Source organism: Saccharopolyspora gloriosae (genome assembly GCF_014203325.1).
Lineage (GTDB): Bacteria > Actinomycetota > Actinomycetes > Mycobacteriales > Pseudonocardiaceae > Saccharopolyspora_C > Saccharopolyspora_C gloriosae.
Map to the genome: position 1 here is coordinate 5,280,358 of NZ_JACHIV010000001.1, position 56,645 is coordinate 5,337,002.

At 70.6% G+C, this 56,645-nt stretch carries 54 protein-coding genes (1 of these 54 running past the window's edge); 18 read left to right on the forward strand and 36 right to left on the reverse strand.

The annotated features are described in order from the left end of the window. The 3 genes from hrpA to BJ969_RS22975 form a co-directional block, all read right to left on the reverse strand. Positions 1-3,093: the 5' portion of an ATP-dependent RNA helicase HrpA gene (hrpA, locus tag BJ969_RS22965; protein ID WP_184481961.1), read on the reverse strand. The gene continues 861 nt to the left of window position 1, outside the view; only the first 3,093 of its 3,954 coding nucleotides appear in the window; its start codon is at positions 3,091-3,093; its stop codon lies beyond the left edge, outside the window. A gap of 415 nt (positions 3,094-3,508) precedes the next feature. Further along, positions 3,509-4,273, reverse strand: a complete 765-nt coding sequence (locus tag BJ969_RS22970) for a tyrosine-protein phosphatase (RefSeq protein WP_184481963.1) — start codon at positions 4,271-4,273, stop codon at positions 3,509-3,511. A gap of 103 nt (positions 4,274-4,376) precedes the next feature. Beyond that, positions 4,377-5,849 (reverse strand): neutral zinc metallopeptidase, encoded by a 1,473-nt coding sequence (locus BJ969_RS22975; protein ID WP_184481964.1) that lies wholly within the window; start codon positions 5,847-5,849, stop codon positions 4,377-4,379. Positions 5,850-6,120: 271 nt separating this feature from the next. On the opposite strand from BJ969_RS22975, the gene BJ969_RS22980 reads away from it, so the two are divergent. After that, a complete protein-coding gene (locus BJ969_RS22980) occupies positions 6,121-7,272 on the forward strand; it encodes a hypothetical protein (RefSeq protein WP_184481966.1) in 1,152 nt (383 codons plus the stop codon). A gap of 703 nt (positions 7,273-7,975) precedes the next feature. On the opposite strand, the gene glgP is transcribed toward BJ969_RS22980, so the two are convergent. Continuing rightward, complete coding sequence (glgP, locus tag BJ969_RS22985) at positions 7,976-10,525, reverse strand: alpha-glucan family phosphorylase (RefSeq protein WP_184481968.1); 2,550 nt, start codon at positions 10,523-10,525, stop codon at positions 7,976-7,978. Positions 10,526-10,753: 228 nt separating this feature from the next. Here glgP and BJ969_RS22990 point away from each other — a divergent pair, with 228 nt between their 5' ends. From BJ969_RS22990 to BJ969_RS23015, 6 genes are all read left to right on the forward strand, one after another. After that, the gene (locus BJ969_RS22990) at positions 10,754-12,037 is read left to right on the forward strand and encodes a neutral zinc metallopeptidase (RefSeq protein WP_184481970.1); all 1,284 of its coding nucleotides are present in this window, start codon (positions 10,754-10,756) and stop codon (positions 12,035-12,037) included. A 567-nt stretch (positions 12,038-12,604) separates the two neighbouring features. Beyond that, complete coding sequence (locus BJ969_RS22995; protein ID WP_184481972.1) at positions 12,605-13,192, forward strand: cysteine dioxygenase; 588 nt, start codon at positions 12,605-12,607, stop codon at positions 13,190-13,192. Then, complete coding sequence (locus BJ969_RS23000; RefSeq protein ID WP_184481974.1) at positions 13,192-13,644, forward strand: rhodanese-like domain-containing protein; 453 nt, start codon at positions 13,192-13,194, stop codon at positions 13,642-13,644. Before BJ969_RS22995 ends, BJ969_RS23000 begins: the two co-directional genes overlap by 1 nt. Positions 13,645-13,934: 290 nt before the next feature. Beyond that, complete coding sequence (locus tag BJ969_RS23005) at positions 13,935-14,702, forward strand: ABC transporter ATP-binding protein (RefSeq protein WP_184485676.1); 768 nt, start codon at positions 13,935-13,937, stop codon at positions 14,700-14,702. Between the two features lie 166 nt (positions 14,703-14,868). Beyond that, complete coding sequence (locus BJ969_RS23010) at positions 14,869-15,651, forward strand: enoyl-CoA hydratase-related protein (RefSeq protein WP_184481976.1); 783 nt, start codon at positions 14,869-14,871, stop codon at positions 15,649-15,651. A gap of 631 nt (positions 15,652-16,282) precedes the next feature. Next, positions 16,283-17,461, forward strand: coding sequence for a THUMP-like domain-containing protein (locus BJ969_RS23015; RefSeq protein WP_184481978.1), 1,179 nt, complete (start codon positions 16,283-16,285; stop codon positions 17,459-17,461). Between the two features lie 171 nt (positions 17,462-17,632). On the opposite strand, the gene BJ969_RS23020 is transcribed toward BJ969_RS23015, so the two are convergent. The 11 genes from BJ969_RS23020 to nucS form a co-directional block, all read right to left on the reverse strand. Beyond that, positions 17,633-18,382, reverse strand: a complete 750-nt coding sequence (locus BJ969_RS23020) for an alpha/beta hydrolase (protein WP_184481980.1) — start codon at positions 18,380-18,382, stop codon at positions 17,633-17,635. Between the two features lie 49 nt (positions 18,383-18,431). Further along, entirely contained in the window at positions 18,432-18,746 is a 315-nt protein-coding gene (locus BJ969_RS23025) for a hypothetical protein (protein ID WP_184481982.1), read from the reverse strand. Positions 18,747-18,789: 43 nt separating this feature from the next. Then, positions 18,790-19,758 carry a DUF3558 family protein gene (locus BJ969_RS23030; RefSeq protein WP_184481984.1) on the reverse strand — a complete coding sequence of 323 codons (969 nt, stop codon included), beginning with the start codon at positions 19,756-19,758 and terminating at the stop codon, positions 18,790-18,792. Positions 19,759-20,301: 543 nt separating this feature from the next. Beyond that, entirely contained in the window at positions 20,302-20,979 is a 678-nt protein-coding gene (dhaM, locus tag BJ969_RS23035; protein WP_184481986.1) for a dihydroxyacetone kinase phosphoryl donor subunit DhaM, read from the reverse strand. Beyond that, entirely contained in the window at positions 20,979-21,611 is a 633-nt protein-coding gene (dhaL, locus tag BJ969_RS23040) for a dihydroxyacetone kinase subunit DhaL (RefSeq protein ID WP_184481988.1), read from the reverse strand. The genes dhaM and dhaL overlap by 1 nt, the downstream gene beginning before the upstream one ends. Positions 21,612-21,629: 18 nt before the next feature. Then, a complete protein-coding gene (gene dhaK / locus BJ969_RS23045; RefSeq protein ID WP_184481990.1) occupies positions 21,630-22,625 on the reverse strand; it encodes a dihydroxyacetone kinase subunit DhaK in 996 nt (331 codons plus the stop codon). A gap of 570 nt (positions 22,626-23,195) precedes the next feature. Next, the gene (locus tag BJ969_RS23050) at positions 23,196-24,707 is read right to left on the reverse strand and encodes an aldehyde dehydrogenase family protein (protein WP_184481992.1); all 1,512 of its coding nucleotides are present in this window, start codon (positions 24,705-24,707) and stop codon (positions 23,196-23,198) included. Between the two features lie 247 nt (positions 24,708-24,954). Next, a complete protein-coding gene (locus BJ969_RS23055; RefSeq protein ID WP_184481994.1) occupies positions 24,955-25,917 on the reverse strand; it encodes a hypothetical protein in 963 nt (320 codons plus the stop codon). Positions 25,918-26,095: 178 nt separating this feature from the next. Beyond that, positions 26,096-26,362, reverse strand: coding sequence for a hypothetical protein (locus tag BJ969_RS23060; protein WP_184481995.1), 267 nt, complete (start codon positions 26,360-26,362; stop codon positions 26,096-26,098). 13 nt (positions 26,363-26,375) lie between these two features. Beyond that, positions 26,376-28,058 (reverse strand): sodium:solute symporter family transporter, encoded by a 1,683-nt coding sequence (locus BJ969_RS23065; RefSeq protein ID WP_184481997.1) that lies wholly within the window; start codon positions 28,056-28,058, stop codon positions 26,376-26,378. A gap of 633 nt (positions 28,059-28,691) precedes the next feature. Beyond that, the gene (gene nucS, locus BJ969_RS23070) at positions 28,692-29,351 is read right to left on the reverse strand and encodes an endonuclease NucS (RefSeq protein ID WP_184481999.1); all 660 of its coding nucleotides are present in this window, start codon (positions 29,349-29,351) and stop codon (positions 28,692-28,694) included. A gap of 107 nt (positions 29,352-29,458) precedes the next feature. On the opposite strand from nucS, the gene BJ969_RS23075 reads away from it, so the two are divergent. From BJ969_RS23075 to BJ969_RS23090, 4 genes are all read left to right on the forward strand, one after another. Beyond that, a complete protein-coding gene (locus BJ969_RS23075) occupies positions 29,459-30,862 on the forward strand; it encodes an amino acid permease (protein ID WP_343071558.1) in 1,404 nt (467 codons plus the stop codon). Between the two features lie 83 nt (positions 30,863-30,945). Further along, a complete protein-coding gene (locus BJ969_RS23080) occupies positions 30,946-31,479 on the forward strand; it encodes an NUDIX domain-containing protein (protein ID WP_184482004.1) in 534 nt (177 codons plus the stop codon). 89 nt (positions 31,480-31,568) lie between these two features. Beyond that, a complete protein-coding gene (locus BJ969_RS23085) occupies positions 31,569-32,375 on the forward strand; it encodes an SAM-dependent methyltransferase (RefSeq protein WP_184482006.1) in 807 nt (268 codons plus the stop codon). 88 nt (positions 32,376-32,463) lie between these two features. After that, positions 32,464-33,105 carry a LysE family transporter gene (locus BJ969_RS23090; protein WP_184482008.1) on the forward strand — a complete coding sequence of 214 codons (642 nt, stop codon included), beginning with the start codon at positions 32,464-32,466 and terminating at the stop codon, positions 33,103-33,105. Positions 33,106-33,110: 5 nt separating this feature from the next. On the opposite strand, the gene murA is transcribed toward BJ969_RS23090, so the two are convergent. Beyond that, on the reverse strand, positions 33,111-34,367 hold the full coding sequence (gene murA, locus BJ969_RS23095; protein WP_184482010.1) for a UDP-N-acetylglucosamine 1-carboxyvinyltransferase: 1,257 nt from the start codon (positions 34,365-34,367) through the stop codon (positions 33,111-33,113). 150 nt (positions 34,368-34,517) lie between these two features. Here murA and BJ969_RS23100 point away from each other — a divergent pair, with 150 nt between their 5' ends. Next, positions 34,518-35,090, forward strand: coding sequence for a cob(I)yrinic acid a,c-diamide adenosyltransferase (locus BJ969_RS23100; protein ID WP_184482012.1), 573 nt, complete (start codon positions 34,518-34,520; stop codon positions 35,088-35,090). Between the two features lie 4 nt (positions 35,091-35,094). Here the strand turns inward: BJ969_RS23100 and BJ969_RS23105 are convergent, their stop codons facing one another. Continuing rightward, positions 35,095-35,565 (reverse strand): GNAT family N-acetyltransferase, encoded by a 471-nt coding sequence (locus BJ969_RS23105; RefSeq protein ID WP_184482014.1) that lies wholly within the window; start codon positions 35,563-35,565, stop codon positions 35,095-35,097. 19 nt (positions 35,566-35,584) lie between these two features. Next, positions 35,585-36,076, reverse strand: a complete 492-nt coding sequence (locus tag BJ969_RS23110; RefSeq protein WP_184482016.1) for a GNAT family N-acetyltransferase — start codon at positions 36,074-36,076, stop codon at positions 35,585-35,587. Between the two features lie 71 nt (positions 36,077-36,147). On the opposite strand from BJ969_RS23110, the gene BJ969_RS23115 reads away from it, so the two are divergent. Further along, positions 36,148-37,068 carry a LysR family transcriptional regulator gene (locus tag BJ969_RS23115; protein ID WP_184482018.1) on the forward strand — a complete coding sequence of 307 codons (921 nt, stop codon included), beginning with the start codon at positions 36,148-36,150 and terminating at the stop codon, positions 37,066-37,068. Positions 37,069-37,225: 157 nt separating this feature from the next. On the opposite strand, the gene BJ969_RS23120 is transcribed toward BJ969_RS23115, so the two are convergent. The 12 genes from BJ969_RS23120 to BJ969_RS23175 all read right to left on the reverse strand — a co-directional run bounded on the left by BJ969_RS23120 (position 37,226) and on the right by BJ969_RS23175 (position 47,918). Continuing rightward, positions 37,226-37,678, reverse strand: coding sequence for a DUF2550 domain-containing protein (locus tag BJ969_RS23120; RefSeq protein WP_184482020.1), 453 nt, complete (start codon positions 37,676-37,678; stop codon positions 37,226-37,228). A gap of 12 nt (positions 37,679-37,690) precedes the next feature. Next, positions 37,691-38,056 (reverse strand): F0F1 ATP synthase subunit epsilon, encoded by a 366-nt coding sequence (locus tag BJ969_RS23125; protein WP_184482022.1) that lies wholly within the window; start codon positions 38,054-38,056, stop codon positions 37,691-37,693. 247 nt (positions 38,057-38,303) lie between these two features. Further along, positions 38,304-39,737 (reverse strand): F0F1 ATP synthase subunit beta, encoded by a 1,434-nt coding sequence (atpD, locus tag BJ969_RS23130; protein ID WP_184482024.1) that lies wholly within the window; start codon positions 39,735-39,737, stop codon positions 38,304-38,306. A gap of 1 nt (position 39,738) precedes the next feature. Next, positions 39,739-40,662: a F0F1 ATP synthase subunit gamma gene (locus BJ969_RS23135; RefSeq protein ID WP_184482026.1), complete on the reverse strand. Its 924-nt coding sequence runs from the start codon at positions 40,660-40,662 to the stop codon at positions 39,739-39,741. Positions 40,663-40,673: 11 nt separating this feature from the next. Next, positions 40,674-42,317, reverse strand: a complete 1,644-nt coding sequence (gene atpA, locus BJ969_RS23140) for a F0F1 ATP synthase subunit alpha (protein WP_184482028.1) — start codon at positions 42,315-42,317, stop codon at positions 40,674-40,676. A gap of 62 nt (positions 42,318-42,379) precedes the next feature. After that, positions 42,380-43,210: a F0F1 ATP synthase subunit delta gene (locus BJ969_RS23145; protein ID WP_184482030.1), complete on the reverse strand. Its 831-nt coding sequence runs from the start codon at positions 43,208-43,210 to the stop codon at positions 42,380-42,382. A 72-nt stretch (positions 43,211-43,282) separates the two neighbouring features. Continuing rightward, a complete protein-coding gene (locus BJ969_RS23150; protein ID WP_184485679.1) occupies positions 43,283-43,840 on the reverse strand; it encodes a F0F1 ATP synthase subunit B in 558 nt (185 codons plus the stop codon). A gap of 37 nt (positions 43,841-43,877) precedes the next feature. Next, positions 43,878-44,135 (reverse strand): ATP synthase subunit c family protein, encoded by a 258-nt coding sequence (locus tag BJ969_RS23155; protein ID WP_184482031.1) that lies wholly within the window; start codon positions 44,133-44,135, stop codon positions 43,878-43,880. 61 nt (positions 44,136-44,196) lie between these two features. After that, positions 44,197-44,976, reverse strand: a complete 780-nt coding sequence (atpB, locus tag BJ969_RS23160; RefSeq protein ID WP_184482033.1) for a F0F1 ATP synthase subunit A — start codon at positions 44,974-44,976, stop codon at positions 44,197-44,199. A 231-nt stretch (positions 44,977-45,207) separates the two neighbouring features. Next, positions 45,208-45,666, reverse strand: coding sequence for a Cg1360 family ATP-synthase-associated protein (locus tag BJ969_RS23165; RefSeq protein ID WP_184482035.1), 459 nt, complete (start codon positions 45,664-45,666; stop codon positions 45,208-45,210). Further along, complete coding sequence (locus BJ969_RS23170; RefSeq protein WP_184482037.1) at positions 45,667-46,842, reverse strand: glycosyltransferase family 4 protein; 1,176 nt, start codon at positions 46,840-46,842, stop codon at positions 45,667-45,669. It lies immediately after the preceding gene. 425 nt (positions 46,843-47,267) lie between these two features. Further along, entirely contained in the window at positions 47,268-47,918 is a 651-nt protein-coding gene (locus BJ969_RS23175; protein ID WP_184482039.1) for an L-threonylcarbamoyladenylate synthase, read from the reverse strand. Positions 47,919-48,171: 253 nt separating this feature from the next. Between BJ969_RS23175 and BJ969_RS23180 the strand changes: the two genes are divergently transcribed. After that, positions 48,172-49,041: an alpha/beta fold hydrolase gene (locus BJ969_RS23180; RefSeq protein ID WP_184482041.1), complete on the forward strand. Its 870-nt coding sequence runs from the start codon at positions 48,172-48,174 to the stop codon at positions 49,039-49,041. A 196-nt stretch (positions 49,042-49,237) separates the two neighbouring features. Here the strand turns inward: BJ969_RS23180 and BJ969_RS23185 are convergent, their stop codons facing one another. The 4 genes from BJ969_RS23185 to BJ969_RS23200 form a co-directional block, all read right to left on the reverse strand. After that, complete coding sequence (locus tag BJ969_RS23185; RefSeq protein WP_184485680.1) at positions 49,238-50,197, reverse strand: ABC transporter substrate-binding protein; 960 nt, start codon at positions 50,195-50,197, stop codon at positions 49,238-49,240. Between the two features lie 56 nt (positions 50,198-50,253). Next, positions 50,254-51,306 carry an ABC transporter permease gene (locus tag BJ969_RS23190; protein ID WP_184482043.1) on the reverse strand — a complete coding sequence of 351 codons (1,053 nt, stop codon included), beginning with the start codon at positions 51,304-51,306 and terminating at the stop codon, positions 50,254-50,256. Then, complete coding sequence (locus tag BJ969_RS23195) at positions 51,306-52,070, reverse strand: ATP-binding cassette domain-containing protein (protein WP_184482044.1); 765 nt, start codon at positions 52,068-52,070, stop codon at positions 51,306-51,308. The genes BJ969_RS23190 and BJ969_RS23195 overlap by 1 nt, the downstream gene beginning before the upstream one ends. 94 nt (positions 52,071-52,164) lie before the next feature. Beyond that, positions 52,165-53,139 (reverse strand): LacI family DNA-binding transcriptional regulator, encoded by a 975-nt coding sequence (locus BJ969_RS23200; RefSeq protein ID WP_184482047.1) that lies wholly within the window; start codon positions 53,137-53,139, stop codon positions 52,165-52,167. Between BJ969_RS23200 and BJ969_RS23205 the strand changes: the two genes are divergently transcribed. Both BJ969_RS23205 and BJ969_RS23210 read left to right on the forward strand, forming a co-directional pair. Beyond that, positions 53,105-53,458 (forward strand): hypothetical protein, encoded by a 354-nt coding sequence (locus BJ969_RS23205; RefSeq protein WP_184486166.1) that lies wholly within the window; start codon positions 53,105-53,107, stop codon positions 53,456-53,458. The genes BJ969_RS23200 and BJ969_RS23205 overlap by 35 nt on opposite strands. Positions 53,459-53,530: 72 nt before the next feature. Further along, the gene (locus BJ969_RS23210; RefSeq protein WP_184482049.1) at positions 53,531-53,890 is read left to right on the forward strand and encodes a DUF3817 domain-containing protein; all 360 of its coding nucleotides are present in this window, start codon (positions 53,531-53,533) and stop codon (positions 53,888-53,890) included. 166 nt (positions 53,891-54,056) lie between these two features. Here the strand turns inward: BJ969_RS23210 and BJ969_RS23215 are convergent, their stop codons facing one another. Next, positions 54,057-54,557, reverse strand: a complete 501-nt coding sequence (locus BJ969_RS23215) for a MarR family winged helix-turn-helix transcriptional regulator (protein WP_184482052.1) — start codon at positions 54,555-54,557, stop codon at positions 54,057-54,059. Positions 54,558-54,689: 132 nt separating this feature from the next. On the opposite strand from BJ969_RS23215, the gene BJ969_RS23220 reads away from it, so the two are divergent. Further along, positions 54,690-54,995: an MTH1187 family thiamine-binding protein gene (locus tag BJ969_RS23220; RefSeq protein ID WP_184482054.1), complete on the forward strand. Its 306-nt coding sequence runs from the start codon at positions 54,690-54,692 to the stop codon at positions 54,993-54,995. A 63-nt stretch (positions 54,996-55,058) separates the two neighbouring features. Here BJ969_RS23220 and BJ969_RS23225 read toward each other — a convergent pair whose 3' ends face one another. Continuing rightward, positions 55,059-55,319, reverse strand: a complete 261-nt coding sequence (locus BJ969_RS23225; protein WP_343071559.1) for a hypothetical protein — start codon at positions 55,317-55,319, stop codon at positions 55,059-55,061. A 338-nt stretch (positions 55,320-55,657) separates the two neighbouring features. Here BJ969_RS23225 and trxA point away from each other — a divergent pair, with 338 nt between their 5' ends. Further along, positions 55,658-56,587, forward strand: coding sequence for a thioredoxin (trxA, locus tag BJ969_RS23230; RefSeq protein WP_246457070.1), 930 nt, complete (start codon positions 55,658-55,660; stop codon positions 56,585-56,587). The last annotated feature ends 58 nt before the right edge of the window (positions 56,588-56,645 follow it).

Below are 56,645 nucleotides of genomic sequence, written 5' to 3' on the forward strand. Positions count from 1 at the left end.
GCGTTCCACGGTGTCGGCGGCGGCGGAGATCTCGGCGCGCAACTTCGGGCGCAGCCGCTGCTTGAGCTCGTCGAGGTCCTTGGATTCGGCGAGCTTCTTGCCGTCGCCGTCGATCACGCGGAACGACATCGTCAGGTGCTCGGGCAGCGCGTCCACGTCGAACGAGTCCGGCGGGACGACGACGCCCGTCATGGCGCGCAGCTGTTCGCTCAGCGCGCCCACGAGGTCGCCGCGCATCGCGGGCATCCGGGACAGCGCCGCGCGCGCGTGGTCGGGCACCGGGACGAAGTTGCGCCGCAACGTCTTCGGCAGCGACTTCAGCAGCGCGATGACGCGTTCTTCGCGCAGGCCGGGGATCTGCCAGTCGAACCCGGCGGGTTCGATCTGGTTGAGCACCGCCAGCGGGATGTGCGCGGTGACGCCGTCGGCGTCGGAACCCGGCTCGAACTGGTAGGTCAGCTCCAGCCGGTGGCCGCCCTGCTGCCAGGTGTCCGGGTAGTCGTGGTCGGTGACCCGCGCCGACTCCTGGTTGATGAGCATGGACTTCTCGAAGTTGAGCAGCTCCGGCTGCTCGCGGCGGGTCTTCTTCCACCAGGTGTCGAAGTGCCTGCCGGAGACGACTTCGGCGCCGACGCGCTGGTCGTAGAACTCGAACAGCGTCTCGTCGTCGACGAGGATGTCGCGGCGGCGGGCGCGCTCCTCCAAGTCCTCCACTTCGGCCAGCAGCGCGCGGTTGTCGTGGAAGAAGCGGTGGTTCGTGTCCCAGTCGCCTTCGACGAGGGCGTGCCGGATGAACAGCTCCCGGCACAGCTCCGGTTCGACCCGGCCGTAGTTGACCTTGCGCCCGGCGACCAGCGGCACGCCGTAGAGGGTGACCTTCTCGCTGGCCATCACCGCGGCGCGGTTCTTCTCCCAGTGCGGTTCGCTGTAGCTGCGCTTGACCAGGTGCCCCGCGAGGTCCTCGACCCATTCGGGTTCGATGCGAGCGTTGACCCGCGCCCACAGCCGGGAGGTCTCCACCAGTTCGGCGGACATCACGAACCGCGGCGGTTTCTTGAACAGCGCCGAACCGGGGAAGATCGCGAACTTGGCGCTGCGCGCGCCGAGGTATTCGGAGGCACCGCGCTGGCGAGGCCCGGCCTTCTCGGTCTTCTTGTCGGTGTCCTTGAGCCCGATGTGCGAGAGCAGCCCGGCCAGCAGCGACCGGTGCACCCGCTCGGCGTCGGCGGGCCGGTCGTTGATGGTCATGTCGAGCGACTTCGCCATCTGCCGCAGCTGCGAGTAGAGGTCCTGCCACTCCCGCACCCGCAGGTAGTTGAGGAAGTCCGCCTTGCACTGCTTGCGGAACTGGTTCGAGGACAGCTCGCCCTTCTGCTCGCGCAGGTGGTTCCACAGGTTCAGCAGCGCCAGGAAGTCCGATTCCTTGTCGCTGAACCGGGCGTGCTTCTCCCCCGCGGCCTGCTGGTGCTCCGCCGGACGCTCCCGGGGGTCCTGGATGGACAGTCCGGAGGCGATCACGAGGGTCTCGTGCAGGCAGCCGTTGCGGTCGGCGGCGATCACCATCCGCGCCAGCCGCGGATCGATGGGCAGCTGCGCGAGGGACCGCCCGATCGGGGTGAGCCTGCGGTCGTCGTCCTTGCCGGACTCGTCGAGCGCGCCGAGCTCGTGCAGCAGGTTGACGCCGTCGGTGATCTGGCGGCGGTCGGGTGGTTCCAGGAACGGGAACGACGCCACGTCGCCGAGCCCCAGCGACGTCATCTGCAGGATCACCGAGGCGAGGTTGGTGCGCAGGATCTCCGGGTCGGTGAACTCGGGCCGCGACTCGAAGTCCAGCTCCGAGTACAGCCGGATGCAGATGCCCTCCGACACCCGGCCGCAGCGGCCCTTGCGCTGGTTCGCCGACGCCTGCGAGACCGGTTCGATCGGCAGCCGCTGCACCTTCGTGCGGAAGCTGTAGCGGGAGATGCGCGCCGTGCCGGGGTCGATGACGTACTTAATGCCGGGCACCGTCAGCGAGGTCTCGGCGACGTTCGTGGCCAGCACGATGCGCCTGCCGGTGTGCGGCTGGAACGCGCGGTGCTGCTCGGCCGCCGACAACCGCGCGTAGAGCGGCAGCACCTCGGTGTTGCGCAGCTTCAGCTGGTTCAGCGCGTCCGCGGTGTCCCGGATCTCCCGCTCACCGCTGAGGAACACCAGGACGTCGCCGGTGCCCTCGGCGCCGAGTTCGTCGACGGCGTCGCAGATGGCCTGCGTCTGATCGCGCTCGTTGACGGGCAGGTCCGGGTCCGGCGACTCCTCGACCAGCGGCCGGTAGCGCACCTCGACGGGATAGGTGCGTCCGGAGACCTCCACGATCGGGGCGTCGTCGAAGTGCCGGGAGAACCGGTCCGGGTCGATCGTCGCCGACGTGATGATCACTTTGAGGTCGGGGCGGCGCGGCAGCAGCTGCTTGAGGTAGCCGAGCAGGAAGTCGACGTTGAGGCTGCGCTCGTGCGCCTCGTCGATGATCAGCGTGTCGTAGCGGCGCAGCAGCCGGTCGCGCTGGATCTCGGCGAGCAGGATGCCGTCGGTCATCAGCTTCACCAGCGTCGACTCACCGGCCCGCTCGGTGAACCGCACCTGGTAGCCGACGGCTTCGCCGAGCTCGGTGCCGAGCTCCTCGGCGACGCGTTCCGCGACGGTGCGGGCGGCGAGCCTGCGCGGCTGGGTGTGCCCGATGACGCCCTGCACGCCGCGGCCCAGCTCCAGGCACATCTTGGGGATCTGGGTGGTCTTGCCGGAGCCCGTCTCGCCCGCGACGATCACGACCTGGTTGTCCCGGATCGCCGCCAGCAGGTCCTCGCGGCGCGCGCTGACCGGCAGCTGCTCGGGGTAGCCGATGACCGGGACGGCGGCGCGGCGCTGCTCGACGCGCAGCTCGGCGGCGGCGACGTCGGCGGCGATCTCGCCGGTGGCGGACTCCAGCTTCGCGGCGTCCTTGATCTTGCGGGCGCCCTCGATGCGGCGGCGGAGCCTGCGCTGGTCGTTGAACATCAGCTCGGGCAGGCGGCCGCGCAGGTCGGCCAGCGGGGAGCTCACAGGTGACGTACCCATACTTCGTTCCAGGATAGAGAACCGCGCCACGAGGACGCCGCTGATTTTCGGCCGACGGGCGTGCTGCTCGCCGGCCGCGGGCGGGTGCGCGGCAGGCCTGGTGACCGGTCACCAGGTGCCCGGCACCTCAACACCGGTGGGCACCCGCGCATTCCGGTCGCACCGCGAACCGGAGCGCGGCGCGACCGCACGAGCAGGAAGCCTACAAACCACCCGCGCCCACGCCCCGCCGGACCTGCGCGGCAGCGGACGTCGCCCGACCGCGCGGGACGGCCCGCGCGGTCGGGCAGCGGCACCTCACGGCCAGGTCGCGAACTCCGTCGTTCCAGGTGAGCAGCGTTCTCCGCCGCGCCTCGGCGACCGGTTCGAGCAGCACGACCACCGGGCGGTCGACCGCCCCTGGGGGGACGAACGCTCAGCCGTAGAGGAACGGGGTGTCGACGCTGCGCTCCGGCGCCTCCGGGTGGGAGCGGCTGAGCATCCGGCCCCGCAGCGCCGCGAGGTCCTGGCCCGCCAAGCCCGCGGCGCGCAGGTGCGCGGCCAGGTCGCGGGAGGTGATCGACCGGACCACCTCCACGGTGCTGGTGCCGTGCGCGGTGATCAGCCGCTCGATCTCCGGCGCATCGTCGGCCCGGCCCCGAGCGGTGCGGAACGCGGCCAGCGGCTCGTGGCTCAGGGCGTGATCGGCGGCGATGACCTCGGCTGACGCGCCCAGCAGGCCCAGCAGCACGAGCACGATCAGCCCGGCGCGGTCGCGACCGCTGCCGCAATGCACCAGCACACCGCCCGGTCCGGCCGTGGCGACGGCCCCGACGACCTCGGCGATCCGCTGCGGGAACCGCTCCACGAACGCCGGGTAGTACAGCGGCGTGCACGTCAGCGGGCCGCCCCAGCGCTCCCAGAACTCGGTGTCAGCGGGATCGTCCAGCGGCAGCCGCAGCGTGGTGAGCCCGGCCGGGCGCTGCGCCTGATCGGGGCCGTCCTCACCGCCGTCGGTGAGGTCCACGACGGTGCGCACGCCGTGGGCCCACAACCCCGCCCAGCCGTCGGCGCTCAAGAACACCGGATTCCCGGAGCGCACCACCGCGCCCCAGCGCACCCGCCCACCGGTTACCGGCAGCCCGCCGAGGTCCCGGCCGTTGAGCAGTCCGTCCCACGTCAGTTCGCGACATCCAGCCATGCCCGGAAGACGCGCGACCCCCTCCGCCGTTGTTCCCCGAACGACGGAATCGGCCACTCGGAGCACGGCGCCCGATCCGCGCCGCGCCGGTCGGAAAAGCCGCTCAGACCCCGTACTTCGTGCTGCACGGGCCGAAACCGTCCTGGAAACCGGTCCGGAACGCGTCGAGGCGGGCGAAACCGGCGGGCACCTGGTCGCCGTTGACGTCGGCGGCGATGAGGCTGTCGTCGCCGAGCAGCGCGGCCACGCCCTCGTCGATGTCGCCGGGCGCCATCCGCAGCTCACCGACCGGATTGCGCTGTCCGATGGGGTCCTCGACGAGCAGCCCGCTCCAGGAACCGACCATGCAGGCGGTGCGCAGCCCGGCGTTCGCCCCCTCCAACGGCAGACCGGCGGCCTGCTGCACCGACAGCGCGTAGCGGGACGCGATCTGCGCGTACGCGGCGAAATCCCCGTAGCCGGAGTCCGGCGCGTCCTTCGCTGGCGGGTTCGCGATCTTCTGCAGGTCGTCCAGGCTCAACGAGATCGTGTTGGTCGCCGGGCAGAAAGCGGCGGGCGCGGTGCCGCGAACCCCGTCGCAGGCGCGGGGTTCGGTGACGAGCTCCGGCGGCAGCGCGCCGGTGTCCCGGAAGACCTCCTGCAGGCTGTCCTGCACGGCCCGCAGGTTCTTCTCGTCCACCGGCAGGTCCGTCTCCTGCGCCTTCTTCCAGAACTGGAACTGGGTGGTGCGCTGCTTGACGTCGTCGGCGTCCATCGCCGCGCAGCGCTTCGGACCGTCGCTGAACCCGTACTGGAACGCGGTCACGCGGTCGAACGCGCTGCCGTGCGCGTCAGCGCCCTTGAAGTCGGTGTCGCCGGGGGTGTCGCGGATGTAGTTGAGCACGCCCATCACCTTGTTCAGGCCGTCCCCGGTGGAGACCTGGAAGTGCTCGGCGTCGCCCTCGGCCACGTGCCGGAAGAACGCGCCGGTGAAGCAGTCCGCCTGCTGCTCCAGCACCAGCGTCGGATCGTTCTCGCGCGTGGTGCCCGCGCGGTGCTCCACGGCGTGGCCCATCTCGTGCGCGAGGACGGTGACCACGGCGATCGGCCCGAAGCTGTTGTCCAGCCGCGGCAGCAGATCGGCGCGGTCCCAGGCGATCAGGTTCTCCTTGCCGCAGTAGAACGCGTTGGACAACCCCTGGGTCCGCTCGCCGCACAGGTCGCCGCCGAGCGCGGTCGAATCGTAGGAGACGAGCCGCTTCACGTCGTCGAACCGCTTGCCGTCGAAGGACTCGGGGAACTCGTCCTTCCAGAAGTCCTGGATGTCGGCGACGGCGTTGCGCGCCAGCACGTCCATCTCGCCGCCGTCGGTGCCCTCGACGGGCAGGTCCGCGTCGGCGACCCCGGTGCGCGGACCGGTGGGGCCGTTGTCCACGGGCAACCCGGCCACGTCGTCGGTGGCGGGTCCGCCCGCCACCGAAGGCGTGCCGCTGATCACCCGCGAACACCCGCCGACCAACACGATGCACGTGAGCAGCGCGAAGATCACGCCGAAGACCCGTTCGCCGCGCCGACCGCCTGCCGAAACCGGTGCCACAGAGTTCCCGTCCTGTTCCCAAGTCCGATGACCGGGCGGCGGAGCCGGTCCCCCGAGCTCGCTCCGCCGACCGCTGCGGCTCAGCCTATCGGGTAGCTCACCCCGCATTCCGCGCGTCGCCCGCAGGCCGCGAGGGCCGCGCTGACCAGGTCGTTCCGCCCGCGATCGGCGGACGGGCGCCGAGCTCGCCGCCCCTCCGGTCGTGGTCGGGCCCGCCTGGAAAGCGCAAAGCGCCGAGGCGACGCCGAGCGGTCCCGTAAGTTCCTCGCCCATGGGGACTGTGCGCCAATGGCTGCGGCCGTGGGTCGTGGCGGCGATCGGGGGCCTGGTGGCCGTCGGGATCGTCGAAGGGATCGCGGACGGCGGCCGGTTTCCGCTCGCGGCGCTGGGGGCGCTCGCCGGGGTGATCGTGCTGCCGATGATCACCCAGCTGGGGTTGCTGACCGGGGCGGCCGTGTTCGGGCTGCGGATCCGGCACATCGTGATCGGCTCGCTGCGCGGCATCGCGTCCTGGCGGGTCGGCCGGACCACGATCACCCTCCGGATGCTGCCGCTGGAACTGGCCTCCGAGATCGGACCGTGGCGCAGCCCGGTGATCCTGCGCTGCTGGCTGGCGGGGCTCGTGTCCGCGCTGGCCGGCGTCGCGGCGGTCGCGGTGAGCTGGTCGCTCGCCGACGGCCCGTTCGGGCGCGGCGTGCTGGTCGCCGTCACACCGCTGATGCTCTACAAGCTGTGGCCGCGCCGCGCCCCGCTGGCCACGTCGACCGGCTGGCTGCTGTTCGGCCTGCCCCGGATGCCGGAACCGCGCCGCACCGAGTTCCGCGCGGGCCCGCTCGCCGCCTGCGCGCACGAAGCGCTGCTCGCCGGTGACGTGACGAGGGCCCAAGCCGCGACGGACCGGCTCACCGCCGCGCACCCCGGCCTCAACACCACCATCAACTGCCAGGTCACCATGCTCGAAGCGCACGGCGAATACGCCCAAGCCGTGCTGAAGCTCGTCGGGCACATCGCCGCCGCCGACATCGACCAGCGCGAGATGTCCTACACCTTGGCCGGGCTGGCCGGACTCGGTTTCTCCGCCGCCGAAGCAGGTCAACTGCCCGCGGCCGAGGTGCTGCCGATCGCGAAGAAGGCGCTCGACGACGCGATCGGCCTCGGCTACCCCGCCTACCAGCTCAGCGGCACCAAAGCCCTGCTGGCGCTGCTGGAGGACGACCCGGACGAGGCCGCCCGGCTCGCCGCGATCGGCGCCGACCACAACACCTCACCGCTGTCGAAGGCCGACGACTACGCCACCCTCGCCCGCGCCCACATGGCCCGCCACGACAACGCGGCGGCGCGAGAAGCACTGGCGAAGGCCGACGAACTCGCAGCCTGGTGGCCACGCGTCCGCGGCACCCGAGAACGCCTCTCCGTGGCTTGAGCTCTCGGGTTGGCGTGGGGTGTCGGGTTGTGGAGCCGGGTTCGGCTTGGCGTGTGGCGTCGGGTTTGAGAGCCTTCCCCGGTTTGGGCGTGTGGTTGCTGTGGTGCGGTGGAAGGTCGGCTTTAGGGATTGCTTCCACGGCTCGTTTTGCTTTGGTGTCCGGGTAGCGGAACCTCAGCTGTCTTCTCGCTGCGGGATCTTTTTCCCGAGTGGCTCCGCCACGAGGGAAAAAGCTGTCCTCGCGAGAAGACAGCTGAGAACCCGCGGGTGGTCGGCTTTTCGACGTGGGCTATTCGCTGCGCGAATACAGGCACGGCCTTCGGCCGCCAGGCAGGCTTGCTCCGCAGCCCAAGGCACGGCTACGCCGCAAAGGCACGGCCTCCGGCCGCAAAGCAAGCGTGGCTTCGCCCGCCCAAGGCACGGCTACGCCGCAAAGGCACGGCCTTCGGCCGCAAAGCAAGCGTGGCTTCGCCCGCCCAAGGCACGGCTACGCCGCAAAGGCACGGCCTTCGGCCGCAAAGCAAGCGTGGCTTCGCCCGCCCAAGGCACGGCTACGCCGCAAAGGCACGGCCTTCGGCCGCAAAGCAAGCGTGGCTTCGCCCGCCCAAGGCACGGCTACGCCGCAAAGGCACGGCCTTCGGCCGCAAAGCAAGCGTGGCTTCGCCCGTCGTGCTGCGCGGCTTGATCGCTAGGGGCGGGCGGCTCATGCCAGGACGATTCGGCCGAGTTCTGCGGGGCCCGATAGGAGGGGGTGTTTGGGGAGCACTCGGACCGTGTAGCCGGTCGGGCCCGCGTGGGGCAGCGTGACCGTCGCCTCGTAGTGGCCGTCTTCGGCCGGGTGCATGGATTCCGTGGTGAACTCGTGAAGCTTGTCCGCGTCGTCGACGCGGCCCACCACTACCTCCACGTCCACATCGGACGGTTCCAGGCCCGCCAGGTCCACCTCGGCCCGCACCGTGATGCGCCCGCCCAGCAGCGGGGTCGCGCCGTCGTCCACGGACATCCGGGTGGAGCCGATCCGCACCCACGACCACGCCGCGCTCAACCGCGCACCGTACTCCGCGATCTCCTTCGCGCCGTGGAAGTCCTGCTCCGTCATCGCCTGCACCGACCGCGACGCCGGGCCGTAGTAGCGGTCCACGTATTCGCGGACCATGCGGGAGGACTGCACCCGCGGGCCCAGCGTGGCCAGCGTGTGCCGCACCATCGACATCCACTTGCCGGGCACCCCGTCGGTGCTGCGCTCGTAGAAGGTGGGCGCGACGCTGGTGGAGATGAGCTCGTAGAGCGCGGCGGCCTCCAGGTCGTCGCGGCGGTTCTGGTCGGTGACGCCGTCGGCGTTCGGGATCGCCCAGCCGTTCTCGCCGTCGAACAGCTCGTCCCACCAGCCGTCGCGCACCGACAGGTTCAGCGCGCCGTTGAGCGCGGCCTTCATCCCCGAGGTACCGCACGCCTCCAGCGGGCGGACGGGGGTGTTGAGCCACACGTCGCAGCCCGACACCAGGTACCGCGCCAACGACATGTCGTAGTCCGGCAGGAAGACGATGCGGTGGCGCACCTCGGGGTCGTCGGCGAACCGCGCGATCTGCTGGATCATCGCCTTGCCGCCCTCGTCGGCCGGGTGCGACTTGCCCGCCACCACCAGCTGCACCGGGCGCTCCGGGTCCAGCAGCAGCCGCCGCAGCCGTTCGGTGTCGCGCAGCATCAGCGTGAGGCGCTTGTACGTCGGCACCCGGCGGGCGAAGCCGATGGTGAGCACGTCCGGGTCGAAGACCGAGTCGCACCAGCCCAGTTCGAGGTCGGAGGCACCGCGCTGCAACCACGCCTGCCGGAGCCTGCGGCGCACCTCGTCGACGAGCCGCTGGCGCAGCGAACTGCGCAGCTCCCACAGCAGCGGGTCGCTCACCGGTTCCATGCCGCGCAGGCCCGCACCGCTGTCCATTTCGGACTCGCCGAGCAGCTTGCCGAGTTCCCGCGCCGACCACGTCGGCCCGTGCACCCCGTTGGTGACCGACCCGATCGGCACCTCCTCCACGCCGAAACCGGGCCACAGCCCGCGGAACATGGTGCGCAGCACGCCGCCGTGCAGCGCCGACACCCCGTTCGCCCGCTGCGCCAGCCGCAACCCCATGTGCGCCATGTTGAACATGCCCGCGTTGTTCTCCGCGCCCAGCGCCACCACCCGCTCCGTCGGCACCCCCGGCAGCAGCGCCTGCGAGGAACCGTCGCCGAAGTAGTGGCGCACCAGGTCCACCGGGAACCGGTCGATGCCCGCCGGAACGGGGGTGTGCGTGGTGAACACGGTGCCCGCGCGGACCGCGGCGACGGCCTCGTCGAAGTTCAAGCCCGGCGCGCCGTGCAGTTCCCGGACGCGTTCCAGCCCGAGGAAACCGGCGTGGCCCTCGTTGGTGTGGAAGACCTCCGGCGCGGGGTGGCCGGTGAGCTCGCAGTAGGCGCGCACCGCCCGCACCCCGCCCACGCCGGCGAGGATCTCCTGCCGGATGCGGTGGTCCGAGTCGCCGCCGTAGAGCCGGTCGGTGGTGCCGCGCAGGTCGTCGTCGTTGTCCGGCAGGTCCGTGTCCAGCAGCAGCAGCGGAACCCGGCCCACCTGGGCCTTCCAGATCCGCGCGCGCAGCACCCGCCCACCGGGCATCGCGACCCGCACCAGGATCGGCTCGCCCGACGGTTCGGTCAGCGTCTCCAGCGGCAGGCCCTTCGGGTCCTGCACCGGGTAGTGCTCCTGCTGCCAGCCCTGCTCGGACAGCGCCTGCCGGAAGTAGCCGGAGCGGTAGAACAGGCCCACCCCGATCAGCGGCACCCCCAGGTCCGACGCCGACTTCAGGTGGTCGCCCGCCAGCACGCCGAGCCCGCCGGAGTAGTTCGGCAACGCCTCGCTGACGCCGAACTCCATCGAGAAGTACGCCACCGAGGACGGCAGCGCGGCCCCTTCGGCCTGCCGCTGCTGGTACCAGCGGGGCACCGACAGGTAGTGCCGCAGGTCGTCGTCGACGGCGCGGGTGCGGGCCAGGAACTCGTCGTCCTGGGCGAGCCCGCGCAGCCGCTCCGCCGGGACCTCCTCCAGCAGTCGCAGCGGGTCGCCGCCCACCCGCGACCACACCGCCGGGTCCACCGCCGCGAACAGGTCCTGCGTCGGCGGGTGCCACGTCCAGCGCAGGTTCGTGGCCAGGGTTCCCAGCGCCGCCAACGGCTCCGGCAGATGTGCTCGAACGGTGAATCGGTGGACGGCTCTCACGGCGGCTGACCCTATCTCGCGGTCGATGTCGATGTCTGATTCTCAAACGTCCGGGCGCCGCACGCGTACCCGTGCGGCGCCGCCCGTTCCGGCGATCGGCCGACGAGGCGCGCGACCGGTTCCTCGACTCGTGGTCGACGCACCCGGCTCCAGGCGTGTCCGACAGTGTCGCAGCCCGATGACGACGCCGTGGCCGGGTGATCAACTCGATGATGCGAAGCTGGCGGGGTGCGCACTCGGCGGATCCGGATCCTCTCCGCTGCCCTGCTGACCCTCGTGCTCGAGGTCGCGGGCTGCTCACGTCCTGCGCCGACGCCGCCCGCCGAGGCCGAGTCGGCGACGGTCGACCCCGGGTTCGTGCACGGCACCGACGGCGGTGACCTCGACCGGCTCGCCGCCACCGTCATCAGCGACGTGCAGGCGTACTGGGCGGCGACGCTGCCCGCCGTGACCGGGCGGCCGTGGCACGACCTCGACGGCGGCTTCTTCTCCGTCGACACCACGGCGAGCACCGGGCGGCCCCCGCCGTGCTCGGGCTCCGTCTCGAACCTGGAGGGCAACGCCTACTACTGCGCCTCCGTGGACGCCATCGCCTGGGACCGCGCGGCGCTGCTGCCGGTGCTGCGCGAGCACTACGGCGACGCGGCGGTCGCCGTGGTCCTCGCCCACGAGGTCGGCCACGCCGTGCAGCAGCGGTCCGGAGTGGACGTCGGCGCGGGCAGCGACGCGGCCCGCGTCGAAGCGGGCGCCGACTGCTACGCGGGCGCCTTCCTGCGCGCCGCCGCCGACGGGCGCACCGAACACCTGCGCGTCTCCCCCGCGCAGCTCGACCAGGCGCTGCACGCGCTGATCGTGTTCCGCGACCCCATCGGCACCGACGCGTCCTCCGGCGACGCGCACGGCACGTCCTTCGACCGGATCACCGCGTTCCAGGACGGCCACCGGGACGGGCCGGGCCGCTGCGCCGACGTCCCCACCGAACGCGCCCCCACCGGCGACGCCCCCGACGACGGCAACGCACCGCTGCAGGCGGTCGTCGACCGGACCGCCGACGCGGGCGCGGAGTTCTTCGGCGACCAGGTCGCCGCCGCGGGCCGGAGCTGGACGCCGCCCGCGGTGCGCTCCCGCGACTGCCCGGCCGACCCGGTCGGGTACTGCGCCGAGCGCGGCCTGATCGGCTACGACCCGGCCGGGCTCGACGAGCTGCACCGCGACGTCGGCGACCAGGCGACGGCCACCCTGCTCGCGTCCCGGCACGCGCTCGCCGCGCTCACCGCGCTCGGGCGGCCCACCAGCGGCGCCGCCGCGGGCAGGGCGATCAGCTGCCTCACCGGCGCCTACACCGCCACCGAACCCGGGCTCTCCGCGGGCGACCTGGACGAAGCGATCGAATCGCTGCTGGTCAGCGACAGCGTGTCCCGCGATGCCACCGGCGGCCAAGCTCTCACCGGCGGTGAGCGGGTCGCCGCGTTCCGCACCGGGCTGCTGCACGGGCCCGTCCACTGCGGATGATCACGTTCCGTGGCGGAGCCCGCTAGCGAACAGCGGAACATCGCGCACCGTTCGGAGCCTGGGAGGACCCGGCGCCACCGCGCACCATGATCGAGGACGCGCCGCGGGGGTCGCGGTCCGATCTCGCACAGCGGTCCGGCGCGCGGGGAACCTCCCCGCCGCCGCGTCGCGCCGTCCCACCCCACCTGTCCGCACTGGTCGACAGCCACAAGACGCCTTCGGCGACGAAGGCGCGAACAAGGGAACCTTCCTGTCACACGAGCCCCACCGACGCCCACATCGCGGGACGCGACCGGCCCACACTGGCCGCGACCCGCTCGGACGTGCCAGGATCCGGTCCGTGCCGGATTCGTTGCTTACTCGTGATCGCGTGATCGACCTGTTCCTGGTCGTCACTTCGGCCTGTCACTGACCGCAACTCCCCGTGACCCCACCGGGTCGACGGCGCGGCATCGCGATTCCTCACCTCCCCGCCTTCCCCGCGGCACGCCCGCGCGGTCCGGCGCTGGGACGCCGTCGATCGGCCCGGTTCCGATTCAGCTCACGAACCAAGGAACGGAAGCACTCATGTCCGCACCCACGCACGTCTCCCAGTACACGCCGACCGAAGAGATCCCGGAGCTCGGCGCGGTCGAACTGCACCCCGCACTGGACCTGCCGCTGCTGCGCGACTCGATCCGCCCCGACCACGAGCTGTGGACGCCGAAGGAACTGCGCGACCTCACCACGCTGGCCATCACCGAACTCACCGGCTCCCTGCTGGACCTCGTCGAGGTCCACGACGAAGAGCGCTGGTGGGCGCGGCTCGGCCTCACCTCGGGCGTCGAGCTGTGGCTGCTGTCCTGGGCGCCCGGACAGGGGACGAAACCGCACGACCACGGCGGCGCCTCCGGATCGTTCGCGGTGCTGTTCGGCGAGGTCCGGGAGGACTACCGCTACCCGGCGGGCCCCATCCGCGAGGCGCACCACGGCACCGGTTCGTCGATCGGCTTCGGCGCCGGGCGCGCGCACCAGGTCCGCAACACCAGCTCGGTGAACGCGGCCACCGTGCACGCCTACTCGCCGCCGCTGCTGCCGGTGCGCCACTACGCGGACCTCTCCGACGTGCCGCCCGTGGCGCCGCAGCCGGCGGGCCCGATCCGGAAGAACATCTGATGAGCGAGGTCACCGTGCCGACGCAACGCCCCCACGCCGACGAGGCCCCTGGTTTCGGCCCGTACGGCATCGACCACCTGCTCACCGACGCCCGCGGCGACCTGGACCGGGTCGATCCGCGCGGCGCCGCGGAGCTGCAGCGCAACGGGGCCCTCCTGATCGACATCCGGCCGGAGTCGAACCGGCTCGCAGAAGGCGAGATCCCGGGCGCGCTGAACGTGGAGCGCATCGTGCTGGAGTGGCGGCTGGACCCGTCCAGCCCGCACCGGCTCGACGGCCTGCGCGTCGACCAGCCCGTGGTGCTGGTCTGCAACGAGGGCTACGCGTCGAGCCTCGCCGCCGCGCAGGCCCGCGAACTCGGCCTGGGCAGGGCGACCGACCTGATCGGCGGGTTCCGGGCGTGGCGCGCGGCCGGGCTCCCCGTCGAAGGCGGTCACGCCCCCGTCGGCTGAGACGTACCCCGCAGCGAGGGCGTCGTCCACCGGACGGCGCCCTCGTTCGCGCGCGGACGGCCCCGCGCCCGGTCGCGGACGGCCTCGCTCCCGGTCTCCGCCTGGCACCACCGACGGCGGTGCCCGGAGCCCCGGTCGAGCCCGGCCGCAAGCACCTGGTGCGGGACCGGAAGAATGAGTCCCGGAGGGGACCGGCGGGGTGATCGCCAGGCGGTCCGAACGGCGCCGGAACCGTGCGCAGAGCGGCCGGAAACGGCTGGGAGGTGGACGTGGACGACCTGGTCATCCGGATGGACGGAGTCGGAGTCCGGCGGGGTGGAAACGCGCTGGTGTCCGACGTGAACTGGTCGGTGGAACTCGACGAGCGCTGGGTGGTGCTGGGACCGAACGGCGCGGGCAAGACCACGCTGCTCAAGCTCGCAGGCGCCGAACTGCACCCGTCGGACGGCACCGTCGACGTGCTCGGGGAACGCATGGGCCGCACCAACGTGTTCGAGCTGCGCCCGCGGATCGGCCTGTCCTCGGCCGCGCTGGGTTCGCGCGTGCCCGGCGACGAACTGGTGCGCGACGTGGTGGTCAGCGCCGGGTACTCGGTCCTCGGCCGGTGGCGCGAGGAATACGACGAGATGGACACCGACCGGGCCACCGAACTGCTGGACCTGCTCGGGGTGGCGCACCTCGCCGACCGATCCTTCGGGACGTTGTCCGAAGGCGAGCGCAAGCGCACCCTCATCTCCCGCGCGCTGATGACCGATCCGGAGCTGCTGCTGCTCGACGAACCCGCCGCCGGGCTGGACCTGGGCGGGCGCGAAGACCTGGTGGCGCGGCTGTCCGCACTGGCCATGGACCCGGAAGCACCCGCGTCCGTGCTCGTCACCCACCACGTGGAGGAGATCCCGCCGGGGTTCACCCACGCCCTGCTGCTGCGCGAAGGCACCACCGTCGCGCAGGGGCTGCTGGAGGACGTGCTCACCGAGGACAACCTCTCGAAGACCTTCGACCAGGACCTGGAGCTGCAGCGCAGCGGCGACCGCTACTTCGCGCGCAGGCGCGCCTGACCGACCGCACCCGCGCGACGGGCCCCCGCTCCCAAGCGAGCGGGGGCCCGTGCGCGTTCGGCCGCAAGGGATACGCGACACCACTACTGAGATCGTCGACACTGACGATCGGCGGGAACGCGGGATAGCCTCCGGGCAAGCGGCAGTTCGACGAGGAGGTTGCGGCGTGGGTGAGTTCGTCAGGCTCGACGTGGAAGGCGCCATCGGCACGATCAGGTTGGAACGGCCGCCGATGAACGCGCTGAACCGGCAGATCGAGCAGGAGCTGAAAGCCGTGGCGGCGGAGGCGGCCGAACGCCCCGACGTGCGCGCGGTGATCGTCTACGGCGGCGAGAAGGTCTTCGCGGCCGGCGCCGATATCAAGGAAATGGCCGACATGTCCTACTCGGACATGGCCGCCAAGGAGGAGAACGGCCTCACCGCAGCGATGAGCGCCGTCGCCGCGATCCCGAAGCCGACCGTCGCCGCCATCACCGGCTACGCCCTCGGCGGCGGATTCGAACTCGCGTTGAGCTGCGACCGCCGCATCATCGGCGACACCACCAAGGTCGGTCAGCCGGAAGTCCTGCTCGGCGTGATCCCCGGAGCCGGCGGCACCCAGCGCCTCGCCCGGCTCGTCGGGCCCAGCAAGGCCAAGGACATCATCTTCTCCGGCCGGTTCGTCAAAGCCCCCGAAGCCCTGGAACTGGGCCTCGTCGACGAGGTCGTGGCGGCCGACGAGGTGTACGCGGCGGCCCGCAAGTGGGCCGAGCAGTTCGCCAACGGCCCGGCGCGCGCGCTCGCGGCGGCGAAGGCCGCGATCGACGGCGGCCTCGACATGGACCTCGACAACGGCCTGCGCCTGGAGACGCAGATCTTCGCCGGCCTCTTCGCCACCGAGGACCAGAAGATCGGCATGCGCTCGTTCATCGAAAACGGCCCGGGCAAGGCTGAGTTCACCGGGCGGTAGGTGCTGGGCTCGTTCTGCTTTGGTGGTCGGGTAGCGGAACCTCAGCGTTCTTCTCGCTGCGGGATCTTTTTCCCAAGTGGCTCCGCCACGAGGGAAAAAGCTGTCCTCGCGAGAAGAACGCTGAGAACCCGCCGGTGAGGGCTTTTCGACGTGGGCTATGTGCTTCGCACATACAGGCACGGCCTGCGGCCGCAAGGCAGGCTTGCTTCGCCGCCCAGAGCACGGCTTCGCCGCAAAGCACGGCCTACGGCCGCAAGGCAGGCAGGGCTTCGCCCGCCCTACTGCACGGCCTCGCCGCAGAGGCACGGCCTTCGGGCGCGAGGCTGGTGGGCTTGGCCTTGCTATTCGCTGCACGGTTTGGTTGTGAGGCACGGGCTCCTCCGGTCGTGAAGCGGACGGGCTTCGTCGCCTTCGCCGGCTACGTCGGCGAAAGGGCGCTCGGCGCTGGGGCGCTTTGCTTCGCTCGTGCTTGGGTTTCGCCGGGTGGTGGTCGGGCTTTGGCGCGGTGTTCGTTGGCGGAGACCGGGGGTGTTGGCGGGGGATTCCGGGTGGGCGTGTCTCCGGGGTGCTCGGGTGGGGCGGTTAGAGTGCTGCGGTCCAGGTAGAGCACGTGCGCGGTGGTGGGAATTCGGTGGGCTACGCATTCGATCTCGATGATGTGGCCTTCCTGCGGTCCCCCGCCGGGGCCGAGGCCGTCGCGGTCGTGGCGCAACGGCCGCTGACCGCGGACTCGCGGCTGGCCGACGTCGCCGCCGCTCGGGCCGCCGCCGGAGCGCGCTTCGCCGGGGCCGTGCTGGAGACCGCGGTGCTGCGCGGCCGAGCCGAGTCCAAATTGGACGGTGCCGGGCAGTGGCTGTTCACCGCGGACTCGTTGCAGCAGGCGACCACCGCCGCCGTCGCCCGGCACCGCGCCCGCCGGCTCACCGGCCGCGCCGTGCACGACGTGACCTGTTCGATCGGCGCGGACCTCCGGGAAGTGGCGCTGGTCGCCGAGCGCTGCATCGGCTCCGACCTCGACGAGGTCCGGCTCGCCATGGCCCGGCACAACCTCACCGCCGACGGCAGTTCCGCGGGCCTCGTGCGCGCGGACGCGCTGCGCCCCACCAGCACCGGGACCACGATCGTCGCCGACCCCGCGCGCCGCGACGGCACCGGCCGCCGCCGCTGGAACCCGGCCGACCTGGTGCCGCCGCTGGACGCGCTGCTCGACGTCCACGCCGGCCGCGACATGGTCGTGAAGTGCGCGCCCGGCCTCGACTTCGACGCCATCCCCGACCACGCCGAGGTGGAGATCGTCTCGCTCGCCGGGCAGGTCCGGGAAGCCGCCGTGTGGCTCGGCGACCTCGCCGAGCACGGGGTGCGGCGGCGCGCCACCGTGCTGCGCGCCGGCGGAGCTCCCGACGAACTCACCGATCAGGCCCCCGACGAGTGCCCCGTGCTCGACGTCGGCCAGTGGATCGTCGACCCCGACGGTGCCGTGGTGCGCGCCGGACTGGTCCGCCACTACGCGGCGCGGCACGGGCTCGGGCAGCTCGACCCGCGCATCGCCTACCTCACCGGCGACGCGCCACCGCCCGGCATCCGGGCGTTCCGGGTGATCGACCACGGGAAGTACGCGGAGAAGACGCTGCGAGCGCTGCTGCGCGACCACGACGTGGGGCGGCTGGAGATCATGACCCGCGGCGTCGACGTCGACCCCGACGCGCTGCGCCGCAGGCTCAAACCGCGCGGCAGCACCGAAGCGACGGTCATCATCACCCGCGTCGGCAGCACCCCCCGCGCCTACCTCTGCCGAGCCGAACGCACCTGAAGCCGATCACCCTCCGCACCCCTGCCCGGATCCGCATTTCACCCGCACCCGCGCAATTCGCGAGAAATCGCGGGACACCAGGGAAAACGGGGTCACGATCGTGGAGCCGGACGCGGAGCGGAAGCAGGTCTCACCACGCCGAGGGTCACTCGGCCCAGCTTCGAACACCGCTCACTGGCCGACGATGCTGACCTGACGCGTCTCGGACGGGCCGTCCCACGTGCGGGGCAGCGGCGTGGCGACGTCCGGAGCGACGACGTCCACGATGGCGTCCAGCGCCGCCTCCGCCTTCCCGACCCACAAGTGCTTGGTGTCGTCGAAACCGGTGACCGTCGCCTGCGGGATCGTCGCGAACCGGCGGCGCGCCTCCTCCGGGCGGAGGTAGTCGTCGAACTCCGGGACCAGCGCGTGCACCGGCTTGCCCGACTCGCCCCACGCCCGCAAGTGCTCCTCGGTGCTCCAGCGCAACGGCGGCGAGATCAGGATCGCGCCCCGCACCAGCGGATCCAGCCCGTGCACGAGCGTGAGGTCCGTGCCGAACGACCAGCCCACCAGCCACACGTCCGGCAAGTCGTGGAACTCGGCGTACTCCAGCGCCGCGGCGACGTCGAACCGCTCGGAGTCGCCGTTGTCGAACGAACCCTCGCTGCGCCCCGCCTCGCTGGCCGTGCCGCGGGTGTTGAACCGCAGCACGGCGAGATCGGCCAGCGCGGGCAGCCGGAACGCCGCCTTGCGGTAGAGGTGCGAGTCCATCATCCCGCCGTGCGTCGGCAACGGGTGCAGGCACACCAGCGTGGCTCGCGGAGCACCGTTCGCGGGCAACGACAACTCACCGATCAACCGCAGCTCATCGGCGGTGTGCAGGGTGATCTGCTCCCGCTCGGCGGGCAGCACGGTGTTGGCGCGGATCTCGGTGCTCATCGGCTCGATCCTCCCACGCCCACCAGGCCGCACCGGTGTGAGATGCCCGTCAGGACCAGCGCCGAGTGGGCCCGCGGCGCCCGCGCGCCCGCCAGCACCCGCTGTGCCAGTGCCGCCGGTCGGCGACGTCGCCCTGCTCGTCGGCGGGCCACGCCACGACGTGGCCGACACCCGGCCGCACCTCGTGGTCGCATCCCGGGCAGCGGTAGGTCTTCGTGGCCTGCGCGGCCGGAACGGTCCGCACCACCCACTCGCCGTCCGGTCCTTCCTCCACCCTGGACCAGCCGAAACCGGAACCCATCGGCCGAGGACCCGGCCCCGGCGAATCACCGGTCGGGCGCTGAGGACGATTGCGGCGCGGCACGCCCCCACCGTAACGGCACCGGCCCGTGCCCGTATCCAGCCCTCTACGGCCGAGGGAGCCCCGGCCAGGCGCGTTCCGCGAGGCCCCTGGCGAACTCGCACGCGTCCAGCCCGGTGCCATCGGGGTACGCCACGACGATCATCGCCACCTCGACCTGGCCGCCGCCCGGTTCGCCGAACGGGAGGTGCCCCGTCTCCGCCGAGCACAACGGGGTTCTCGGGTCGCCGCCGACGACGCTGGTCACCGTGCGGCGACCCGCGATCGACTCCTCCACCGCCGACCCGTGCAGCACGGCAGGCGGATCACCCGCGGTGTGCACCAACCGCACCCGCGGCGACGCGGCGTCCTGCTGCCCCCACTGGCACTGGTGGCCCGCCGGGGAACCCTCCGGCTCGGCCTCCTCCAGGCCCGGTACCTCGCGCACCACCTCGGTGCCGAGCACCCGGCACGGGTCACTCAACGCCAGCGAATTCGGCGGGTACGGGCGGTGGCGCACCTGGTGCCGCCCGATCGCGGCGACGACGTCACCCGCCCCCGCCTCCGCCAGCCCGCACAGCGCGGCACCCGGCGCACCATCGAGCTGATCGGCGCTGACCAGCAAGGAATTGCCGTCACCGAACAGGACCCGCCGCGTGCAATGCCCCGGCAACGGCGCCTCCCGCGCGATCCGGAACGCGCCCGCGCCGACCACCGGATCGGCCTGCCGCGGAGCTTCCCGCGCGAGTTCGCCGACCTTCAGCTGCGCCAGCGCGCCCTCCGCCATCCGGACCCGGAACAAGCAGTAGTCCAACGAGACCGTGCCCGCGTCGCGCGCCTCGCCGAACTTCGCCAACGACGCGGGATCGATCAGCGAACACGGATCGACCGTGCGCGGATCACCGAGAGCCCCGGTCACCGACGCGGACTCGCGGTCCGACACGGGTTCCGGACGCTGCTGCGCGACACCGCTGCAACCGACGGCCCACAGCAGCAACGACACCAGCACCACCGGCAGACCAAGAAAACGCGGCATCGCCCCAGACTAACTTTGTTCGGGGTGGGGGTCGTTTTGCCCGGGGGGGTGGGTGGCGGAACCTCAGTCGGTCTCTCGCTGCGGGATCTTTTTCCCGAGTGGCTCCGCCACGAGGGAAAAAGCTGTCCTCGCGAGAGACCGACTGAGAACCCGCGGGTAGTCGGCTTTTGGACGTGGGCTATTCGCTGCGCGAATACAGGCACGGCCTTCGGCCGCCAGGCAGGCTTGCTTCGCCGCCCAAGGCACGGCTACGCCGCAAAGGCACGGCTACGCCCGCCCAAAGCACGGCTACGCCGCAAAGGCACGGCCTCCGGCCGCAAAGCAGGCGTGGCTTCGCCCGCCCAAAGCACGGCTACGCCGCGAAGCACGGCCTCCGGCCGCGAGGCAGGCTTAACTTCGCCCGCACGGAGCGCGGAGCACGGCGTGGCAGGTGTGGGTTTGCTCGTTTGCGGTGCTGGCTTCGGCCGTGCAGTGGGCTTCGGCGGTCGCCGGGGGCGGTCCACTTCGGACTGGGATGGGGCGTTGCGGGCCGTCCCGTCGGGGTCATTCGCCGAAGTTCTGGTCCACCAGGTCGAGGATGCGCTGCACGGCCGCGCCCGCGTCGGCGCCCGTCGCGACCAGGGTGATCCGGTCGCCCTTGCGGGCGCCGAGCCCCATCAGGCCGAGCACGCTAGCCGCGTCCGCCTCCGACTCGCCCGCCCGCACCCGGACGTCCGCCTGCAAGCCGGTGAGGCTGCGCGCCAGCAACGCCGCCGGGCGAGCGTGCAGGCCGACCTCGTTGCGCAGCTCGATCTCCTCGGTGATCGACTCGGCGGCGTCGGCGACCGGCGCCTGCTCCGCCTCCGAACCGACCCCGGCGGCGGTCGCGGCCCGCGCCACCGCATCCCGGTCCTTGCCGCCCTGCGCCTCCACGGCGGCCGCCACCGCGCCCTCGACCAGCGGCGCATCCGCCACGATCGCCGTCGTCGGGTCGCCCAGCGACTCCACCGCGAGCTCCGCCGTCATCTGCGCGCTGCCCAAGTCGTAGAGCAGCACGACGCCCGAACCGGAATCGGCGTCCGACAACGCGGCCGAGACCTTGTCGAAGTCGGTGCCGACGGCACCGCCCGCCAGACCCCCCGCGGGCACGACCCGCACGTCCGGCGCCATCTGCGCGGCGAGCTCCGCCACACCGGCGGCGAGCCGCTCGCTGTGCGAGACGATGACCAGGCCGACACTCATCACACGGACCTCGATTCGACGAACGCGGACAGCAGCAGCGCGGTCGACCGGGCACCCGGATCGACATGCCCCGCGCTGCGTTCTCCCAAGTAAGAAGCCCGGCCCTTGCGGGCGACGAGCGGTTCGGTGGCCTGCGCCCCGGAATGCGCGGCCTGCGCCGCCACCTCCAGCACCCTGGCGGGACCGGCGCCGTCGGCGGCGGCCGCCTTCGCCGCATCCACCGCCGGGATCAGGGCGTCCACCATCGTCTTGTCCCCCGCCACGGCTTTGCCGCGGGCGACGACACCGTCCAACCCGGCCTGCAAGGCCGCAGCCACCGCCGGACCGTCCAGCTCCGGCGCATCGCCCACCGCCGCCGCGGCGCGCAGGAAAGCCGTGCCGTAGAGCGGACCGGACGCGCCACCGACCGTCGAGATCAACGTGGTCGCGACCTGCTTGAGCACCGCACCCGGCGTCTCCGGCACCGCCGTGTCCAGCTTCGACACGACCGCGCGGAAACCCCGATCCATGTTCTCGCCGTGGTCGGCGTCGCCGATCACCCTGTCCAGCTGGATCAGCTCATCCCGATGCGCGGAGACCGCCGCCGCGCCCGCCTGCAGCGCGCCGATCACGTCCGTTGCCGTGCAACCCATCTAGTCCACCCGTCCTAGTCACCAGTGCAGTGCGGCGGTGCGCACCGGGTCGTCCCACAGTTCGGTGAGCTCCTCGTCGAGCTTCAGCAACGTCAGGCTCATGCCCTGCATGTCCAAGCTCGTCGTGTACGGGCCGACCAGCCGCCTGCGCACCCGGACACCGCGCTCGGCCAGCAGCCGCTCCGCGATGCCGTGCGCCCCGTACAGCTCGATCAGCGGCGTCGCGCCCATCGAATTCGTGAACAGCAGGACGTCGTCGCCCTCCGCGAAGGGCAGGTCCTCCAAGATCGGCTCCAGCAGCTTCTCGACGATGCCGTCGGCGCTGTCCATCGGCAGGCGCCGCCTGCCCGGCTCGCCGTGGATGCCGATGCCGATCTCCATCTCGTCCTCGCTGAGCGTGAAGCTCGGCTCGCCCGCGTGCGGGACCGTCGGCCCGGTCAGGGCCACGCCCATCGACCGCACCTGCCCCACCACTCGCCGGGCGATCGCCTCGCACCGCTGCAGGCTCTCGCCGCGCTCAGCGGCGGCGCCGACGATCTTCTCCACGAGCACGGTGCCGCCGACCCCGCGCCGCCCCGCGGTGTGCGTGGAGTCCTTCACCGCCACATCGTCGTCGACGATGACCGCGCGCACGTCCGCGCCTTCCAGCCCGGCCAGCTCCGCGGCCGTCTCGAAGTTCAGCACGTCACCGGTGTAGTTCTTCACCACCAGCAGCGCGCCCGCACCCGACTCGGTCTCGCTGATCGCCGCCTGCACCGCGTCCGGCGTCGGCGAGGTGAACACGGCTCCCGGCACGGCCGCGGTGAGCATGCCCGCGCCGACGAACCCGCCGTGCAGCGGCTCGTGCCCCGACCCGCCACCGGAGATCAACGCGACCTTCCCCGTCACCGGCGCGTCCGCGCGCACGATCAACGCGGGATCGGTGCGGACCCGCAGCAGCTCCGGGTGCGCGGCGGCCATGCCCTGCAACGCGTCGCCGACCACCGTCGCCGGATCGTTGATGATCTTCTTCACCGTTGGCCTCCTTGCCGCCGGTTCGCGACCGCGGCGCCACCTGCTCGACGACCGGGCTCGCGGGAACGTACGGACTCCCGGACCGAATGTGCCCGCAAGAGCCGCCTCATCGCATCCTCGCGCCGATCCGAACCGGGCGGAACCTCCCACTCCGGAGCGCACATTCGATCACTCCGAGCGGGCAGGTTACGCGGGGACGGCCACATTCCGATCACGCCCCGCACAGCACATGCCCTGCACGTGGCACCCCACCCGCCACCGGCCACAACGCCCTGCCGGAGAGGAGGGGAACCTTCCTGTCACCGAGCCGAGGAAGGTCGCCTTCCTGCCATCCGCGAGCGGGGCGCGCAGCCCAGCACGGCGCGGCTCCAGCCGCCCCGGCCGTCGCGTGACGAGGAAGGGAACCTTCCTGCCACCGGCGCGAGCAAGGGAACCTTTCTGTCACTCCCACCGCCATCGCCCGGCACGCCCTGCGAGGAAGGGAACCTTCCTGTCACCGAACGGCGCGACCGGGCCAGCCCGCAGCGCGGGCTCGGTTCGGTTCGGAAAGCTCCCCTCCTCGGGGGTGGTTCAGCGGCCTCGGGTGAGGCGGATCAGCCGCACGACGGCGCCGACCGTGCCCTTCGAGCGGGCGAAGGTCATCGGGTTCAGCGGGATGCGGAACTTGGTGCGGGTCATCGACTGCGGGCGGCTGAACTCGCGCAGCCCGTCCTCACCGTGGATGCGGCCGAACCCGGAGTCGCCGACACCCCCGAACGGCAACGCCGGAACGGCCGCGAACGAGATCACCGAGTTGACCGCGACCATCCCGGAGCGCAGCTTCCGCGCGAGCTCGACGCCGCGGGAGCGCGAGAACACGGTGCCGCCGAGGCCGTAGCGGCCCTGGTTGGCGCGCGCCACGCCCTCCTCCGCGTCGTGGACGCGTTCGACGACGATCGTCGGGCCGAACGTCTCTTCCACGGCGGCCTCCGAGTCGGCGGGGACGTCGACCAGCACCACCGGTTCCACGAACGGCGGGCGCACCGAGTCCTTGCCGCCGATCACCGCGCGCGCTCCCGCGTCCAAGGCCGAGTCGACGTGCCTGCGGATCACCTCGACCTGCGAGGGCATCGTGATCGGCCCCAGGTCGGCGCCGGGCTCGCCACCGGGGCGGAGCTTCTTGGCGCGTTCGGCGACGAGTTCGAGGAACCGGTCGGCGACGGCCTCGACGACGAACACCCGTTCCACGCCGATGCAGGTCTGGCCGGCGTTGGACATGCCGCCCCACACGGCCGCCTCCGCCGCGGCCCGCAGGTCGGCGTCGGCATCGACGATCAACGCGTCCTTGCCGCCGCACTCCACGAGGACCGGGGTCAGCGTCTGCGCGCACGCCGTCATCACGCGCTTGCCCGTCTCGGTCGACCCGGTGAACGCCACCTTGTCCACTCCCGAAGCGCACAGCGCGGCACCCGTCTCGCCGAAACCGGTGGTCAGCGCCAGCACCGGGTGCTCGGGCACGATCTCGGCGAAGCTGTCCACCAGCCAGCGGCCGACGCCGGGGGTGAGCTCGCTCGGTTTGAACACCACGGAGTTGCCCGCGGCGAGCGCGTAGGCGATCGAGCCCATCGGTGTGAACGCCGGGTAGTTCCACGGGCCGATCACACCGACGACGCCGAACGGCAGGTACTCGACGGTGGCGGCCTGGTTCGCCATCAGCACGCCGGAGCCGACCTTGCGGCGGCGCAGCACCTTCTCCGCCTTGTTGGCGGCCCAGTGCAGGTGGTCGATGACGAGGACCAGTTCCAGCCGGGCGTCGTCGAGCGGTTTGCCGGTCTCCGAACAGATCACCCCGGCGAGTTCGTCGATCCCGCGCACCAGCCGGGCGCGCCACTGGTCGAGGCGCTTCTTCCGTTCCGCGAAGCCGAGTTCCGCCCACCACCGACCGGCCACGCGGGCCGATTCCACGATCTCGTTGACCTCGGTGGCGTCGTGCAGCGGATACCGTCCCACGACCTCGCCGGTCCGCGGATCGAGCGAGTCGAACGACTGCGCTGAGGCCGCTCCGGCAATCGTGTCGGCGTCGCCGTTGGCGGTCCGGGTCATGGGCTGCCTCCCACCGTTTCAATGGTCGTTGTAATTCGGCAGCCTACGGAAATACCGGGCGCGGCGGCAGGTACTCGGGTCGAAAGCGGGCAATCACATGTGAACGGCGCGAAGTTCGTCATCAGCGTCGCGAATCGGCTACGACCGGTGCTCACGACTCTTCGCGGGCCGTGCCGGCCCGGGTGCGCTGAGTCGCGTGCCCGGACGACCGACAGCCACCCGCGGTGATCCACCGCACGCCGACGGGTCACCCCCGCGGGAGTTTCGCCCGCGCCGCGCGAGCGGCACCGATCGCGTTCGCGCACGGGTCGAGCGGGATCCGCCCGGCGTTGCTCACCGACACCTCGACGAGCTCGTCGTCCCCGGACGGCTTGGCGACGCCCCGGTTCTCCCACTGCACCCGGCAGGTACCCGGGGTGGCTCCCGGCAGCACCGAGGCGAACTGACCGCCCAGGTCGGCCGGCGGGACCGGGCCCGTCTCCACCCGGCCCGATCCGAAGCGCACGTTCGCCGACACCCCGTTCTCCGGGGTCCAGCCGCACCGGAACAGGCCGCGGGCAACGGCGGGCGCGGTGGCGCCGGCCAGCGCGTCGCGGGCCTCGACGGGGTTGAGCATCGCGCACGGGTCGTAGGAGGCGATCGATCCCCCGCCGCCGCCGATCGGCGGATCGGTGCGGAGGGTGTCGACGATCCTGGTCATGATCTGCACCGCGGCCGAGCACGGGTCGGTCGCCCCATCGCTGAGCAGTTGGACCTGCATGCCGTGGCGGGTGCCCAGGACGTCGGCGCCGGACCCCTGGTAGGCGGCGCGGACGAAGCACGTCTCGTCCTCGGGCAGCACCTCGCCCGGCAACCCGCCGATGCGGTGGGTGTCGACGTTGTAGACGTCGTTGTCCAGGTACAGCGTGGCGTTGAACTGCTCGCCGTCGTGGTCCTTCATGAAGTTCGAGCAGGACCCCAACTCGCCCCGGGTGTCCGAGGCGGGCTCGCCGTACTGCTCCAGCCCGGCGGAGCGCAGTGCCGCGCACGGGTCGACCGAGCGCAACCGGTCCGGCGCGAACGCGTCGTCGAAGACCGCGTCCGCGTCCACGTCGAACTCGACGACCGGCACGGTCTCCCGCTGCGACGTCGCCCTCCCCATGCCGGTGGCGCAGCCTGCGGCGGTGAGCAGGACGAGCAGGGTCGCGGTCAAGGTCACGAGTCTGGACACGCGATCACAGTAGCCAGCGAACCCGCCCGGCCGGTCCGGAACCGGTCATTCTCCGCCTGCGAACGGCGAATTCGTCCTGGGCACGCGAACGCGGCGCCGCCGATCGAGCCGAAGCCACGATCGACGACGCCGCGCGGTGCCGCCGCGTTCCGGACCGCGAGGACCGGAACGGGCGAGGTCAGTGCTCGGCGGCACTCTCCTCGGTGGAGCCGTCAGGAACGATCAGGGGCCGCAACCGGACCCACAGGGCGAACGCGACGGCGAACACGAGCATGCCGAGCCCGCTCCACAGGTTGATGTTCATCCCGGCGGCCTTCGCCACGTCCTCGGCGCTCGCGGTGGCACCGAGGACGGTGAGCACCAGGCCGTACAGGAAGAACAGCACAGCGATGATCAACCGGATGTCGAAGGCGCCCGCAGTGCGCTTGGGTGTCTCAGTAGCCATGGGGTTCCTCCGGTCAGCCGAAGACGATGTTGAGCACGATGGTGATCACCAGGACGATGCCCGCCATCAAGCCGGGCTTGCGGTACCAGCCCGCGTCCTCGCCGGAGGCCGCTGCCTTCAGCTTCGTCCGCGGTGTCAGCGAGTACACCAGGCCGACCAGTTCCTCGTCCGGCTTCGGCCGGGTCACGATGCTGACCAGCACGCTGACCACGATGTCCACCACGAACGCCGCACCGGCACCGACGAAGCTCGCGCCCTGACCCGGCAGGTCCAGGACCCCGGTCTCGGCGAGTGCGAACACGGCGACCGCGGACGCGGTACCGAGCACCAGGCCGAGCCAGCCCGCGGTCGGGGTCATCCGCTTCCAGAACATACCGAGGATGAACGTGGCGAACAGCGGCGCGTTGAAGAACGAGAACAGCTGCTGCAGGTAGTCCATCAGGTTCTCGTAGCCGGACGCGATGAACGCCGTGCCGATCGCGATGACGGTGGCGCCGACGGTCACCCAGCGACCCATGTTCAGGTAGTACTGGTCCGACTCGTCCTTCTTGATGTAGGACTGCCAGATGTCGTAGGTGAACACCGTGTTGAACGAGCTCAGGTTCGCCGCCATACCGGCCATGAACGAGGCGAGCAGACCTGCCAGCGCCACGCCGAGGATGCCGTTGGGCAGCAGGTCCCGCATCAGCAGCAGGATCGCGTCGTTGTAGTCGACGTTGCCCGTGGAGGTCGCCTTGAACACGACCAGTTCCTGCACCGCCACGCCGGCGATCATGCCGGGGATGATGACGATGAACGGGATCAGCAGCTTCGGGAACGCGCCGATGATCGGGGTGCGCTGGGCCGCGGACATGCTCTTGGAGGCCATGGCCCGCTGGACCTCGACGAAGTTCGTCGTCCAGTAGCCGAAGGCCAGCACGAAGCCGAGGCCGAACACGATGCCCAGCACGCTCAGGAAGCTGTTGGTGAACCCGGTGAGCTCGGTGCCCGGCCACGCCGAGAGCTGCTCGGCTCCGCCCGGGCTGGCGCTGACCTTGTCGACCAGGCCTTCCCAGCCGCCGACCTTGTGCAGCCCGACCAGGGTCAGCGGCAGCAGCGCGGCGACGATCACGAAGAACTGCAGCACCTCGTTGTAGATCGCCGCGGACAACCCGCCGAGCGCGGTGTAGGTCAGCACGATCGCGGCGGCCACGATCACCGACACCCACAGCGGCCAGCCGAGCAGCACGTTCACGATGCTGGCCAGCAGGTACAGGTTGACACCGGCGATGAGCACCTGCGCGAGCGCGAAGCTGATGCCGTTGACCAGGTGCGCCGGTTTGCCGAAGCGCCGCAGCATGAACTCGGGAACGCTGCGGACCTTCGAGCCGTAGTAGAACGGCATCATCACGATGCCGAGGAACAGCATCGCCGGGACCGCGCCGACCCAGAAGTAATGCATGGTCGGCATGCCGTACTCGGCACCGTTGGCCGACATGCCGATGATCTCGATCGCGCCCAGGTTGGCCGCGATGAAGGCCAACCCCGTCACCCACGCCGGCAGCGCGCGCCCGGACAAGAAGAAGTCCAGGCTCGTGGAGACCGAGCGCCGAGCGAGATAGCCGATGCCGAGCACGAACACGAAGTACAGCGCGAGCAGCACGTAGTCGACCGCGCCGGCATCGAGCCGCAACTCTTCTTGGGCTAGCACGTCCACGGCTACCCCACCTCCAGACCCAACAAAGTCCAACGATAATCACCACCCGATCGGCGGCAGACGGACACTACCGCACAGTGGGACCGCTCACACTGGACCGATACCAATTCGTTGGGTGTCAACTTTCGGCGCAACCACCACTCCTCCGAGCAGCCGAAACGTCACGGACAGTCAGACGCCGTCTCGGCCCAACAAGAAACGACACCGCGTTTCGCGGACCGGATCAGGACACGGAATCCACCACGCGATCACAGCGCAGTCCACAGGAGAAAACGAAAATCAACCCGAGTCGCGGTACGGGCGAGCACGACCGGCAGGCGCCCGCGCGGGACCGCCGGAGACCCCGGCGATCCGCCGCACCGCAAGGCGAAGCCGACCGGCAGGACCCGGACGCAGAAGGGCGGCTACTCCGCCCGGAAGAGGCGGCCGACCAGCGCGAAGCGCGAGCGCGGACACGCCGAGGAACACCGATGAAGCGATCATGTCTCCAGTGTTCCGCGCGCTGCGGCGGAAATCATCACTCAGCAGGGTGAACACGTGTTCGACATGCGCAGGCGCGTCAACCGCGCCGGAATCGACGACCTCACGGCCGCGGAGCGACGGCGGAACCCGCCACCGCCCCGCAGGAGGGACTCAGAACAGCCGGAACTCGTCTGGCTCGATCCCGCGCAGCTGGTCGTAGTCCAGCGTCACGCACCGGATGCCGCGGTCCTCCGCCAGCGTCCGGGCCTGCGGCTTGATCTGCTGAGCCGCGAACACCCCGGTCACCGGCGACAGCAGCGGGTCCCGGTTCAGCAGTTCCAGGTAGCGGGTCAACTGCTCCACGCCGTCGATCTCGCCGCGCCGCTTGATCTCGACCGCGACGCTGGCACCGCCCGAATCCCGGCACATCAGGTCCACCGGGCCGATCGCCGTCGGGAACTCGCGGCGCACCAGCGACCACCCGTCGCCGAGCGTCGTGACGTGCTCGGCGAGCAGCTGCTGCAGGTGCGACTCGACGCCGTCCTTGACCAGGCCCGGCTCCGGGCCCAGCTCGTGCTTGGAGTCGTGCAGCACCTCTTCGATGCTGATCACCAGCTTCTCGCCGGCCTTGTTCTGCACCGTCCACACGCCGGGGTCCTCGATCAGCCAGCACGGCGGGCTCATCCAGTTCAACGGCTTGTAGGCGCGGTCGTCGGAGTGCACCGAGACCGACCCGTCGGACTTCACCAGCAGCAGGCGCTGGGCGACGGGCAGGTGCGCGGTGAGGCGGCCGACGTAATCGACCTTGCAGCGAGCGATGACAAGACGCACCCGGCACAGGGTACGGGCGCCGATCACGATGTCGAGCACCCATGCCGGTAGTGCCCCGGCAAACCTCACGAAGATCACTAGGACCGGCAGGTCTACCGTGCGTTCTCGTGTCGTACGCCCAGTTGTTCTCCCGCGTCAAACCGGTCGAGCGCCTCACCGACGAAAGCTCGCACACCGCGCTGAGCCGCACCCTGGGGCTACTACCGCTGGTCGCGCTGTCGGTCGGCGCGACCCTGGGAACCGGGATCTTCGTCGTGCTGGCCGAAGCCGCGCCCGCCGCCGGACCCGCCGTGATCGTGTCGTTCGTGCTGGCCGGCCTGGCCGCGTTGTGCTCGGCGCTGTCCTACGCCGAACTCGCCGGCAGCGTCCCGGTGTCCGGCTCGGCGTACTCCTACGCCTACGCGACCCTCGGCGAACTCGTCGCCTGGATCTGCGGGTGGTGCCTGCTGCTGGAGTACGGCGTGTCGGTCGCCGCGGTCGCCGTCGGCTGGGGCGGATACCTCAACGAGTTCCTGCGCGGCACCCTCGGCATGACCATCCCCGACGCGCTGTCGGCGCCCCCGGGCGAAGGCGGCATCGTGAACGTGCCCGCCGTCATCGTGGTGCTGCTCGCCACGGCCGTGCTGATGATGGGCGTGCGGGAGAGCGCCGCGGTCACCACCTTCACCACCCTGCTCAAGCTGGCCGTGCTGGTGTTCTTCGTCTGCGTGGCGCTCACCGCGTTCCGCTCGGAGAACCTGACGCCGTTCGCGCCGCTCGGCATCGCGGGCATCTCGGCGGGCGCGTCCGCGGTGTTCTTCTCGTTCATCGGGTTCGACGCCGCCTCCACCGCAGGTGAGGAGGCGCGGAACCCGAAGCGGGACCTGCCGAGGGCGATCATGCTCTCGCTGGTCATCGTCACCCTCGTCTACGTGGTGGTGGCCTTCGCCGCCGTGGGCGCGGTCGGCACCGACGTGCTCGGCGGCTCCGAGGCCTCGCTCGCGACCGCGCTGGAGATCGTCACCGGTCAGGGCTGGCCCGCGGTGCTGCTCGCGTTCGGCGCCGTCGTCGCGATCGCCTCCGTGGTGCTGACCGTCCTGTACGGGCAGACCCGGATCCTGGTGTCGATGTCCCGCGACGGGCTGATGCCCGCGAAGCTGTCCGCGGTCAACCGCCGCGCCGTGCCCGCGCACAACACCATGATCGTCGGCGTGCTGGTGGCGATCCTCGCGTCCGTGGTCCCGCTGAGCAGCCTCGCCGACGCGACGAGCATCGGGACCCTGGTGGCCTTCGGGATCGTCAACGTCGGCGTGATCGTGCTGCGGCGGCGCAAACCCGACCTGGACCGGTCCTTCCGCACGCCGCTGATGCCGTGGGTCCCGCTGCTGGGCGTGGCGCTGTGCGCGTACCTCATCCTCGGGCTCGACTGGGTCACCTGGCTGGTCTTCGGGATCTGGACGGCCGTCGGCCTCGCCGTGTACCTCGGCTACGGCGTGCGCCGCTCGAAGCTCAACCGGGCGGAGAGCGCCTGACGGGCGCGGCCGGGGTGACAGGAAGGTTCCCTTCCTCGCCTGCCGCGCGATCGGTCCGGAGCGAGGCGTAGGACCATGGGCTCATGCGCACGACGAGCAGCCGCGAGGTCTACGCCAACCCGTGGATGACGGTCCGGGAGGACGGCATCCGCCGCGCCGACGACTCCGACGGGATCTACGGCGTGGTGGACAAACCGGACTACGCGCTGATCATCCCGATGGACGGGGACCGGCTGCACCTGGTCGAGCAGTTCCGCTACCCGCTGGGCATGCGCCGCTGGGAGTTCCCGCAGGGCACCGCGCCGGACCGGGCGGAGGTGGAGACCGCGGAGCTCGCCGCCCGCGAACTCCGGGAGGAGACCGGGTTGCGCGCGGCGCGGCTGACCGACCTGGGGCGGCTGGACGTCGCTCCGGGCATGTCCAGCCAGCGCGGCAGGGTGTTCCTGGCGACCGGCCTCACCGCCGGGGAGCATGAGCGGGAGCTCGAGGAGCAGGACATGCGGGCGGCGTGGTTCGACCGCGCGGAGGTCGAACGCATGATCCGGGACGGCGAGGTGACCGACGCCCAGTCCATCGCCGGATACCTGCTGTTGTGCTTGCACGAACGAAAAACGTGAAGTTCGCGGATTCCACTTGGCAAAAGTTGATCATTGGTCCACGATCGGACCAATGCCCGACTCGGCCATGATCAGCGAGGTGCCACCGGGTGAGCAACAGACCTAGCTGGAAACCGGTCCGGGCAGACCTGACCAGGCCCAGCGCCGCCCGCATCTACAACTACTTCCTGGGCGGCTCGGCCAACTTCGCGGTCGACCGCGAGTTCGCGCAGCGCGCCCTGGAGATCTTCCCCGGAGCGCGCGAATACGCACGGCTCAACCGGCTGTTCCTGCAGCGCGTCGTGCGCTTCTACCTGGACCGGGGCGTGCGGCAGTTCCTCGACATCGGCTCCGGCATCCCGACCGCGGGCTCCGTGCACGAGATCGCGCAGCGGCTCGACCCCGAGTCCACCGTGGTCTACGTGGACAACGAGGCCGTCGCCATCGCGCACAGCCAGCTCGTGCTGCAGCACAACGCCCGCGCCGAGATCGTGCAGGGCGACATGCGCGACCCCGAGCAGCTGCTGGGCGTTCCGGAGCTGACCCGGGTGCTCGACCTGGACCGGCCGATCGGGGTGACGATGCTCGCGATGCTGCACTTCATCCCGGACCGGGAGGACCCCGTGGGGCTGCTCGGCCGCTACCGCGAGCTGCTCGCACCGGGGAGCTACCTGGCGCTGTCGCACTGCACCGCCGACCAGCTGCCGGAACTCGACGCCGCGGGCGAGCTGTACCAGTGCACGTCCACGCCGGCGACGCTGCGGACCGCGGAGCAGATCAGCGCGATGCTGGGCGGCTTCGACGTGCTGGAACCGGGAGTGGTCTTCACCCCGCAGTGGCGACCGGACTCCGAAGAGGACGTCGGACCGGACCCCGAGCGCGCCGCGAGCTACGCGGCCGTGTGCCGCAAGCCCTGACCAAACGCTCGGGCCGCGGACTGTGGCGGGCGTCGCTGCGCCCGGAAATCACGTGACGCCACCGGGCCCGCGTCCCTATTCTGCGCGAGTGCCCGCTCAACTCGTTCCCTTCGTGCTGTTCGTGATCGTGGTGACCCTCGCCCCCGGCCCCGATACCGCGCTCGGCCTGCGCAACAGCATCCGCGGCGGAACGGCCGGGATGTGGTGGACGGGCCTCGGCTGCTGCACGGGGCTGCTGGTGCACGCGGCGATCTCGGTGGCCGGGTTGTCGGCGCTGCTGGCGGCCTCCGCCGTCGCCTACACGGCGCTCAAGATCGCGGGCGCGGCGTACCTGGTGTGGCTCGGCGCGACGACCCTGTGGAAGAGCGTCCGGGACCGCGGCGAACCGGCCACCGACCTGCCCGCGGCCGCCGCGGGCAGCGGTGTGCTGACCCGGCGCGCGGCGTTCCGGCAGGGCCTGGTGAGCAACGTGCTCAACCCGAAGATCATCCTGCTGTTCCTGACGCTGCTGCCGCAGTTCATCTCGCCGGGCGAACCGCGCACGGCGACCTCGATGATCCTCACCCTGGCATTCCTGGGCGTCGCGCTCGTCTACTGGCGCCTGGCGTCGTGGCTGGTCGGCGGCCTGCGAGGACTGCTCAGCCGCAGGCGCGTCCGGCTCGCCCTGGAACGGATCACCGGCACCGTGATGGTCGGGCTCGGCATCCGGGTGGCGTTCGAGAGCGGCTGAGCTCCTCAGTCCGTGACGCGCTCGATGTAGGCGCCCAGCCCCCGCAGGTTCTCCACGAAGTTCGGGTACCCGCGGTCGATGTGGAACACGTCCCACACCTCGGTGATCCCGTCGGCGCACAACCCGGCCAGCACCAGGCCGACACCCGCGCGGATGTCGGAAGCCCACACCGGCGCGCTGGAGAGCCGCTCCAGCCCGCGCACCACCGCGTGGTGCCCGTCGGTGCGCGCGTCCGCGCCCATCCGCACGAGCTCCTCGATGAACCTGAACCGGGACTCGAAGAGGTTCTCCGTGATCATCGACGTGCCGTCGGCCACCGCGGACAGCGCCAGCGCCATCGGCTGCAGGTCCGTCGCGAAACCCGGGTACGGCAACGTCACGTAGTCCACCGCCAGCGGACGCCGGTCGGCGACCACGCGGAACTCCTCGTCGCCCACGACGACCTCGGCACCCGCGCTGCGCAACTTCTCCAGCACCAGGTTCACGTGGTGCGGGTCCACGCCGCGCACCTTGATGTCGCCCTGCGTGGCCACCGCGGCGAACGCCCACGTCGCGCCCACGATGCGGTCACCGATGACCCGGTGCTCCACGGCCTTGAGCGAGGACACGCCGTGCACCGTGAGCGTGGAGGTGCCCGCGCCCTCGATCTTCGCGCCCATCTGCTGCAGCATCACGCACAGATCAACGATCTCCGGCTCCCGCGCGGCGTTGTCGATCATCGTGGTGCCCTCGGCGAGCACCGAGGCCATCAGGATGTTCTCCGTGGCCCCCACGCTCGGGAAGTCCAGCCAGATCTGCGCGCCGTGCAGGTTCTCCGCCTCGGCCACGACCGCACCGTGCTCGATGTGGCTCGTCGCGCCGAGCTGGCGCAACCCGCTCTGGTGCATGTCCAGCGGGCGCGAACCGATCGCGTCGCCGCCCGGCAGCGTCACCACCGCCTTGCGGCACCGCGCCACCAGCGGACCGAGCACGCACACCGACGCGCGGAGCTTGCCCATCGACGGCGAGACCGCCTCGTGGCTGATCTCAGCGGGCGTCGTGATGTACGCGGTGCGGCCCTCGATCACGACCTCGCAGCCCAGACTGCGCAGCACGTCCCCCATCAGCGGGACGTCCAGGATCTCCGGGCAGTTCGTGATCGTCGTCGTGCCCTCGGCCAGCAACGCGGCCGCCATCAGCTTCAGCACGCTGTTCTTCGCGCCGACCACGTCGACTTCGCCGACGAGCCGCGCTCCGCCGTGCACGCGGAAGTGCTCACTCACGAACAGCAGGTTACGGCCCTGGCACGGCCCCGTCCGTGGCGGGTGCGCTACGCGCAGCGGTGCGAGGAAGGGAACCTTCCTGTCACCGGTGACCGAAAGGCGACCTTCCTCGCACCGATCACGACGCGGCGCAGCACCTAGGCTGGGGGCATGGCCGTACACCTGACGAAGATCTACACGCGGACCGGCGACGGGGGCACGACGCGGCTCTCCGACAACTCGGAGGTCAGCAAGACCGACCCGCGCCTGGTCGCCTACGCCGAGGTGGACGAGACGAACTCGGTGCTCGGCGTGGCGCTGGCCACCGCGACCTTCGAGCCGGCGATCGTCGAGGTGCTGCGGGGGGTGCAGAACGACCTGTTCGACGTGGGCGCCGACCTGTCCACCCCCGTCGTCGAGAACCCCGAGTTCCCGCCGCTGCGCGTCACCCAGGCCTACGTCGACCGGCTGGAGGCCTGGTGCGACGAGTACAACGCGCGGGTGCCGAAGCTGAACTCGTTCATCCTGCCCGGCGGCACTCCCGGTGGCGCGCTGCTGCACCAGGCCCGCTGCGTGGCGAGGCGCGCGGAACGCGCCGCGTGGGGCCTGCTCGAAGCCGACGCCGACCGCAGCAACGCGCTCGCCGCGAAGTACCTCAACCGGCTGTCCGACCTGCTGTTCATCCTCGCCCGCGTCGCCAACCCCGACGGCGACGTGCTGTGGCGTCCGGGCGGCGGCGCCTAGCGGCTCACAAGGCCTTCGCGAAGCACACCGAAGCCGGGTCGTCGCGGTAGGGCCCGAACGCGGGGATGTCGAGGTAGCCGGACGCCCGGTAGAGGCCGATGGCCTCCGGTTGCCGGTCGCCGGTCTCCAGCAGCACCCGCTTGTGCCCGGCCGCCACGGCCCGCTCCTCCAACTCCGCCAGCATCCGGCGGGCGAGGCCGCGGCCGCGCGCCCGCGGCGCCACGTACATGCGCTTGAGCTCGACGTCGCCGTCCTCGAATTCCGGTTCCGCCGGGTCGTACGCCCGCCACCCTCCGATGGCCACGGGTTCCCCTTCGACGCGGCCGAGCAGGAACATCCCGTGCGGGGCGCGGAACTGCTCGGATCCGATGGGGGTCTCGTCCTGGCGTCCGTAGCGGGCCACGTACTCCTGCTGGACCTCCGCGATCAGCCGCTGCACGGCGGGGTGGTCGAACTCCGCGATCTCGATGTGCACGGGACCAGCTTACGAGCGGTCACACCAGCGACTTCTCGAACCAGTGGCGGGCGTACTCGTTGTCGTTGTACGCAGGGATCTCCACGTAACCGGCCGAGGCGTACAGGGACCGGGCGGCCCGGAGCTCCGCGGCCGTGTCCAACCGGACCACCTCGCAGCCCAGCTTGCTCGCGTGCAGTTCGAGATCGGCCAGCAACGCCCGCCCCGCGCCCTGCCCGCGCAGCGCGGGCGAGATCCACATGCGGCGGATCTCCGCGAACCCGCCTTCCGCGACCCGCACCGCGCCGCAGCCGCGGGCCTCGCCGGCCGCATCGCGCACCAGCAGGAAGTAGCCCCGCGGCGGTGTGAAGTCACCGGGCTCGGGCGGCGCGGCCCGGCCCGGATCGAAACCAGCGGGGAACAACCGCGCCAGCTCGCCGACGTACTGCTCCAGCGCGGCGCGCGAGTCCGCACCGTCGATCGGTTCCGGGGTGATCGTGAACTGCCCACTGCCGGGAGACGCGTCCTTCATGCGGCCAGTCTTTCCGAGCCGCGGTGTTCACCGCCAGTTACTCGAACTTCGTGCGCCTAAAGTAGAACTTCATGGACCCGGCGAAGCTGCTGCTGCTGATCGCGTTGCGCGACGGCGGCAGCATCACGCGCGCCGCCGAACTCACCGGGCGCACACCACCCGCCGTCTCCCAGCAGCTCGCCCGGCTCGAACGCGCCGCGGGCACCGGACTCGTCGAACGCCTCCCGCACGGGGTGCGGCTGACCCCGCTCGGTGCCCGGCTGGCCGAGCACGCCGACCAGATCGCCCGCGTGCTGCACGACGCCGAAGAGGACCGCGCCCGGCACCTCGGCCTGCATCGGAACCGGCTGCGGATCGGCGCGTTCCCCACCGCGGGCGTGCGGCTGCTCCCGGAAGCGCTCGCCGCGCTCAACCGGCTGCGCCCTGACAGCGAAATCTCGGTCGTCGACCTCGGCCCGGTCGAGGGCAACGCGCTCGTCGCCGAACGAGAACTCGACCTCGCGCTGGTCGCCGAGTACGACGAACCGCTGCGCGCCCCCGCGGGCGTCCGGCTGATCCCGCTGCTCGACGACCCGGTCCTCGCCGTGCTGCCGGAACGCCACCACGCCGCCACCGCATCGGCCGCGCCCGGTCGCACGCTGCGGGACTTCGCCGCCGCCGCCTGGGCCTGCGCGCCGCGGGACCTGCCCAACCGGCGGCAGCTCGACGCGCTCGCACGCGTCGAAGGGTTCACGCCGCGAGTCCCGTTCGAATCGGAGTCGTACGCGGTCGCCCAGGCCGTGGTGTCCGCGGGCGTGGCGGTGGCCTTCCTGCCCCGGCTCGCGATCGGCGAGGTCCCCGGCACCGTGTCCCGCGCGCTCGCCGAACCCGCCCTGTTCCGCCGGGTGCACGCCGCCCTGCCCGCGGACTCCCCCGCCGAACTCACCGGTGTCTTCCTCGACCTGCTCCGCGAGGTGTGCGCGGAGCACGGCGGGACGACCGCCGACCGCTGAGGAGCCCGTCCAACGCCCGGAGCGGAGGCCATCCGCGTGCCCGAAGCCCTGCGAGGAAGGGAACCTCTCTGTCACCCGTGGCAGAAAGGTTCCCTTCCTCGCACGCGGGCACAAAAAAACGCGCCCCCTCTGGAGGGGGCGCGTGCTGCTGGGGCGGTCAGGACGCCCAAGGCACGGATCGGCCCGGCGGGGCCGACTCCAACCAGGACAGGAACCCGGTCAACGCGTCCGCGCCCATGGCGACCTCGAGGTGCTCGTCGCGCCCCGTCAGGTGCAGGACGGTCGCGGCCTGCGGTAAGGCGTACACCTCGGACATCGACGGTTCCCGCCGGGTCGCGATCTCCACGTCGCGGCGGTTCACCACCCAGTTCGGTCCGGAACGCAGGCTCAGCACCCGGTACCAGGTGAACTCCTCGCCGCGGTAGTGCGCGACCCCGAGGTGCCAGCCGCGACCACGATCATCGGTCCGCAGGCGCAACGCCACATCGATGCCACCGGCGCGCAGCTGCCGCAGCCGCCGGCGAGCGGCCAGCACCACGCTCAGGGCCGCGCCGGCCAGGACAAGCACCAGCCCGGCACCGATGATCGACCACACGCCCGCGGAGCCCATGTGCGCGGCCCGTCAGACGGACTGCCCGGCCGCCCGAAGTCGACTCAGGGCCCTCGTGCGGGCTTCCTCGTCGTCGCTCTTGGCATCCGCACGAGCCTGCGCGACGTCGATCTCCTGGGCGAGTTCGGCCGACTCGGCGAGCACGCTGACGCCGTCGGCGGTGACGGACAGGAATCCGCCCTGCACCGCCGCGGTCACGGTGTCGCCGTCGACGGTCGTGATCTTCACGACGCCACCCTCGACGAGCTGGCCGAGCAGCGGCTCGTGCCCCGGCAGGATGCCGATCTCGCCTTCGGTCGTCTGGGCCACGACGGTGGTCGCCTCACCGGACCACAGGCGGCGCTCGACAGCGACCAGCTGGACGGACATGTTGGCCACGCGCGTCTCCTTTGTCGGGTGTACAGCCCGCAGTCTAGCCAACGCCAGGCGGGCTCTGATGACGGGCCGAACAGGGCCTCGTCACATCCGGAGGGGGGACGCGAGGAGGGGAACCTTCAGGTCACGGGTGACAGGAAGGTTCCCTTCCTCGCGGAAAGGCGAAAAAAGAGGCCGGGGCCCGTGACGGACCCCGACCCGCTGCCGGTAGGTCTTCGCCGCGGCGGACAGCCGCGGCGAAGACCGGGGCTCACTTCTCGGTGAGCTTCTTGTAGGCCTGCTCCAGGTCCTCCAGACCACCGATGGACAGGAAGGCCTGCTCCGGGTAGTGGTCGAAGTCGCCCTTGCAGAGCTTGTCGAACGCCTCGATGGTCTCCTTCACCGGCACGAAGGAGCCGTCCTGGCCGGTGAACTGCTTGGCCACGAAGAAGTTCTGCGACAGGTAGCGCTGGATGCGCCGCGCCCGCTGCACCGTCACCTTGTCCTCTTCGGACAGTTCGTCCATACCGAGAATGGCGATGATGTCCTGCAGTTCCTTGTACTTCTGGAGGATCCGCTTGACCTCCTGGGCGACGCGGTAGTGCTCGTCGCCCACGATGGCCGGGTCCAGAATGGTGGAGCTGGAGGTCAGCGGGTCGACCGCCGGGTAGATGCCCATCTGCGAGATCGGCCGGGACAGCTCCGTCGTCGCGTCCAGGTGGGCGAACGTGGTCGCCGGCGCCGGGTCGGTGTAGTCGTCCGCGGGCACGTAGATCGCCTGCATCGAGGTGATCGAGTTGCCGCGGGTCGAGGTGATCCGCTCCTGCAGCTCACCCATCTCGTCGGCCAGCGTCGGCTGGTAACCCACCGCGGAAGGCATCCGGCCCAGCAGGGTCGACACCTCCTGGCCCGCCTGGGTGAACCGGAAGATGTTGTCGATGAACAGCAGCACGTCCTGGTTCTGGACGTCGCGGAAGTACTCCGCCATGGTCAGCGCCGACAGGGCGACCCGCATACGGGTACCCGGCGGCTCGTCCATCTGCCCGAACACGAGCGCGGTGTCGGCGAGCACGCCGGACTCCGCCATCTCCACCCACAGGTCGTTGCCCTCACGGGTGCGCTCGCCGACACCGGCGAACACGGAGGTACCACCGAAGTTCTTGGCGACACGGCGGATCATCTCCTGGATGAGCACCGTCTTGCCGACACCGGCACCGCCGAACAGGCCGATCTTGCCACCCTGGACGTACGGGGTGAGCAGGTCGATCACCTTGATGCCGGTCTCCAGCACCTCGGTGCGGCCTTCGAGCTGGTCGAACGCCGGGGCCTTGCGGTGGATGGACCAGCGCTCGGCGTCCGAGGCGTAGCCCGGCTCGTCGAGGCAGTGCCCGAGGGCGTTGAACACGTGGCCCTTGACCACGTCGCCCACCGGCACCGAGATGCCCTCGCCGGAGTCGCGCACCGCGACGCCCCGCACCAGGCCCTGGGTCGGCTGCATCGAGACGCAGCGCACGACGCTGTCACCGAGGTGCTGGGCGACCTCGAGCGTCAGCGTCTTGGCCATGGCCTCAGCGGTGATGTCCACGGTGAGGGAGTTGTTGAGGTCGGGCACCTGGTCGCGCGGGAACTCGACGTCCACGACCGGGCCGAGAACCCGGACGACGCGGCCGGTGCCAGTAGCCGTGCTAGTGGCAGTCGCAGTCATGTCACTCACTTCCTGCTGACGAGAGCGCCTCGACACCACCGACGATCTCGCTGATTTCCTGGGTGATCTGGGCCTGACGGGCCTGGTTGGCCTCACGGCTGAGGTTGCGGATCAGTTCGTCCGCGTTGTCCGTCGCCGCCTTCATCGCGGTACGACGCGCCGCGAAGACGGACGCCGCCGAGTCCAGCAGCCCGGCGAAGATCCGGGTGTTGATGTACTTCGGCAGCAACGCCTTGAACAACGTGTCCGCGTCCGGCTCGAAGTCGTAGACCGACCTCGGCTTCTTCGGCTCGTCGGAGTACTCCACCTCCAGCGGAGCGATCCGCGTGACGGTGGGCCGCTGCGTCAGCATGGACACGAACTCGGTGTGCACCACGTGCAACTCGTCCACACCCAGCGTACCGTCCTCGCCGCCGTCGTCGAGGTAGTCGTCGGCGCCCGCGAGGAACGCCTTGACCAGGGTCTCCCCCACTTCGGCGGCATCCGAGTAGCCGGGCTTCTCGGCGAAACCGGTCCAGCTGGCCGCGACGGGCCGCTGCCGGAACCGGTAGTACGCGTCGCCCTTGCGGCCGATCACGTACAGCACCGGGGTCTTGCCTTGCTCGCGCAGCAGGCTCTGCAGTTCCTCCGCCGCGCGCAGCACGTTGGAGTTGTAGCCGCCGCACTGGCCGCCGTCACTGGTCACCACGAGCACCGCGGCCCGCTTCGGGTTGTCCCGTTCCACCAGCAGCGGGTGGTCCAGCGAACTCGCCCCGGCCAGCTCGGACAGGGACTTGGTGATCTCGGCCGCGTACGGCCGGGACGCCTCCACCCTGGTCCGAGCCCGCATGATGCGGGACGTGGCGATCAGTTCCTGCGCCTTGGTGATCTTCCGGATCGACTTGACCGACCGGATGCGGTCTCGCAGTTCTCGAAGATTGGCCATGGCTTACCCGGTCACTTCTTCGGGGCGGGCTTGTTGACCTGAACGGTTTCCTGGCCCACCGCGTCCGCGTCCATGGCCTCGGCGTCGGCTTCCTGCGTGAGCGAGGAGCCGTCGGAGGTCGTGAACTGCTTCTTGAACTCCTCGACCGAGTCCACGATCAGCTTCTGGCCGTCGTCGGAGAGCTTCTTGCTCTCGACGATGTCCTTGAGCAGCGACTCGTGGGTGCGGCGCAGGTAGGAGAGGAACTCCGACTCGAAGCGCCGCACGTCGCCGACCGGAACGGTGTCGACGTGGCCCTTCGTGCCGAGGAACAGCGACACGACCTCTTCCTCGACCGGAAGCGGGTCGCCCGCGCCCTGCTTGAGCAGCTCCATGAGGCGGGCACCGCGGTCCAGCTGCGCCTTCGACGCGGCGTCGAGGTCCGAGGCGAAGGCGGAGAACGCCTCCAGCTCGCGGAACTGCGCCAGGTCGATCTTCAGCGAACCGGTGACCGACTTCATCGCCTTGATCTGCGCGGAACCGCCGACGCGGGACACCGAGATGCCGACGTCGATGGCGGGGCGCTGACCGGCGTTGAACAGGTCCGACTGCAGGAAGCACTGGCCGTCGGTGATGGAGATGACGTTCGTCGGGATGTAGGCCGACACGTCGTTGGCCTTCGTCTCGATGATCGGCAGGCCCGTCATCGAACCGGCGCCCATCTCGTCGGAGAGCTTCGCGCAGCGCTCCAGCAGACGGGAGTGCAGGTAGAAGACGTCACCGGGGTAGGCCTCGCGGCCCGGCGGACGACGCAGCAGCAGCGAGATCGCGCGGTAGGCCTCGGCCTGCTTGGTGAGGTCGTCGAACACGATCAGGACGTGCTTGCCCTGGTACATCCAGTGCTGGCCCAGCGCGGAACCCGCGTAGGGGGCCAGCCACTTCAGACCCGGCGAGTCCGAGGCGGGGGCGGCGACGATGGTCGTGTACTCCATCGCGCCCGCGTCCTCGAGGGACTTCTTCACGCCGGCGATCGTGGAGCCCTTCTGGCCGATCGCGACGTAGATGCAGTGGACCTGCTTGGCAGGGTCACCGCTGTCCCAGTTGCCCTTCTGGTTGATGATCGTGTCGACCGCGACCGTGGTCTTGCCGGTCTTGCGGTCGCCGATCAGCAACTGGCGCTGGCCGCGGCCGATGGGGGTCATCGAGTCGATGGCCTTGATGCCGGTCTGCATCGGCTCGGCGACGCCCTGGCGCTGCACGACCGTGGCGGCCTGCAGCTCGAGGGCGCGCTGCGCCTCGGCCTTGATCTCGCCGAGGCCGTCGATGGCCTCGCCCAGCGGGTCCACCACGCGGCCGAGGAAGCCGTCGCCGACCGGCATGGACAGCACCTTGCCGGTCCGCTTGACCTCCTGGCCCTCTTCGATGCCCGCGGATTCGCCCAGGATGACCGCGCCGATCTCCTGCGCCTCCAGGTTCATCGCCACGCCGTAGACGCCGCCGGGGAACTCCAGCAGCTCTTCGGTCATCACCGAAGGCAGGCCCTCGACATGGGCGATGCCGTCACCGGTATCGGTGACGACGCCGACCTCCTCGCGGCTGACCTCCGGGGAGTAGCTGGAGACGTACTTCTCGATCGCACTGCGGATCTCGTCCGACGAGATCGTCAGCTCCGCCATGTCTCGTTCCTGCTCTCGGTTCGTTCTGGAAGGAAGTTCGTGTCCGGGCCGCGCCCTCGCCGTCAGTCGGCGAGATCGCGCCGGAGGGACTGCAGGCGCCCCGTGGTCGTCCCGTCGATGATCTCGTCACCGACCTTGATCAGCAGGCCGCCGCCGACCGCAGGATCCACTTCCAGGTGGACCGCGATGGGCCGCGAGTAGATCCGCTGCAACGTGGCCGCGAGCCGCTGCTGCTGCTGCTCGGAGAGCTCGATGGCGGACCGCACGTGCGCCACCGAACGCTCCCGGCGCTTGGCCGAGAGCTCCGCGAGCTCCTCCAGCCCCTCGCTGACGTGTCCGCCACGCGGGTGCGCCACCAACTGGCGCACCAGGGCCTGGGTGACGGGTTCGACCTTGCCGCCGAGCAGTTCGTCGACCAGCGCGGTCTTGCCGTCGGTGGCAGCGGCCGGGTCGGCCAGCAGCCGCTCCAGCTCCAGTTCGGCGCCGATGATGCGGCCGAGGCGGAACAGCTCGTCCTCGACCGCGTCCAGCCGGCCCGCCCGTTCGGCCTGCACCAGCAGGGCGATCCGTGCCAGCCGCTCCAGACCTCCGACCAGGTCCTTCGCGCTCGACCAGCGGGAGCGGACGGCTTCGACGACCACGGGCAGCGCCCGGGCGCCGAGCTTGCCGGCCAGCAACTGCTTGGCCAGCTCCTCCCGCGAACGGGGTTCGGTGGAGGCGTCCGCCAGCGCCCGGCGCAGGGTCGACTCACGACCCAGCAGGGCGGCCACGCCGAACAGTTCGTCGGCGAGGCCGGTGATCTCCGCGGCCCCGGCCCCGTCGGTGGCCTGCAACAGCTGCAGCTCGGTGGCTGCCAGCGCGTCGCGGCTCGCGGCGTTCACGAGGGTGCTCAACTCTCCAGGGCCTTTCGTTCTGGGGGAACCTTCGGGGACCACATCATGTGCGTGTCCATCGCACCGGCGCCGTCAGGACCTGCTGGACCCGGACGGTGCCGACGTGGAGTCCAGTTCCTCCAGGAACCGGTCCACGGTGCCGCGACGACGGGTCTCGTCCTCAAGGGACTCCCCGACGATGCGACCGGCCAGATCCACGGCCTGACGGCCGAGGTCGGCGCGCAGCTCCGCAACGATCTGCGAACGCTGCGCGGCCAGCTGGTTCTGGCCTTGCGTGACGATCCGCTCCGACTCGGTCTGAGCCTGGGTGCGCATCTCCTCGACGATCTGCTGGCCCTCGGCCCGCGCGTCGTCCCGGATCCGCGCAGCCTCGGCGCGCGCCTCGGCCAGCTGCGACTTGTACTGCTCCAGCGTCCGCTGTGCCTCGGCCTGAGCCTGCTCGGCGCGGGCGATACCGCCCTCGATCCGCTCGCTGCGCTCCGCGTAGATCTTCTCGAAGCGCGGCACCGCGTACTTCCACAGTACGAACAGCAGGATCAGGAAGGCGATCAGGCCGACGACGATCTCGGCCGGCTCGGGGATGACGGGGTTGTGCCCGCCCTCCGCGGCCAACAGCATCTGTGTCTTCACCACGACGTCTCCCAACGCTCTCCAGCCGTGAACAAGGTCAGGCTGCGGAGGCGATGAAGTACACGACCAGGCCGATCAGGGCGAGCACCTCGACCAGGACGAACGAGATCCAGGCGATGCCCTGCAGCTGGCCCTGGGCCTCCGGCTGACGCGCGGTGCCGTTGATGACGGCGGCCCAGATCAGACCGACACCCACACCCGGGCCGATGGCGCCGAGGCCGTAGCCGATCGCGGCCAGGCCGGGGTTGATGTTCGCTGCAGATTCGGCGGCCTGCGCAAGAACGATGTTGCTCACTTTCACTACCTTTCAACTCGGTCCGCGCAATCCGCGCGGATCGGAGGTCTTGGTCTTGCTCTCAGTGCTCCGAGGACAGCGCACTGCCGATGAAGTTGGCCGTCAGCAGCGCGAAGATGTAGGCCTGGAGCACCTGGATCAGGGCTTCGACGAACGTCAAGGCAATGGAGAAGGCGAAAGCGACGATGGAGACCGGCTTCAGCCCCGCGCTCGCCTCCATGAGCAGGAATTCCCCGCCCAAGGTGAACACAAGCAGGATGAGGTGACCGGCGAACATCGCGGCGAACACCCGGATCGCCAGCGCGACCGGCTGGGCGATGAACTTCTGGAAGAACTCGATCGGCGCGAGCAGCACGTAGATCGGCTTCGGCACGCCCGGTGGGAACATGACGTGCTTGAAGTAGCCGAGGAATCCGTGCGTGGCGAAACCGACCGTGTGGATCACGACGTACACGACGATGAACAGCGCGACCGGGAACCCGATCCGCGACATCGTGGGGAACTGGATCAGCGGGATGATCCCGAAGATGTTGTTCACCAGCACGAACGTGAACAGCGCGAAGATCAGCGGGACGAACTTGCGAAAGTCCTTCGCCCCGATCTGGTCCCGCGCGATGTTGTTACGGCTGAACTCGTAGAGGAACTCCGCGACGAACTGGGACTTGCCCGGTACCAGCTTCAGGTTGCGGGTCGCCATCACGAAGTACGCGCCGACGATCACCACCGAGAGTGCGATCAGCACCATCGGCTTGGTTACGCCGCCGAAGATCGGCGGGAGGTCAAAAGCATCGGCACCCGGCGGTACGAACTGTCCGCCTTGGGCCAGCACCAGCGCGCCCAACTGGGCTCCTTCCGGTTCTCCCGAGGTTCACACCGCCGGGGGAATCGTCATGATTTGCACGTAACGTACCCGATACGCGATCTGGCACGTTCGCCGACCCCACCCTAGTGAGCGCAGATACGTTCAGTAAGGGATGGACGGTCGCCACACGGATGGGCGACCAGGCCGAAGCGGACAATACCAGCGGGTAACAAGTTTCGGGAAGCTACCCGGTCTTGGTCAACAAAACGGTCATTGACCAGTGACGATGGTCGGGATCTTGGTATTCCGGAATGCGACGACCTCTGCGCCGGCCCACACCATGATGGTGGCCAGCATGGTCAACGCCAGCGCCATCGGATGGATCGCTTCCACGCCGCCCAGCAAGGTCATCACGATGAGTAACACCAGCATCTTGCCGACGTAACCACCGAGCGCGACCGCCATGACGAACATCGGGTGCAACCCACCCGTCCAGCGCATCAGGAAGATAGTGAGCAGTGACGATCCGAACGCCACCGCGCCACCGACGACCGCGCCGAACGCGCCGGTCGCCCCGACGAGGACCGCGGACACCACGATGCCGAGCAGCACCGTCGCGACACCCGGCCACAGCGCGGTCCGCAGCATGGCGTCGGCCAGCTTCCGCACCGTCGCGGCGTGCGGGTTCTCCGCTGCCTGCTCGGCGGGCTGTTCGGTCGTCTCGCTCATTCAGGCCCCTCGATCGGATCGCCATCGTCCGGCCATTCTCGGAATGAGCGAAATGATAGCTGCCGCCGCCACGCCGATCCCGGCCACCCAGCCGACCACGGCCGCGCTGAACAGCGTCAACGACACCGCGCCGAAGGCCAGCACGCCTGCCCACAAGTAGATGAGCAGCACCGCGCGGCGTTGCGAGTGGCCGATTTCCAGCAGCCGGTGGTGCAGGTGCATCTTGTCCGCGTGGAACGGGCTCTTGCCGGCCCGCGTCCGGCGTACCACCGCCATGATCAAGTCCAGCAGCGGCACGAACAGCACCGCCGCCAGCACCAGCAGGGGTGAGAGCAGCGCCAGCAGGTCCTTGCCGCCGAAGCCCGCGTAGTCGGCCTTGCCGGACGCCGACGTGCTCGCCGTCGCCAGCATCAGCCCGATCAGCATCGAACCCGAATCGCCCATGAAGATCCGCGCCGGCTGGAAGTTGTACGGCAGGAAGCCCATGCACGCGCCCGCGATCGACGCCGCGATCAGCGCCGGCGGGTACGCGGTGACGTCGCCACCGTGCTGCTGCAGCAGGCTCAGGCAGAACGCGCAGGTCGCGCTCGCCGCGATCAACCCGATCCCCGAGGCAAGCCCGTCCAGGCCGTCCACGAAGTTCATCGCGTTGATCATCGTGACGACCAGCAGCACCGTCAGCAGCTGGCCCTGGTTGCTGTTGAGGACCATGAGCTGACCCATGTGCCCCTCATCGCCACCCCACGGCACCCAGAACCCGAACCACTGCACACCGAGCAGCACCAGGATCCCGGCCGCGGTCACCTGACCGGCCAGCTTCGTCAGCGAATCCAGTTCGAAGCGGTCGTCGAGCGCGCCGACCAGCACGATCAACCCACCGGCCACCAGCGCGGCCACCGCGTCGTTGGAGAACTCGAAACCCCGCGACAGCGCAGGCAGGTTGCTCGCGAGGAACATCGCCGCGAGCACCCCGCCGAACATCGCCACCCCGCCCATCCGGGGGATCGGCGTCAGGTGCACGTCGCGCTTGCGGGGATAGGCGACCGCGCCCACGCGGATCGCCAGCAACCGGACCAAGCCGGTCAACAGGAATGTCACCGCCGCCGCGGTGAGCAGAACAAGCAGGTACTCGCGGGCGGGGAGACCCGCGGGAGCCCAGAGGGGTGCGTTGTCCATGGCGGCGGCTCTACCCTCGCGGGCCGACGGCCCGCGGAAGGTCGATGTTCAGCCCCCAGAACGGCGTCTTCAAGCTCGGCGCTCCTCATCGCTGTCCACGTTGCGCATCTGGGGCTAACGCTATCGGCCAACAGCCGCACCACGACCACCGGTCCGGAACAGCGAAGATCGTCCGGGGCTCGGCGAGCGGTCGTGCGGGCCGCGAGCAAGGGAACCTTCCTGTCACGCCGGGAACGCGACCGGGCACGCGCCGCGTTCATGGCCTGCGCGAACCGGCGAATTCCAGCCGTGCGAAGAAGGGAACCTTCCTGTCACCGCTCGACGCGCGCAGGCCGAGCCGTGGACGCACATCGCCGGTGCGGTGCGCCCACTGACAGGGGAAGGGGGTTCGCGCCGTCACCGGGAAACCGGCGACGGCGCCCGGCTCACGCCGCGGGCTCGACCTCGACGCCGAGCACCTCGGACAGCTCCGCCAAGGTCACGGCGCCCTCCCGCAGCACCCGCGGCTGCGGCTGGGTCAGGTCCACGATCGTCGAGGCGACCGGCTCACCGGCGGGCCCGCCGTCCAGGTACACCCCGACCGACTCGCCGAGCTGCTCCCGCGCCTGCTCCGCCGCGGACGCCGGCGGGTGCCCCGTCCGGTTCGCGCTCGACACGGCCATCGGGCCGACCTCGCGCAGCAGGTCCAGGGCGACCGGGTGCAGCGGCATCCGCAGGTTCACCGTCCCGCGCGTGTCGCCCAGGTCCCACGCCAGCGACGGCGCCTGCGGCAGCACGAGCGACAACCCGCCCGGCCAGAACGCCTCCACCAGCGATCGGGCCTGCCGCGACACGGACTGGACGAGGCCGTCGATGGTCGACCACGAACCGACCAGCACCGGAACGGGCATGTCGCGTCCTCGGCCCTTGGCCGACAACAACGACCCCACGGCATCGGAGTCGAAGGCGTCCGCGCCGATCCCGTACACGGTGTCGGTGGGCAGGACGACGAGCCCTCCGGCGCGGACGGTGTTCGCGGCTGCGGCGAGACCGGCTTCCCGGTCGTCCGGGCGGTTGCAGTCATACACGGTGCTCACGCTCCGATCCTGGCACGCCACGCACGGGCCCCGGCGGGTGGTGCCCGTCCGCTGCGCTGCGGGCCTATCCTCCCCAGTAACACCAGCGCCCCGTCGCAAGATCGAAAAGGTGCGCTCGTCCTCGGCGGAGTCGTTGCCCTCGTCACCTCTCAGGTACGGCAACGTGACGGTCCCGCCGCACGTCTGATCGTACGAACGGCAGGTCCGCGATCCGGACCGCCCGTCTCCAGCCAGTCCCGAACAAGGAGTACAGATGACCGCCCCGCCCCAGGGTGTCGAGGTCGACCACGTCGAGTTCCCTGCCGGCAAGATCCGCTACTACCGCGCGGGGTCCTCTGGGCCCGCGATCGTGCTGCTGCACGGCGGCGGTCTGGACAACGCGATGCTGAGCTGGCGGCACACGATTCCCGTGCTCGCCGAAGACCACCGCGTCTACGTGCCCGACCTGCCCGGTCAAGGCGGGAGCAGGCCGTGGCACGGCCGCGCCAACCAGCGCACCTTCGAAGAGGTGCTGCGGTGGTTGCTCGACGCCTGGCAGGTGCGGGACACCATGATCGTCGGGTTGTCCATGGGCGGCAGCATCGCCACCGGGTTCACGCTGCGCCATCCTCGGCGCGTGCGGGGACTGGTGCTCGTCGGCTCCGGTGGGCTGGTCCCCCGGCTCGACCACCACCTGCTGAGCTACCTGGCGACCCGAGTCGAATTCGTCGGCTCGGCGAGCGCGAAGCTGCTGGCGAAGCATCGTGGACTGGTGCGGCGGCAGCTGACGAAGCAGCTGTTCACCGGCGACCGGCCCGTGCCCGACCTGGAGAGCATCGTCGACGAGGTCAGCGCCGAAGCCGGGCAGCGCGAATCGGTGTTCTCCGACTGGCAGCGCGACTCGCTCGGGCGGCGCGCCATGCGGGTCAACCACGGCCCCCACCTGGACCAGATCAACTGCCCCGTGATGTTCATCCACGGCGAGCAGGACACCGCGGTGCCGATCTCCTCCTCCCGGCAGGCGGCGACCGCCATCTCCGGTGCTCAGCTGCACGTGATCCCCGGCGCCGGGCACTGGCCGAACCGCGAGAAGGCCAACGAGTTCAACGCCCTGCTGCGCCAGTTCGTCAACGCCCGATCCTGACCGAACGAAGCGCGCACCAGCCGCCGCCCCGGCACCTCCCCGCGCCCGGCAGCACCCTCACCCGACAGCGGCCCACTCCCCCGGCCGAGCACCACCCCCACTTCGCACCGTGACGCCCCTGCGCGCGCCCGGATGCGAGGAAGGGAACCTTCCTGTCACCGGTGACAGGAAGGTTCCCTTCCTCGCAGAACCGCGGTCAGCAGGTGGCGCGGTAGAAGTACTGGGCTTGTGACTGCATGGAGTCGCGGGTGAGGGCGATCATGTCCGTTCTGGTCTCGCGTTCGACGGGTTCGCCCTTGATGGCGGCGATGGCTCGGGCGACACCTTCGCGGCCGATCTCCGCGGGGTTCTGCGCGATCAGGGCCTGCACGCGTCCGTTGCGGAGGTCGTCGACCTGCTTGGGGCTGGCGTCGAAGCCGACCAGCTGCACTTGGCCGGACTTCCCGGCATTGGCGAGCGCGGTGCCCGCGCCCTCGCCGGTGTTGAGGTTGGTGCCGAACACTCCGACGAGGTCGGGGTTGGCGGCCAGCGTCGCGGAGACGATCTGGGCGGCGGTCGCGGGCTCGTTCTCGGTGTACTGCGTCGGCAGCAACCGCAGGTTGGGGTGCTTGGCGATCTCCTCTTCGAAGCCGCGGGCGCGCTCGTCGGTGGTGGAGGTCCCGGCCTTCGTGTTCAGCGCGAGCACCGTGCCGGTGCGTTGCCCGACGAGATCGGCGAGGGTCTGCGCGGCGAGCACCCCTCCGGCGTGGTTGTCGGAGGACAGCGAGGTCACCGCGACCGACTTGTCCTCCAACGCGGTGTCGACCTCGACGACCTGAACACCGTTGTCCTTGGCCTGCTGCAGCGGCGTGGCGAGGGCCTTGTCATCGGTCGGCGCGATGATCACGGCTCCGGGCTGGGAACTGACGACACCGCTGAGCAATTGCGCCTGCTCGGCTTGTTCGAACTTCTCCGGCGCCTGCACGTTGAGTTCGTACCCGGCGGCCGCCGCCGCTTCTTTCGCCGCGCATTCGATGGAGACGTAGAACGGTTCCCCACGCATTCCGGTGAGCAATGCCAGGTTCTTGTTGTTCGGGTCCGTGGTGGCTCCCCCGGTGTCCCCGATCTGACCGGATCCGCAACCGGCGAGCAGAGTTCCCGCCGCCAGCACGACCATGATCTGATTCCTGATTTTCACTTTTTCCTCCACACACCGTTGTGCTGAAAAGCGGGTCAGCGGCTGTTGCGATTCCTCCGGCGCCGCTGGTCGAGCCAGACGGCGGCGACGAGCACGGCACCGACCGCGATCGGTTGCCAGAACGGCCGGACCCCGGCCATGACGAAGCCGGCGTCGAGCACGGCGGGGATGAACACGCCGATGACGCTGCCGAGGATCGTGCCCACGCCGCCGAACAGGCTGGTGCCGCCGAGCACGACCGCGGCGATCGCGTTGAGGTTGTCGTTGCTGTGCCCGCTGATCGTGGTGGTGCCGAAGTAGGCCAGCGACAGGAACCCGGCGAATCCCGCCAGCACCCCGGTCAGCGCGTACACGGCGACGAGGTGCCTGCTCACGTTGATCCCGGCGCGGCGCGCGGCTTCGGAGTTGGAGCCGATCGCGTAGGTGTGCCTGCCGAACGCGGTGGTGTGCAGCGCCCAGGCCGCGAGCAGGGTGACGATCGCGGCGAGGATCACCAGGTTCGGCACCACGCCGAACGAGGTCCCGGTGCCGAGCGTCTCCCGCAGCGCGGCGGGCACGGTGCGCACGTCGATGCCGTTGGTGAGCAGCTGGGCCGCGCCGAGCGCCGCGCCGAACGAGCCGAGCGTGACGATCAGCGCGGGCACCCGCGCCACCGCGACCAGGAGTCCGTTGAGCACGCCCCAGGCGGCACCGCCGAGCAGCGCCACGACCAGCCCGACGAGGATCACGCCCCATCCGGCGCCGGTGGCGTCACCACCGCTGAGCGCCTCCATCGTCTGCGCGGACACGACGCCGGCGAACACCAGCACGGATCCGACGGACAGGTCGATCCCGGAGGTGATGATCACGAAGGTCATCCCGACCGCGAGCATCAGCAGCGGCGCCGCCTGCACCAGCAGGGTCTGCAGGTTGAACAACGTGGGGAAGGCGTCCGGGCGCACCGCGCTGAACAGCACGCACAGCACGATCAGCACCAGACCCGTCCACAGCGTCGGCGACGCGGCCAGCCGGGTGCGGAAGGTCTTGCCGGAAGCGGGATCCGCGGTGGGCGCGGAGACGTCCTCGGGGGATCGTTGTGGTGCGGACATCAGTTCTCGTCCTCCTGGGTCAGAGCCCCGGTCATGGCTCCCACGAGCTCTTCGAGGCTCACGTCGGCAGCGCGGAAGCGAGCGACACGGCGGCCCAGCCGCAAGACCTCGACGCGGTCGGCGACGGAACGCACTTCGGGCATGTTGTGACTGATCAGCACCACCGAGATGCCGGTGTCGCGGACCCGGCGCACCACGTCGAGCACGCGTTCCCGCTGCACCACGCCGAGCGCCGCGGTCGGTTCGTCGAGGAACACCAGGCGATCCGCCCAGGCCACCGACCGGGCCACGGCGACGCTCTGGCGTTGCCCACCGGACAGCGCCCCGATCGGCACGTCCAGGTCGGGCAGCGAAACGCCGAAAGTCGCGAACTGCTCGGCGGCGCGGGCGCGCATGGCCGCCTTGTCCAGCATCCCGAGCTTGCCGAGCAGCCCACCGCGGCGGATTTCCCGCCCCAGGTACAGGTTCGCCGCCGGGTCCAGGTCCGGGGCGACGGCCAAGTCCTGGTAGGCCGTCTCGATGCCGTGCGAGCGGGCCGCGCCCGGCGAGTCCAGCGTCACCGGCGTCCCGGACACGCTGATCTGCCCGGAATCCGGTTGCTCCACACCGGAAAGGCATTTGACCAATGTGGACTTCCCGGCCCCGTTGTCGCCGATGAGGGCGACCACTTCGCCGGGGTGCACGGTGAAGGAGGCGCCCCGCAACGCCTCCACCCCGCCGTACCTCTTGGTGAGTTCGCGGGCTTCCAACAGCGGTTCGGACATCAGACCTTCCAGGTGGCTCGGGTGCTGCGGTCGAGGCGGTGCGGGGCACCGGGGCGGGGCGGGCGCACGTCGGTCCGGCACCGCGCGCGGGGGTTCACGCGGGCACCTCCCCCGATCCCCGCGGCAACAACCGGGTGGGCAGCACCAGTCGTCGCGGCGCAGTGGTGTCCCCGGCGAGCCGCGCGTACACGGTCCGCGCCGCCGACGCGCCCAGTTCCCGGACGTCGTAGGTGATGACCGTGATCGGCGGGTCCAGCAGGTCGGCCAGTTCGAAGTCGTCGAAACCCACCAGCGCGGGCCGCCCGGGACGCCCCGCGAGAGCGCGGACGGCGTGGACGGTGATCCGGTTGTTGCCGGTGACCAGGGCCGTCGCGGCGCACAACGGCCCCGCCAGCACCTCGGCCACCGAATCCGCGGTGTGCGGGCCCATCCGCACCAGCGCCGCGTCGAACGCGACACCGGCCTGCGCGCAGCCCTCCCGGAAGCCGCGCAGCCGCTCGGCGGCGGTGTTGATGCCCGGCGAGTCGCCGAGGAACGCGATGCGCCGGTGGCCGTGCCCGGCGAGGTGGCGGACGGCCAGGGCCGTACCGCCCACGTTGTCCACCAGCACGGTGTCGGCTTCGACGCCGCCCGCCGGCCGGTCCACGAACACGACCGGCGTGCCGGTGATGATCTCCCGCGCGAGGTAGCCGTGCCGGTCCCCGGCCGGCACGACCAGCAGCCCGTCGACCCGCCGGGACAGGAATTCGGTGACCAGTTCCCGTTCCCTGGCAGGGTCTTCGCCCGACGAGCCGGTCAGCACCTGGCAGCCCTGAGCGCGGGCGACTTCCTCCACCGCGCGCGTCAGCATCGAGTAGAACGGGTTCGCGACGTCCTCCAGGACGAGCCCGACGATCCCGGTTTCGGCGCCGCGCCGGAGGTTGCGCGCATCGAGGTTGCGGCGGAATCCGAGTTGGTCGATCGCGGTGAGCACGCGGCCCGCGGTGCCCGGATGCACCCCGGTCTCACCGTTGACGACCCGGGAGACCGTTTTGATGCTCACCCCGGCAAGACGGGCCACATCGTTCATGGTGGCTCGCCGAACATTCCCGGAATCCGACAACGTTGTCATGATCTGGCGGATTTCACCGCTCTGGACCAGCGGTGTCAATGCTCGACCGGATTCCTGCGTGCCGACGGCCGCAGAAATGCGGCCGAACGGCGCAACCGAACACCTGGAATCGTTCGCGAGCGACCGTGTTCGACGGTTTTTCGATCTTGATCCAGAACTGCGCGGCGAACCGGGAAGACAAGGTTGTCACGAATTGATTTCGGACCGTTCGATTCCGCTCCGGAACCATTCCGGCCACGCGCGCACCAGGCCCGCGGCGTCACCGGTGGCGGTGTGACCACGAGCACCCGGCACACTCGGAGGAATCAGGTGCCGGTGAGCGGCACCGCGTCCGAAAGGCGGTCTGAGGGTGTTCCGTACCTACGCGGGATGGTTCCGCCTCGTCGCGGTCGCCGAAGCGTGCTCCTGGGCGGCGCTGCTGATCGCGATGGTCTTCAAGTACGGCTTCGGGCTACCCGAAGGCGTCACCGTCGCAGGCTGGATCCACGGCCTCGTGTTCACCGCCTACGTCGTGACCTGCCTCGTGGTGTTCAGCCCGCTGCGCTGGTCGTTCGGCGTGCTCGTGCTCGCACTGGTGTCCTCGGTGCCGCCGCTGGCCTCCGTCGGCTTCGAACGCTGGGCGACCGGCCGCGGCCTGCTCACCTGGCAGCACTCCGCGGACCCCACGTTCTGGGGCCGGGTCCGCTACGTCCTGCGCACCCTGAACTGACGCCCGCTCCCCCGCGAGGAAGGGAACCTTCCTGTCACCGGTGACAGGAAGGTTCCCTTCCTCGCACCAGGGCGCGCGCGTGCGGCGGCTGAGCGGGTGGTCGAACGCGCCTCGACCCGATGGGGAGGCGTGCGGGGAGAGATCCCCGAGTGGAGCCGGGTTCGGCTCAGAAATCGCCCGCCGCGTGGCGGACCTTGCCGAGCAGTTCGGTGAGCTGCTGCGTCTGCCGCTCGGTCACGCCGCCCAGCCCGAACTCGATCTCGTTGACCGACTCGGTGGCGCGCTTCATCAGATCCCGTCCTTCATCGGTGATCTCGACGAGCGTGGTGCGCCGATCCGTCGGGTGCGGCACCCGGCGCACCAGCTCGTCGTGCTCGAGCCGGTCGACGATGTTGGTGACGCTGGTGGGGTGCAGCTGGAGCCGATCACCCATGACGCGCATCGGCAGGCTTCCGCGGCTGGAGAAGGTCAGCAGGACGAGCGCCTCGTAGCGGGCGAAGGTGAGGTTGTGCGGGCGCAGCGCCGTGTCGACCGCGGACTGCAGGATCTGCTGGACCCGCATGACGCTGGTCACCGCGGCCATCGTCGTCGATGGCCCGATCCGCTCCGACCACAGTTCGGCCGCACGTGCGATGGGGTCGAATGGCAGCGGGCTACGGGCGCTCATGATGCCGACGCTAGCAGCGGGCACCGAACGGACGAATGACCATTCGGCATCACGACCTGCCGACGAGCACGATGCCGATGGGATCCAGCATGATCGCAGTCTTTCCCGAGCAGCTCGCAGGAGGAAGATCGAATGTTGGTTGCGTTCAGCGTGGCACCGTCCGGCTCCGGTGATGGCGACAGCGTCAGCGCGGCCGTCGCGGAAGCGGTGCGGATCGTGCGCGAATCAGGCCTGCCGCACGAGACGACGTCGATGTTCACGACCGTCGAAGGCGACTGGGACGAGGTCATGGACGTGGTGAAGCGCGCGACGGAAGCGGTGTCCGCGCACTCGCCCCGCACCAGCCTGGTGCTCAAGGCCGACATCCGCCCCGGCCACACCGGGCAGTTGCACGAGAAGGTCCGACGGGTCGAAGAGCACCTGTCGACGGACCGGTGAGAGACGCGGCCGGCCGGAGGTCCCGAGGGACGTCTCCGGCCGGCCGTCGTCGTACGCGATCGATCAGCCCTTGACGGAGGGGTGGTCGATGACCGGCGCGTTGGTGCAGTCGTTGGTCTGCGGCGACAGGACCGGCACGACGACGCCGATGACGGCACCGACGTTGTTGCCGCACGCCTGGACCGGCACCGCGCTGATGTTGTTGTCGTCGACCAGGTTGACGCCTTCGTTGCCCGCCGTGTCGGCGAAGGCGGTCGAGCCGAGGGACACCATGCCGAGGGCGGCGATACCGGCGGCGCCGGCAACGCGGGTAGCAATACGCACTTTCTGAACCTCTCCTAGAACTTCGGGCAGGGGGCTCGATCCCGGATCTTTCCCGGGGCTCCCCGTCTGGCCGGCCCGAGAGCACGCTCTCGAGCAGACACAGTGGCTCCTTCGGCGATCACCCCGGCGAAACATGAGGGGTTCGCACGTAATGTCAAGCGATCGAGTGATCATCGACACTCGATCAGGTAGACGTCAGCGGCTCAGCCAGCGCATCGTGACCAGTCCTGCGCCGGTTCTCGTCGCCCTCCGGAGAACCCCTGCCCACGCACGGTGCGCATCGCGCGCCGTGTCAGGATGGAGAGGTGACGAGGCCCGATCCACGCCAGAACGCAGCCATGTCCGCCGCGATGGCGGGCGCAGTCGACCTGTCCGCGCTGAAGAACAAGGCGGACAACGCTTCCCGGCCACCCGCCGCCAACGGCCCCGCCGACGACGCGGCGGCCACCGGCACGCCGGCGGTCATCGACGTCACCGAAGCGACCTTCCAGGCCGAAGTGGTGGACCGCTCCATGCAGGTCCCCGTCGTCGTCGACCTGTGGGCCGAGTGGTGCGGCCCCTGCAAGCAGCTCTCCCCCGTGCTGGAGCGGCTCGCGCAGGAGAGCGGCGGCACCTGGGTGCTCGCGAAGGTCGACGTGGACGCCAACCCGCGGATCGCCCAGCTCTTCCAGGTGCAGTCCATCCCGACCGTGATCGCGATCGCGGGCGGGCAGCCCGTCGAGGCCTTCGCCGGGGCGCAGCCCGAGCCGCAGATCCGCCAGTGGATCACCGCGCTGCTCGACGCCCTGCGCGAACAGCTCCCCGGCATCCAGGCCGCCGAGCAGGCCGCGGGTGCGGCGGAGGTCGAAGAAGAACCCGAAGACCCCCGGTTCACCGCCGCGGAAGAGGCCCTGGACAACGGCGATTTCGCCGCCGCCGAAACCGCCTACCGGCAGATCCTCGAAGCCGAACCGAACAACGAGCAGGCACAGGCCGCCCTCGCCCAAGTCCGGTTCAGCGCTCGCGCCGAGAACGCCGATCCGGCCGCGATCGAGCGCGCCGACGCCGCACCCGACGACCTCGACGCGCAGCTCGCCGCCTCCGACGCCGAACTCGCCACCCAGCAGGTGGAGGCCGCGTTCGACCGGCTCGTGCGCACCGTCAAGCGCACCTCCGGCGACGATCGCAACCGCGTGCGCCAGCACCTGATCGACATGTTCGAGCTGTTCCCCGACGGGGACCCGCGGGTCACCAATGCCCGCAGGGCACTGGCCAGCGCCCTGTTCTGATTCGTACCGCCGCCCGGCCGTCACCGTTGTCCGGTGGCGGCCGGGTTTCTTGCGTCAC

Excerpts from the sequence above, each read along its gene's own strand:
- BJ969_RS22970 (WP_184481963.1), bottom strand. The coding sequence starts at position 4,273 with ATGGCTGGATGTCGCGAACTGACGTGGGACGGACTGCTCAACGGCCGG.
- BJ969_RS22980 (WP_184481966.1), top strand. The coding sequence starts at position 6,121 with ATGGGGACTGTGCGCCAATGGCTGCGGCCGTGGGTCGTGGCGGCGATC.
- BJ969_RS22995 (WP_184481972.1), top strand. The coding sequence starts at position 12,605 with ATGTCCGCACCCACGCACGTCTCCCAGTACACGCCGACCGAAGAGATC.
- BJ969_RS23000 (WP_184481974.1), top strand. The coding sequence starts at position 13,192 with ATGAGCGAGGTCACCGTGCCGACGCAACGCCCCCACGCCGACGAGGCC.
- BJ969_RS23005 (WP_184485676.1), top strand. The coding sequence starts at position 13,935 with ATGGACGGAGTCGGAGTCCGGCGGGGTGGAAACGCGCTGGTGTCCGAC.
- BJ969_RS23020 (WP_184481980.1), bottom strand. The coding sequence starts at position 18,382 with ATGAGCACCGAGATCCGCGCCAACACCGTGCTGCCCGCCGAGCGGGAG.
- BJ969_RS23030 (WP_184481984.1), bottom strand. The coding sequence starts at position 19,758 with ATGCCGCGTTTTCTTGGTCTGCCGGTGGTGCTGGTGTCGTTGCTGCTG.
- dhaM (WP_184481986.1), bottom strand. The coding sequence starts at position 20,979 with ATGAGTGTCGGCCTGGTCATCGTCTCGCACAGCGAGCGGCTCGCCGCC.
- dhaL (WP_184481988.1), bottom strand. The coding sequence starts at position 21,611 with ATGGGTTGCACGGCAACGGACGTGATCGGCGCGCTGCAGGCGGGCGCG.
- BJ969_RS23050 (WP_184481992.1), bottom strand. The coding sequence starts at position 24,707 with ATGACCCGGACCGCCAACGGCGACGCCGACACGATTGCCGGAGCGGCC.
- BJ969_RS23060 (WP_184481995.1), bottom strand. The coding sequence starts at position 26,362 with ATGGCTACTGAGACACCCAAGCGCACTGCGGGCGCCTTCGACATCCGG.
- BJ969_RS23080 (WP_184482004.1), top strand. The coding sequence starts at position 30,946 with ATGCGCACGACGAGCAGCCGCGAGGTCTACGCCAACCCGTGGATGACG.
- BJ969_RS23100 (WP_184482012.1), top strand. The coding sequence starts at position 34,518 with ATGGCCGTACACCTGACGAAGATCTACACGCGGACCGGCGACGGGGGC.
- BJ969_RS23110 (WP_184482016.1), bottom strand. The coding sequence starts at position 36,076 with ATGAAGGACGCGTCTCCCGGCAGTGGGCAGTTCACGATCACCCCGGAA.
- BJ969_RS23115 (WP_184482018.1), top strand. The coding sequence starts at position 36,148 with ATGGACCCGGCGAAGCTGCTGCTGCTGATCGCGTTGCGCGACGGCGGC.
- BJ969_RS23120 (WP_184482020.1), bottom strand. The coding sequence starts at position 37,678 with ATGGGCTCCGCGGGCGTGTGGTCGATCATCGGTGCCGGGCTGGTGCTT.
- atpD (WP_184482024.1), bottom strand. The coding sequence starts at position 39,737 with ATGACTGCGACTGCCACTAGCACGGCTACTGGCACCGGCCGCGTCGTC.
- BJ969_RS23135 (WP_184482026.1), bottom strand. The coding sequence starts at position 40,662 with ATGGCCAATCTTCGAGAACTGCGAGACCGCATCCGGTCGGTCAAGTCG.
- atpA (WP_184482028.1), bottom strand. The coding sequence starts at position 42,317 with ATGGCGGAGCTGACGATCTCGTCGGACGAGATCCGCAGTGCGATCGAG.
- BJ969_RS23165 (WP_184482035.1), bottom strand. The coding sequence starts at position 45,666 with ATGAGCGAGACGACCGAACAGCCCGCCGAGCAGGCAGCGGAGAACCCG.
- BJ969_RS23170 (WP_184482037.1), bottom strand. The coding sequence starts at position 46,842 with ATGGACAACGCACCCCTCTGGGCTCCCGCGGGTCTCCCCGCCCGCGAG.
- BJ969_RS23180 (WP_184482041.1), top strand. The coding sequence starts at position 48,172 with ATGACCGCCCCGCCCCAGGGTGTCGAGGTCGACCACGTCGAGTTCCCT.
- BJ969_RS23185 (WP_184485680.1), bottom strand. The coding sequence starts at position 50,197 with ATGGTCGTGCTGGCGGCGGGAACTCTGCTCGCCGGTTGCGGATCCGGT.
- BJ969_RS23190 (WP_184482043.1), bottom strand. The coding sequence starts at position 51,306 with ATGTCCGCACCACAACGATCCCCCGAGGACGTCTCCGCGCCCACCGCG.
- BJ969_RS23195 (WP_184482044.1), bottom strand. The coding sequence starts at position 52,070 with ATGTCCGAACCGCTGTTGGAAGCCCGCGAACTCACCAAGAGGTACGGC.
- BJ969_RS23205 (WP_184486166.1), top strand. The coding sequence starts at position 53,105 with ATGCTCACCCCGGCAAGACGGGCCACATCGTTCATGGTGGCTCGCCGA.
- BJ969_RS23200 (WP_184482047.1), bottom strand. The coding sequence starts at position 53,139 with ATGAACGATGTGGCCCGTCTTGCCGGGGTGAGCATCAAAACGGTCTCC.
- BJ969_RS23215 (WP_184482052.1), bottom strand. The coding sequence starts at position 54,557 with ATGAGCGCCCGTAGCCCGCTGCCATTCGACCCCATCGCACGTGCGGCC.
- BJ969_RS23220 (WP_184482054.1), top strand. The coding sequence starts at position 54,690 with ATGTTGGTTGCGTTCAGCGTGGCACCGTCCGGCTCCGGTGATGGCGAC.
- trxA (WP_246457070.1), top strand. The coding sequence starts at position 55,658 with ATGTCCGCCGCGATGGCGGGCGCAGTCGACCTGTCCGCGCTGAAGAAC.